General features: G+C 66.5%; 56 protein-coding genes (2 of these 56 running past the window's edge). 23 read left to right on the top strand and 33 right to left on the bottom strand.

The genetic code is table 11. The features are described 5' to 3' along the window. Together purH and QNN98_RS12210 are read right to left on the bottom strand one after the other, a co-directional pair. Positions 1 to 1,319: the 5' portion of a bifunctional phosphoribosylaminoimidazolecarboxamide formyltransferase/IMP cyclohydrolase gene (gene purH / locus QNN98_RS12215; RefSeq protein WP_283997427.1), read on the bottom strand. It extends 295 nt beyond the left edge of the window; 1,319 of the gene's 1,614 nt are visible here — the first part of the coding sequence; its start codon is at positions 1,317 to 1,319; its stop codon lies beyond the left edge, outside the window. A gap of 282 nt (positions 1,320 to 1,601) precedes the next feature. Then, positions 1,602 to 2,564, bottom strand: coding sequence for an endonuclease domain-containing protein (locus tag QNN98_RS12210; RefSeq protein ID WP_283997425.1), 963 nt, complete (start codon positions 2,562 to 2,564; stop codon positions 1,602 to 1,604). 145 nt (positions 2,565 to 2,709) lie between these two features. Here QNN98_RS12210 and QNN98_RS12205 point away from each other — a divergent pair, with 145 nt between their 5' ends. After that, the gene (locus tag QNN98_RS12205) at positions 2,710 to 4,062 is read left to right on the top strand and encodes an MFS transporter (RefSeq protein WP_227926906.1); all 1,353 of its coding nucleotides are present in this window, start codon (positions 2,710 to 2,712) and stop codon (positions 4,060 to 4,062) included. Here the strand turns inward: QNN98_RS12205 and purN are convergent. After that, the gene (gene purN, locus QNN98_RS12200; RefSeq protein ID WP_227926905.1) at positions 4,059 to 4,640 is read right to left on the bottom strand and encodes a phosphoribosylglycinamide formyltransferase; all 582 of its coding nucleotides are present in this window, start codon (positions 4,638 to 4,640) and stop codon (positions 4,059 to 4,061) included. The two genes, QNN98_RS12205 and purN, sit on opposite strands and share 4 nt — an antisense overlap. A 40-nt stretch (positions 4,641 to 4,680) precedes the next feature. Here purN and QNN98_RS12195 point away from each other — a divergent pair, with 40 nt between their 5' ends. Then, positions 4,681 to 5,112: a hypothetical protein gene (locus QNN98_RS12195; RefSeq protein WP_227914257.1), complete on the top strand. Its 432-nt coding sequence runs from the start codon at positions 4,681 to 4,683 to the stop codon at positions 5,110 to 5,112. Here the strand turns inward: QNN98_RS12195 and QNN98_RS12190 are convergent. Both QNN98_RS12190 and QNN98_RS12185 read right to left on the bottom strand, forming a co-directional pair. Beyond that, positions 5,109 to 6,416 (bottom strand): cell division protein PerM, encoded by a 1,308-nt coding sequence (locus QNN98_RS12190; protein WP_442860329.1) that lies wholly within the window; start codon positions 6,414 to 6,416, stop codon positions 5,109 to 5,111. The two genes, QNN98_RS12195 and QNN98_RS12190, sit on opposite strands and share 4 nt — an antisense overlap. A gap of 103 nt (positions 6,417 to 6,519) precedes the next feature. Next, complete coding sequence (locus QNN98_RS12185; protein WP_283997420.1) at positions 6,520 to 7,266, bottom strand: TSUP family transporter; 747 nt, start codon at positions 7,264 to 7,266, stop codon at positions 6,520 to 6,522. 22 nt (positions 7,267 to 7,288) lie between these two features. On the opposite strand from QNN98_RS12185, the gene QNN98_RS12180 reads away from it, so the two are divergent. The 3 genes from QNN98_RS12180 (at position 7,289) to QNN98_RS12170 (ending at position 9,389) form a co-directional block, all read left to right on the top strand. Further along, complete coding sequence (locus QNN98_RS12180; RefSeq protein WP_227914262.1) at positions 7,289 to 7,924, top strand: DUF1684 domain-containing protein; 636 nt, start codon at positions 7,289 to 7,291, stop codon at positions 7,922 to 7,924. 67 nt (positions 7,925 to 7,991) lie between these two features. Beyond that, the gene (locus QNN98_RS12175) at positions 7,992 to 8,582 is read left to right on the top strand and encodes a GNAT family N-acetyltransferase (protein ID WP_227914263.1); all 591 of its coding nucleotides are present in this window, start codon (positions 7,992 to 7,994) and stop codon (positions 8,580 to 8,582) included. 12 nt (positions 8,583 to 8,594) lie between these two features. After that, complete coding sequence (locus tag QNN98_RS12170; protein WP_283997417.1) at positions 8,595 to 9,389, top strand: MSMEG_6728 family protein; 795 nt, start codon at positions 8,595 to 8,597, stop codon at positions 9,387 to 9,389. Between the two features lie 7 nt (positions 9,390 to 9,396). Here the strand turns inward: QNN98_RS12170 and QNN98_RS12165 are convergent, their stop codons facing one another. Further along, positions 9,397 to 9,972 carry a hypothetical protein gene (locus QNN98_RS12165; protein ID WP_283997415.1) on the bottom strand — a complete coding sequence of 192 codons (576 nt, stop codon included), beginning with the start codon at positions 9,970 to 9,972 and terminating at the stop codon, positions 9,397 to 9,399. Between the two features lie 332 nt (positions 9,973 to 10,304). After that, the gene (locus QNN98_RS12160) at positions 10,305 to 10,952 is read right to left on the bottom strand and encodes a DUF6318 family protein (protein ID WP_283997413.1); all 648 of its coding nucleotides are present in this window, start codon (positions 10,950 to 10,952) and stop codon (positions 10,305 to 10,307) included. A gap of 596 nt (positions 10,953 to 11,548) precedes the next feature. Here QNN98_RS12160 and QNN98_RS12155 point away from each other — a divergent pair. Next, positions 11,549 to 13,018, top strand: a complete 1,470-nt coding sequence (locus QNN98_RS12155; protein WP_227914388.1) for a stealth family protein — start codon at positions 11,549 to 11,551, stop codon at positions 13,016 to 13,018. 209 nt (positions 13,019 to 13,227) lie between these two features. Here the strand turns inward: QNN98_RS12155 and QNN98_RS12150 are convergent, their stop codons facing one another. Continuing rightward, the gene (locus tag QNN98_RS12150) at positions 13,228 to 14,901 is read right to left on the bottom strand and encodes a catalase (RefSeq protein WP_227926893.1); all 1,674 of its coding nucleotides are present in this window, start codon (positions 14,899 to 14,901) and stop codon (positions 13,228 to 13,230) included. Positions 14,902 to 15,040: 139 nt separating this feature from the next. Here QNN98_RS12150 and QNN98_RS12145 point away from each other — a divergent pair, with 139 nt between their 5' ends. Next, positions 15,041 to 15,466 carry a pyridoxamine 5'-phosphate oxidase family protein gene (locus QNN98_RS12145; RefSeq protein ID WP_227914273.1) on the top strand — a complete coding sequence of 142 codons (426 nt, stop codon included), beginning with the start codon at positions 15,041 to 15,043 and terminating at the stop codon, positions 15,464 to 15,466. A gap of 4 nt (positions 15,467 to 15,470) precedes the next feature. On the opposite strand, the gene QNN98_RS12140 is transcribed toward QNN98_RS12145, so the two are convergent. Beyond that, positions 15,471 to 16,367 (bottom strand): phosphodiesterase, encoded by an 897-nt coding sequence (locus tag QNN98_RS12140; RefSeq protein WP_227914274.1) that lies wholly within the window; start codon positions 16,365 to 16,367, stop codon positions 15,471 to 15,473. Positions 16,368 to 16,604: 237 nt separating this feature from the next. Here QNN98_RS12140 and QNN98_RS16480 point away from each other — a divergent pair, with 237 nt between their 5' ends. Continuing rightward, positions 16,605 to 17,216, top strand: coding sequence for a hypothetical protein (locus QNN98_RS16480; RefSeq protein WP_331461527.1), 612 nt, complete (start codon positions 16,605 to 16,607; stop codon positions 17,214 to 17,216). 105 nt (positions 17,217 to 17,321) lie between these two features. Then, on the top strand, positions 17,322 to 17,861 hold the full coding sequence (locus QNN98_RS12130; RefSeq protein WP_283997409.1) for a DUF3592 domain-containing protein: 540 nt from the start codon (positions 17,322 to 17,324) through the stop codon (positions 17,859 to 17,861). On the opposite strand, the gene QNN98_RS12125 is transcribed toward QNN98_RS12130, so the two are convergent. Further along, positions 17,851 to 18,243, bottom strand: a complete 393-nt coding sequence (locus QNN98_RS12125; protein ID WP_283997407.1) for a hypothetical protein — start codon at positions 18,241 to 18,243, stop codon at positions 17,851 to 17,853. The genes QNN98_RS12130 and QNN98_RS12125 overlap by 11 nt on opposite strands. A gap of 482 nt (positions 18,244 to 18,725) precedes the next feature. On the opposite strand from QNN98_RS12125, the gene QNN98_RS12120 reads away from it, so the two are divergent. After that, positions 18,726 to 19,448 (top strand): AAA family ATPase, encoded by a 723-nt coding sequence (locus tag QNN98_RS12120; protein ID WP_283997405.1) that lies wholly within the window; start codon positions 18,726 to 18,728, stop codon positions 19,446 to 19,448. A 96-nt stretch (positions 19,449 to 19,544) separates the two neighbouring features. After that, positions 19,545 to 20,195: an NADPH-dependent F420 reductase gene (locus QNN98_RS12115; RefSeq protein WP_227914390.1), complete on the top strand. Its 651-nt coding sequence runs from the start codon at positions 19,545 to 19,547 to the stop codon at positions 20,193 to 20,195. A gap of 103 nt (positions 20,196 to 20,298) precedes the next feature. On the opposite strand, the gene QNN98_RS12110 is transcribed toward QNN98_RS12115, so the two are convergent. The 6 genes from QNN98_RS12110 to QNN98_RS12085 form a co-directional block, all read right to left on the bottom strand. Continuing rightward, entirely contained in the window at positions 20,299 to 21,327 is a 1,029-nt protein-coding gene (locus QNN98_RS12110; protein ID WP_227926889.1) for a zinc-binding dehydrogenase, read from the bottom strand. 152 nt (positions 21,328 to 21,479) lie between these two features. After that, positions 21,480 to 22,535 carry a zinc-dependent alcohol dehydrogenase family protein gene (locus QNN98_RS12105; RefSeq protein ID WP_283997403.1) on the bottom strand — a complete coding sequence of 352 codons (1,056 nt, stop codon included), beginning with the start codon at positions 22,533 to 22,535 and terminating at the stop codon, positions 21,480 to 21,482. A 154-nt stretch (positions 22,536 to 22,689) separates the two neighbouring features. Next, a complete protein-coding gene (locus QNN98_RS12100; protein ID WP_227914285.1) occupies positions 22,690 to 23,088 on the bottom strand; it encodes a YchJ family protein in 399 nt (132 codons plus the stop codon). A gap of 119 nt (positions 23,089 to 23,207) precedes the next feature. Further along, positions 23,208 to 24,644 (bottom strand): serine/threonine-protein kinase, encoded by a 1,437-nt coding sequence (locus tag QNN98_RS12095; protein WP_283997401.1) that lies wholly within the window; start codon positions 24,642 to 24,644, stop codon positions 23,208 to 23,210. A gap of 166 nt (positions 24,645 to 24,810) precedes the next feature. After that, the gene (locus QNN98_RS12090; RefSeq protein ID WP_283997399.1) at positions 24,811 to 25,755 is read right to left on the bottom strand and encodes an acetamidase/formamidase family protein; all 945 of its coding nucleotides are present in this window, start codon (positions 25,753 to 25,755) and stop codon (positions 24,811 to 24,813) included. Between the two features lie 4 nt (positions 25,756 to 25,759). Next, positions 25,760 to 27,190 carry an APC family permease gene (locus tag QNN98_RS12085; protein WP_227914288.1) on the bottom strand — a complete coding sequence of 477 codons (1,431 nt, stop codon included), beginning with the start codon at positions 27,188 to 27,190 and terminating at the stop codon, positions 25,760 to 25,762. A 189-nt stretch (positions 27,191 to 27,379) separates the two neighbouring features. On the opposite strand from QNN98_RS12085, the gene QNN98_RS12080 reads away from it, so the two are divergent. Next, positions 27,380 to 28,123: a FadR/GntR family transcriptional regulator gene (locus QNN98_RS12080; RefSeq protein WP_283997396.1), complete on the top strand. Its 744-nt coding sequence runs from the start codon at positions 27,380 to 27,382 to the stop codon at positions 28,121 to 28,123. A 212-nt stretch (positions 28,124 to 28,335) separates the two neighbouring features. Here the strand turns inward: QNN98_RS12080 and QNN98_RS12075 are convergent, their stop codons facing one another. Continuing rightward, the gene (locus QNN98_RS12075; RefSeq protein WP_191809052.1) at positions 28,336 to 28,539 is read right to left on the bottom strand and encodes a cold-shock protein; all 204 of its coding nucleotides are present in this window, start codon (positions 28,537 to 28,539) and stop codon (positions 28,336 to 28,338) included. Between the two features lie 208 nt (positions 28,540 to 28,747). On the opposite strand from QNN98_RS12075, the gene glsA reads away from it, so the two are divergent. Beyond that, positions 28,748 to 30,562 carry a glutaminase A gene (gene glsA, locus QNN98_RS12070; protein WP_227914291.1) on the top strand — a complete coding sequence of 605 codons (1,815 nt, stop codon included), beginning with the start codon at positions 28,748 to 28,750 and terminating at the stop codon, positions 30,560 to 30,562. 539 nt (positions 30,563 to 31,101) lie between these two features. Here glsA and QNN98_RS12065 read toward each other — a convergent pair. The 4 genes from QNN98_RS12065 to QNN98_RS12050 form a co-directional block, all read right to left on the bottom strand. Continuing rightward, the gene (locus QNN98_RS12065; protein WP_146362594.1) at positions 31,102 to 31,305 is read right to left on the bottom strand and encodes a cold-shock protein; all 204 of its coding nucleotides are present in this window, start codon (positions 31,303 to 31,305) and stop codon (positions 31,102 to 31,104) included. Positions 31,306 to 31,492: 187 nt separating this feature from the next. Next, positions 31,493 to 32,038: a DUF421 domain-containing protein gene (locus tag QNN98_RS12060; RefSeq protein WP_229959744.1), complete on the bottom strand. Its 546-nt coding sequence runs from the start codon at positions 32,036 to 32,038 to the stop codon at positions 31,493 to 31,495. A gap of 136 nt (positions 32,039 to 32,174) precedes the next feature. Beyond that, the gene (locus QNN98_RS12055) at positions 32,175 to 32,657 is read right to left on the bottom strand and encodes an acyl-CoA thioesterase (protein ID WP_227914295.1); all 483 of its coding nucleotides are present in this window, start codon (positions 32,655 to 32,657) and stop codon (positions 32,175 to 32,177) included. A gap of 114 nt (positions 32,658 to 32,771) precedes the next feature. Continuing rightward, positions 32,772 to 33,764, bottom strand: a complete 993-nt coding sequence (locus QNN98_RS12050) for an LLM class flavin-dependent oxidoreductase (RefSeq protein ID WP_227914296.1) — start codon at positions 33,762 to 33,764, stop codon at positions 32,772 to 32,774. 137 nt (positions 33,765 to 33,901) lie between these two features. Between QNN98_RS12050 and QNN98_RS12045 the strand changes: the two genes are divergently transcribed. After that, positions 33,902 to 34,576: a hypothetical protein gene (locus tag QNN98_RS12045; protein ID WP_227926883.1), complete on the top strand. Its 675-nt coding sequence runs from the start codon at positions 33,902 to 33,904 to the stop codon at positions 34,574 to 34,576. 3 nt (positions 34,577 to 34,579) lie between these two features. On the opposite strand, the gene QNN98_RS12040 is transcribed toward QNN98_RS12045, so the two are convergent. Next, the gene (locus QNN98_RS12040; protein WP_227926882.1) at positions 34,580 to 35,083 is read right to left on the bottom strand and encodes an SRPBCC family protein; all 504 of its coding nucleotides are present in this window, start codon (positions 35,081 to 35,083) and stop codon (positions 34,580 to 34,582) included. Positions 35,084 to 35,204: 121 nt separating this feature from the next. Between QNN98_RS12040 and QNN98_RS12035 the strand changes: the two genes are divergently transcribed. Further along, entirely contained in the window at positions 35,205 to 35,933 is a 729-nt protein-coding gene (locus QNN98_RS12035) for a DUF72 domain-containing protein (RefSeq protein WP_227926881.1), read from the top strand. A 27-nt stretch (positions 35,934 to 35,960) separates the two neighbouring features. Here QNN98_RS12035 and QNN98_RS12030 read toward each other — a convergent pair whose 3' ends face one another. Continuing rightward, on the bottom strand, positions 35,961 to 36,923 hold the full coding sequence (locus tag QNN98_RS12030; protein WP_227914312.1) for an L-lactate dehydrogenase: 963 nt from the start codon (positions 36,921 to 36,923) through the stop codon (positions 35,961 to 35,963). Positions 36,924 to 37,005: 82 nt separating this feature from the next. After that, the gene (locus QNN98_RS12025; protein WP_502864728.1) at positions 37,006 to 38,751 is read right to left on the bottom strand and encodes a gamma-glutamyltransferase family protein; all 1,746 of its coding nucleotides are present in this window, start codon (positions 38,749 to 38,751) and stop codon (positions 37,006 to 37,008) included. Between the two features lie 184 nt (positions 38,752 to 38,935). Between QNN98_RS12025 and QNN98_RS12020 the strand changes: the two genes are divergently transcribed. The 3 genes from QNN98_RS12020 to QNN98_RS12010 all read left to right on the top strand — a co-directional run bounded on the left by QNN98_RS12020 (position 38,936) and on the right by QNN98_RS12010 (position 42,768). Beyond that, positions 38,936 to 39,649, top strand: a complete 714-nt coding sequence (locus QNN98_RS12020) for a YoaK family protein (protein WP_227926879.1) — start codon at positions 38,936 to 38,938, stop codon at positions 39,647 to 39,649. A 135-nt stretch (positions 39,650 to 39,784) separates the two neighbouring features. Next, positions 39,785 to 41,524, top strand: coding sequence for an L-lactate permease (locus QNN98_RS12015; protein ID WP_283997386.1), 1,740 nt, complete (start codon positions 39,785 to 39,787; stop codon positions 41,522 to 41,524). Positions 41,525 to 41,691: 167 nt separating this feature from the next. Then, positions 41,692 to 42,768: an alpha/beta hydrolase gene (locus QNN98_RS12010; RefSeq protein WP_283997384.1), complete on the top strand. Its 1,077-nt coding sequence runs from the start codon at positions 41,692 to 41,694 to the stop codon at positions 42,766 to 42,768. 16 nt (positions 42,769 to 42,784) lie between these two features. On the opposite strand, the gene QNN98_RS12005 is transcribed toward QNN98_RS12010, so the two are convergent. The 5 genes from QNN98_RS12005 to QNN98_RS11985 all read right to left on the bottom strand — a co-directional run bounded on the left by QNN98_RS12005 (position 42,785) and on the right by QNN98_RS11985 (position 47,189). Then, positions 42,785 to 43,402 carry a LutC/YkgG family protein gene (locus QNN98_RS12005; protein ID WP_283997382.1) on the bottom strand — a complete coding sequence of 206 codons (618 nt, stop codon included), beginning with the start codon at positions 43,400 to 43,402 and terminating at the stop codon, positions 42,785 to 42,787. Beyond that, a complete protein-coding gene (locus QNN98_RS12000) occupies positions 43,399 to 44,910 on the bottom strand; it encodes a LutB/LldF family L-lactate oxidation iron-sulfur protein (protein WP_229959759.1) in 1,512 nt (503 codons plus the stop codon). Before QNN98_RS12000 ends, QNN98_RS12005 begins: the two co-directional genes overlap by 4 nt. Then, a complete protein-coding gene (locus tag QNN98_RS11995; protein ID WP_283997379.1) occupies positions 44,907 to 45,734 on the bottom strand; it encodes a (Fe-S)-binding protein in 828 nt (275 codons plus the stop codon). Before QNN98_RS11995 ends, QNN98_RS12000 begins: the two co-directional genes overlap by 4 nt. Positions 45,735 to 45,871: 137 nt before the next feature. Further along, the gene (locus tag QNN98_RS11990) at positions 45,872 to 46,843 is read right to left on the bottom strand and encodes a DUF1648 domain-containing protein (protein ID WP_283997377.1); all 972 of its coding nucleotides are present in this window, start codon (positions 46,841 to 46,843) and stop codon (positions 45,872 to 45,874) included. After that, complete coding sequence (locus QNN98_RS11985) at positions 46,833 to 47,189, bottom strand: GntR family transcriptional regulator (protein ID WP_227926872.1); 357 nt, start codon at positions 47,187 to 47,189, stop codon at positions 46,833 to 46,835. Before QNN98_RS11985 ends, QNN98_RS11990 begins: the two co-directional genes overlap by 11 nt. A gap of 99 nt (positions 47,190 to 47,288) precedes the next feature. On the opposite strand from QNN98_RS11985, the gene QNN98_RS11980 reads away from it, so the two are divergent. Continuing rightward, complete coding sequence (locus tag QNN98_RS11980) at positions 47,289 to 47,612, top strand: hypothetical protein (protein WP_283997374.1); 324 nt, start codon at positions 47,289 to 47,291, stop codon at positions 47,610 to 47,612. 74 nt (positions 47,613 to 47,686) lie between these two features. On the opposite strand, the gene QNN98_RS11975 is transcribed toward QNN98_RS11980, so the two are convergent. Then, entirely contained in the window at positions 47,687 to 49,183 is a 1,497-nt protein-coding gene (locus tag QNN98_RS11975; RefSeq protein WP_283997372.1) for an MFS transporter, read from the bottom strand. A gap of 21 nt (positions 49,184 to 49,204) precedes the next feature. Continuing rightward, the gene (locus tag QNN98_RS11970) at positions 49,205 to 49,594 is read right to left on the bottom strand and encodes a VOC family protein (protein WP_227926869.1); all 390 of its coding nucleotides are present in this window, start codon (positions 49,592 to 49,594) and stop codon (positions 49,205 to 49,207) included. A 118-nt stretch (positions 49,595 to 49,712) separates the two neighbouring features. On the opposite strand from QNN98_RS11970, the gene QNN98_RS11965 reads away from it, so the two are divergent. Genes QNN98_RS11965 through QNN98_RS11950 form a run of 4 tightly spaced genes read left to right on the top strand, consistent with a single transcriptional unit; the run spans position 49,713 to position 53,548 of the window. Beyond that, positions 49,713 to 50,603 carry an aldo/keto reductase gene (locus tag QNN98_RS11965; RefSeq protein WP_283997370.1) on the top strand — a complete coding sequence of 297 codons (891 nt, stop codon included), beginning with the start codon at positions 49,713 to 49,715 and terminating at the stop codon, positions 50,601 to 50,603. Between the two features lie 34 nt (positions 50,604 to 50,637). After that, positions 50,638 to 51,336 carry a type 1 glutamine amidotransferase domain-containing protein gene (locus QNN98_RS11960; protein ID WP_227926867.1) on the top strand — a complete coding sequence of 233 codons (699 nt, stop codon included), beginning with the start codon at positions 50,638 to 50,640 and terminating at the stop codon, positions 51,334 to 51,336. A 4-nt stretch (positions 51,337 to 51,340) separates the two neighbouring features. Beyond that, positions 51,341 to 52,186 carry an NAD-dependent epimerase/dehydratase family protein gene (locus QNN98_RS11955; RefSeq protein ID WP_283997367.1) on the top strand — a complete coding sequence of 282 codons (846 nt, stop codon included), beginning with the start codon at positions 51,341 to 51,343 and terminating at the stop codon, positions 52,184 to 52,186. 33 nt (positions 52,187 to 52,219) lie between these two features. Further along, complete coding sequence (locus QNN98_RS11950; protein ID WP_283997365.1) at positions 52,220 to 53,548, top strand: multidrug effflux MFS transporter; 1,329 nt, start codon at positions 52,220 to 52,222, stop codon at positions 53,546 to 53,548. A gap of 48 nt (positions 53,549 to 53,596) precedes the next feature. Here QNN98_RS11950 and QNN98_RS11945 read toward each other — a convergent pair whose 3' ends face one another. Continuing rightward, positions 53,597 to 54,052: a DUF3817 domain-containing protein gene (locus QNN98_RS11945; RefSeq protein WP_283997363.1), complete on the bottom strand. Its 456-nt coding sequence runs from the start codon at positions 54,050 to 54,052 to the stop codon at positions 53,597 to 53,599. Positions 54,053 to 54,540: 488 nt separating this feature from the next. Continuing rightward, positions 54,541 to 54,976, bottom strand: the 3' end of a protein-coding gene (gene rbsK, locus QNN98_RS11940) for a ribokinase (protein WP_283997361.1). It continues 497 nt past the right edge of the window; the window shows 436 of its 933 coding nt (coding positions 498–933); its start codon lies beyond the right edge, outside the window — the gene reads right to left on this strand; it ends in the stop codon at positions 54,541 to 54,543.

The raw sequence follows: 54,976 nt of genomic DNA, 5'->3' as shown, positions 1-54,976 counted from the left end.
TTGGCGAGCAGGATGGCGTTGGACTTCGCCGCGCGGACCGCTGCCCAGGCGAAGGCCAGGTCGGCCATGGTGGCCACGTCTGCCGGCTCCCCCGCGGCCAGGGTCCAGTTCGCCGGGTCATCGCCCTCGGCCTGCAGCCGGTCCGATTTCTGGACCAGCACGCCGCCGGAAACCTGCCGGAATTCAGCGGCACTGCGGCCGTAGCCGTCCGGCAGGGCAAGCAGCCGGATGTTCTTTTTGGCGCTGAGGATGTCCACGGCCTCCGGCTCGAAATCGGGGGCGATTACCACCTCGGTGAAGATGTCCTTCACGGTCTCGGCCATACCTGCCGTGACGGTTCGGTTGGCGGCGATGACTCCGCCGAACGCCGAGACCGGATCGCAGGCATGCGCCTTGGCGTGCGCATCCGCAATGGGATCGGCTGCACCGGGCGAGGCCACCGCGATGCCGCACGGGTTGGCGTGCTTGACGACGGCGACGGCGGGTCCATCGAAATCGAAGGCGGCGCGCAGGGCGGCGTCGGCGTCGACGTAGTTGTTGTAGGACATGGCCTTGCCGTGCAGCTGGTCGGCCTGGGCGACGCCGGGCTGTCCGTCCTGCTCTACGTACAGGGCTGCGTCCTGGTGCGGGTTTTCGCCGTAGCGGAGCACTTCGGCGCGTTCCAGGGCCAGGCCGGTGAAGGCCGGCCACTTGGAGCCGTCTTCGGTCCCGTCGCCGAACTGCTCTGCGGTCCAGGTCGCAACTGCGTTGTCATAGGCGGCGGTGTGGGCAAAGGCTTCGGCGGCGAGCCGGCGCCGCTGGGCCAGGTCGAAGCCGCCCTCGGCTGCTGCGGTGACGACGTCGGAGTATTTGTTCGGGTCCACCACCACTGCAACGGACGGGTGGTTCTTTGCGGCGGCGCGGACCATGGAGGGACCGCCGATGTCGATCTGCTCCACCACATCATCCTGCGCTGCGCCGGAGCGGACGGTTTCCACGAAGGGGTAGAGGTTCACCACCACGAGGTCGAAGGGTTCAATCTCCATCTCCTGCAACTGGGCCACGTGGTCCTCGCGGCGGCGGTCTGCCAGGATCCCGGCGTGGACGCGCGGATGCAGGGTCTTGACCCGCCCGTCGAGGCATTCGGCGAAGCCGGTGACCTCGGAAACCTCGGTGACCTCGATGCCGGCGGCGGCAATCTGCTTGGCCGTGGATCCGGTGGACACAATCCGGACACCGGCTGCCGAAAGGCCCTGCGCCAGCTCCGTCAGCCCCGTCTTGTTATAAACCGAGATCAGGGCCCGGCGGATAGGAACACGGTCAAGGACAGGGTTGCTCACAGCTGACACTCCAAAGGGGTTGATGAAGGACGTGCAAAAAGCCGTACGGCCATGCGGAAAGTTTATGCCTATGTGCTCCGGACCACGCCTGCGGGGCTGTAACAACGTGTCTTGGCCGCGCTGGGGCCGGGCAAAGACCGGTCCCTGCGCGCGATCGAAAAGGCAAAAATTACCGTCGAAGGGAACGAAAAGGCACAATTTACCGATTTTCGGCACAATATCGGTAAATTTTGCCTTCTCGTGGAGCACGGTGCGTCAGGCGGGGTGCGTCAGGCCCGCCCGTCAGGCCGGCTGTCCGGGTCGCCAGCCGCGCGTCAGGAGGGCAGCGCGAACCTTCTCCGCTGCTGCGGCTTGGTTGCCGGGCCGCAGGTGCTTCTTGCTGAAGCGCAGCACCACCCATCCCAGCCGTCGAAGGCCGTCGTCGCGCGCAATGTCCCGGTGCCACTGGTCCGGATCCAGCAGGTGATGCTCGCCTTCATATTCAAGCGCAATCCGCAGCCGCACATATTGCAGGTCCGGCCGGGACACGCGCTGCCCCGCCGGACCGATAATCCATTGGTTTACTGCCGGCTCCGGCAGCCCGGAACGCCGAATGAGCAACCGCAGCCTGGTTTCCTGAGCCGAGTCCGCGCCTGGGCGCATCAGCTCGAGAGCGGTCCGCGCGGTGGATGCACCGCGGTTTCCCGCCCTGCGCTGCAGGACCTCCTGCAACTCCTGCATACCGCACAGCGGATCCGGTTGGGACAGGTAGCCACCGCGGTCCGGCGCATCCCTCCGCCGCAGCAGGGAGTCCCCCGCAGCCACCAACTCATCGGGAGACAAGAGAGCGGCCAGGTCGCGCCAAGTCCAAGCCGGTGATGTCACCAGCAGCCCTCCGGCCCGGACCACGTCCAGTTGCAGAAGGGGTGCATGGTGCCCGACGACGCCCTTCCTCCGCGGCTGACTGAACCGCAGCGGCCGGGTGAGGTGCAGCGGTTCGGGCCCGAAGCGGTACGGCAACCAGATGCCCCACAGGGCGGCGGCGGTGGTGTGGCTGGCCACCGTAGTGCCGGACGCCGGGGCAAGCGGCCGCACCGCATCCGGCAGGGCGGATGCTGCCCCGCCGACCGTACGCAAACCGTGCCCGGCGCCGTCGTACGCCCTGCGCCGCAACTCCGACGCCGGCACGCCGCGTGCCCGCGCCTCTGCCACGGAGAACACCGGTCCGGGCAGCCCGATCCTTCCCGCCCGCTCCGGTTTGCCCATCACCACATGGTGCCCGGTCCCGCGAGTCTCCGGCGCCTTATCCACAGGCGGGGGCCCCGCACGGTATTGTTTCCCCGACGCCATTGACCCCCGGCACACAGCCACCCCTCCTGCACCCCGCATCCCCGGAAGGCCCCGAACCAACATGTCCATCACCAATATGCTGCCCACCGGTGACCAGGTGGTCCAGAACCTGCCGTGGCGGTGGAAGGTCCAAGGCCGGATCTTCCTCATCGGCGGACTCGGGTTTATGTTTGATGCCTGGGACGTAACGCTGAACGGCGTGCTGATTCCGCTGCTGTCCAAGGAATGGGGGCTGACGGCGCCGCAGGCCGCCTGGATCGCCACCGCGAATCTGCTGGGCATGGCCATTGGTGCCTTCGTATGGGGTTCCATTGCCGATGCGATCGGCCGCAAGCGGGCGTTTTCCGCTACCTTGCTGGTGTTTTCCCTCTTTACCGTGCTGGGTGCGTTCTCCCCGGACATTGTGTGGTTCTGCATTTTCCGCTTTATGGCCGGGTTCGGACTGGGCGGCTGCGTGCCGGTGGACTACGCGCTCGTTGGCGAGTTCACCCCCAAGAAACAGCGCGGCCGAGTGCTGACCGGGATGGACGGCTGGTGGCCGGTGGGTGCCGCCCTGTGCGGGGTCACTTCCGCTGCGATCATGGCCACCTTCGCGGATTGGCGGTACACCATGCTGGTGATGGTGGTCCCCGCCCTGCTGGTGTTCTGGGTGCGCCGTTCGGTCCCCGAGTCCCCCCTCTATCTGGTCCGCAAGGGCCGCACCGATGAGGCGGCCGCCGTCATCAACAGCCTGATCCGGCGCACCGGGGGAACCCAAACCCAGTGGCGGCTGCCCGAACCGGAGGAACCGGAAAAGCTGTCCCTGCGCACTATGGGCACCCAATTGGGCGACCTATGGAGGTTCAGCAGCAAAACCACCATCACCGCATGGTCCCTGTTCCTGACCATCCTGCTGGTCTACTACCTGGCGCTGCAGTGGATGCCCAAGATCCTCGTGGACGCCGGGTTTGCCGAGTATCGCGCGTTCCTGACCACCTCGGGCATGGCAGCCGTTGGTCTGCTCGGAGTTATCGCGGCGGCCCTGCTGGTGGAGAAGGTTGGCCGGAAGTGGATCCTGGCGGTCACCGGTCCGCTGTCCGCCGCCATCCTGGTGGTGGTGGCGCTGGTGGTGGACCTGCCCACTGCGGCAACGGTGTGGCTGCTGGCCTACGGATTCGTGGTGCAGGTGGCCATCCCCGTGCTGTATGCCTACGTCTCGGAGCTCTACCCCACCGAGCTGCGCGGCAGCGGTTTCGGCTGGGCCTCCACCGTCTCCCGGGTGGGAGCAGGCTTGGGTCCGCTGCTGTTCGTCTCGGTGCTGTGGCCCCATCTCGGGCTGGCGCTGTCGTTCGCCCTGGCAGGAGTACTGGTGCTAATGGCGGTGCTGTGGATGGCCCGGTTCGCACCCGAAACCAAGGGTGCGGCGCTGGACTAAGCCGGCGCCGGCAGCCCTTCCCGGCTCAACCGGCCCAGGGTGTCGATCAGCAGCCGCCGCTCCTGGACCTTGATGCGCTCGTGCAGGGACTCCTCGGTATCGCCGTCGAGCACCTCCACCGCGGCCTGGGCCAGGATCGGGCCGGTGTCCACACCGGCGTCGGCCCAGTGCACCGTGCAGCCGGTGATCTTCACGCCGTAGGCCAGGGCATCCCGGACGCCGTGTGCCCCAGGGAAGGAAGGCAGCAGCGCGGGATGCGTGTTCAGGTACCGGCCGTTGAACGCGTTGATGAACTCCTCATCCACAATGCGCATGAATCCCGAGGAGAGCACCAGGTCCGGCGCGTAGGAAGCCACCGTTTTGGTGAGCGCCCGGTTCCAGTCCGGCCGGGCCGGGAAATCGCGGAAGGGCACCACGAAGGTGGGGACGCCGGCGTCGGCCGCCCGCTGCACCCCGTAGGTGCCGGGCCGGTCCGCGCCCACTGCCGCGATCTCTATATCCAGCCGGCCGTCGCTGACGGCGTCGAGCACGGCCTGAAGGTTGGAGCCGGTACCGGACACGAGGACTACGATGCGCATGCGTCAACCATAGGGTGCGGCGTCCCCTAGGCTTAAACCCATGAATGACGACGGCGCGCAGTACAAGACCCAAACCCTCGCGGAGCAGAGCCGCCGCCCCGGGGCGACCGACGAGCAGAAGAAGAACGCGGTCCGCTATGTCCGCGTGTTCTGGCTGCTGGTGCTGGTCATGCTGCTGAGCAGCGGCCTGGTCCTGCCGTGGAAGCTGGTGCCGCTGGCAATCGGGCTTGTTGCCTTCGTGGTGGGAATCATCGCCCTGGTCAAGCTGGCCCGCCGGCGGATGGGTGCCCTGCTGCCCGTCCTGGTGTCGCTGGGCCTGGTCATCACTTTCCTGACCACCCTGGGGCTGGGCTTCATGGTGGCCATCTGGGACCAGACCGTCACCTATGAAACATGCATGCGTTCGGCGCTGACCTTGGACGGCGCGGAGGCCTGCCAGGCCGAGTACCTGCCCTTCCAGCAGATGCGCTAGACCGCGGCCCGCTGTTTCTCGGGTTTGGGCTCACGTTCCAGCCAGGGACCTACGGCGTAACCGATGACGACGCCGGCCCCTACTTCGGCTGCGACCCATAGTCCCAGCCACAGCGGATCCGGGCCGAGCTGCACAAAGCGCCCGATCCCCAGCGACCCGACGGACAGCCAGGCGGCCCCTGCCGCCAGCAGTCCCGAGACCAGTCCGACGATCGCGCCGAGGACCAGCGTGGACACCGGTGCCGTGAACCAGCGGGCGCGGATCTTGATGGAAAGCCATTCGTCGAAGTGGTTTTCGCCCTCGCGCAGGAACCACCAGCCGGCCAGGATCCCGGCCACCACCGGTATCAGCAGCGCCGCGTATCCGTATTCCATGCTCCCCGTAGGCAGGGCGGCGAGGACGGGCAGCGCGGGCAGCGGACCCACCGTGGTTTCCAGCGGACTGATGATGCTTCCGGTGCCCAGCGAGAATCCGGCGCCCGAGGCCCAGCCCAGGGTCCACACCACAAAGTTGGGCATCAGGCCCAGCTCGACGACGGTCAGTACCGTTCCGCCCAGCACACCGGCACCGAGCCGTTCATACACGGAGACCATTTCGGCCCAACTCATCGCCAGCGTCACCACGAGCAGCAATGAGGACAGGCCCAGTGCGGCCACGATCCCCACCACCCCGGCACGCAGGGCGGCCCACATGTAGGAGCCGGCCCAGCGGGAATGCTGGCTGGTCCGGGCAATCCAGGCGGTCAGGTCCATGCCGATCAGCCGCACCCAGGATCCGGCTTCGATCCGGGCCCCCACAATCAGGCCGGCGCCTGCCGCGATGAGGGGCAGCAGCGCACCGGCGGCCACCGAAATCCGCACCCCGTCGGTGCTGCTGAAGTAGGCGGCTGCCGCGCCCAGCAGCGCATAGGCGCCCAGGGCGCCAAGCAGTGCCTGCCAGAGCTGGTCCGTGTAGGAGGCCCGGGCCAGACGGCGGCCGGCACGCCAGGACAGGAAGAACGGGATCAGCGTCAGCCCGAGCGGGAAGAAGGAGAGCAAACCGGAGGCCGGACCCGTTCCGAGTTCTCCGGCAGGGAAGCTCAGCTGCAGCGGCACGCCGTGGATGAGCAGCCAGGCCTGGCCGCCGAGGCGCGCCAGGGATGTGAAGTCGATATCGGTGAAGCCGTTGGCCAGCCACACGCCCACCAGCGGCAGCAGCACCAGCAGCGCGGAAAGCACGGCAGCCTGGCCCAGTTCAAACGTTCCCTGCAGCCAGAGTGGCATGGGCGGCACACCCGGCTTCTTCGGCCGCAATAAAATCTTCATCGCTTCTATCGTGCCATCCGGGCCGGTGCTGCCCGATGAGGTGCCTGCGTGAGTCGGGTAACTGCGGCGGGCACGGCCGTGGTGTCAGCGGTGCCGATGCCGGTCAGAGGTCGTACAGGCCCTTCACCAGTGCCGTGGCTGCACCAATGAACGCGATGACCACTACTGCCAGCCGGGCCTGGTCGTCGCGGATGAACCGCTGCAGCTTCTCCCCCGCGTAGATGCCGCCCACAATCATGACCCCCACCAGCACCCAGGCCCAGGGCTGGAACGGAGGCATCTGGCCGGGGTCCAGGATCAGCTTGGAGGCCAGGGTGACGGCGGCGGTGGTCACGAAGAACGGCTGCAGGGTAGCGGCGAACGGGCGCTGCGGCCAGCGGGCCAGCAAGGCGTACACACTGACGGCGGGGCCGCCGACGCCGGCCATGGCATTGGTGATGCCCGAGGTGAAACCGGCCACGGCCTTGGGGGTATTGCCGGTCAGCTGGATAGAGGTGCGCTGCAGGAACAGGGAGATACTCAGGGCCACCAGTACGACGGCGCCCACGGTGACTGCCAGTGGGGCCGCGGGCAGGAACACGGCGGCCGCCGAGGCCGGTACGCTGGCGCAGACCGCCGGGATGGCCAGCCACCGGTACATGGACCAGTCGATGTCCCGCCAAACCCGGCTCATGATCAGCAGCGAGGACACGAGGCCGCAGATGTTCACCATCAGCACCCCGCCGTGGGAGCCGAGGATGATCACGAGGAACGGAGAAATGAGCAGCGCAAAGCCTAAACCGGCGATCCGCTGGGCTATCGCGCCGATAAAGATGGCGACGAGCACCACAATAAGAAGTCCGGTAGTCACCCGAACACACTACGCTGGACAAATGCTCTCTCCCGTCACAGCCCTTGCCACCGCCGATTGGCGCCGTAACACTTTCGCCCTTTATGAGCAGGCGCGCCGCGCTGCCGAGGGGATCTCGGCGTCGCACGCCCATGCCCTCTGGGCCACCGGCCGGGATCGGCTCTTCGGCACGCACCCGGCCTCGCCCCTCCCGGAAGATGTCCGCCGCCGGTTCCGCGGTTTGAGCACCGCCCGCTACGATCCGGCGTTCCGGTTCGAGGCCGTTATTGACGGCGCCGGTGCCGGCGAGTCGATGGAGGTGGCCACCGGAACGGACGGGACGGTGCCGTTCACCCGGCTCGGGACGGTGAACGTGGACGGGGTCGGCAGCCTGGCGGTGTGGAACCTGGACACGTACGGCGGCGGAATTTTTGTGCCGGTCCGCGATGCCAGTTCCGGCGCCGACGGCGGCAGCTACGGCGGCGGGCGCTACCTGCTGGACACGATCAAGGGTGCCAGCCTGGGACCGGGCAGTGAACCCGGCAGCTTGGTGCTGGATTTCAATTACCTCTACAACCCATCCTGCGCCTATGACGAGGCGTGGGCCTGCCCGCTGCCCGGCCCGGCGAACACCGTGGACACCGCGCTGCCGGTGGGCGAACTGTACGTGAAGTACTAAGACGGCCGATGCCCGTCCGGCCGCGGCGCCGGGCGGGCAACCCGGAGTCAGTGCCTATGCTGGAAGGGTGCAAGCTTCCATTTCACATGCAACGGCTGAAGACATTCCCGGGCTCGTCGAATTAGCTTCCCTCACTTTTCCTTTGGCCTGCCCGCCCGAAGTCACACCGGAAGACAGCGCGGCCTTCGTTGCCGCGAATCTCTCCGCCGGGAATTTCACGCAGTTCCTCGCGGATGAGAAGCGTTTGGTGCTCGCGGCCCGGCAGGACGGCCGGCTGGTGGGGTACTGCCTGCTGGTCCTCGAAGCGCCAACCGACCCCGAAGTGCTTGATGCCCTGGACCAGGGCCGGGCGCTGCGGCCCTCGGCGGAGCTGAGCAAGTTCTACGTCCACCCGGATGCCCACGGCAGGGGCATTGCCGGGCAGCTCATTGATGCTGCTGCCGGGGCGGCGGCGTCCGTAGGTGCACGGTCCATGTGGCTGGGGGTGAACAACGGCAACGTCCGGGCGCAGTCCTTCTACCGCAAGTCCGGGTTCCAGACGTCCGGCCGCCGGTCCTTCCAGGTTGGTGCGCATACTTTCCGGGACCTGATCATGGTCCGGCTGCTCACCGGCACCGGGGCGGAGGCCGGTGACGGGGCCGGCCGCGGGGAACAGTGACAGACTGGGCCCGTGCAGACCTTCCTCCCGTATGAGAGCTTTGCCCGCAGTGCCCGGGTCCTGGATCAGGCGCGGCTGGGCAAGCAGCGGGTGGAGACCCTGCAGCTGCTGCGCGGTCTGGTGGTGCCGGATTACGGCTGGCAGCGCCATCCTGCCCTGCTGATGTGGAAGGGCTTCGTGCCGGCGCTAACGGCGTACGGGCTGGCGATGACGGACGAGTGGATCGCGCGCGGGCACGCCGACACCGTGCGCGAGCAGATCCTGGAGTTCGCTCCGGAAGCGGCGGGCTCCGACGTCGAGCTTCCGCCGTGGCTGGGCGACGAGCAGCTGCACCGCAGCCACCGCTCGAACCTGATTGAGAAGTCCCCTGAGGTGTACGGGCCGTTGTTTCCGGACACCGACGCGGGCCTGCCCTATGTGTGGCCCTCCCCCGCGGATGTTCCGGATCCTGCGGATCCGCCGCAGGGCGAGGGGCTGTGGGTCGCCCGGGCGGTACCCGACGGCGATGCTGCCGCCATTGTGCTGCCGATGCTTTCCGTGAAGGGCACGCCGATTACCGGCAAGCGGGGCCGGCAGCTGGTGCGGTTGTTGGAGGACATGGACGACGGCGATCCGGTGGCGGTGATCTCGCCGGCGGACCGTTCGCAGCTGCTCTTGGGACATGCCGGTCCGGTGGAACTGACCAATGACACCGCTGTGCGGCCGGTGTCGCTGTCCGGCAGCATTCCGCGTTCGGCGTTCGCGTATCCGGCGGTGCTGCAGGATCCCCGGACACTGTTTGCGGTGCCGAAGCCGAAAGGGCTTTAGCAGCCGATTAGCAGCCGATGCCGTTCGGGTTGATGAGGCAGTTGTCCGCGACGCTGCGGGTTTCGGCCCGCCACACCCGGATTGTTTGCGCCTGCGAAGCGACGGCGGCCCTCCCGTCAATGGGAATCATCGGCCCGCCGTTCACCGAATAGGTTCCGGAGAAATGCACGGTTGCACTCATTTGGTAGTCCCCTGCGGCGGCGTACCTGTGGCTCGTGCGGGTCTGCTCTCCCCACCGACCCTGCGGCAGCGGTGCACCGGCAGCCGATGTGGGACCGTAGACCGTTCCGTCGCCGTAGTTGATTTCGTATTCGGTGGGCGTCGCAACTATGCGGACCGTCTGGTCCAGCAGGACCATCTCGAAGACCTGCTCGGCGGCTTCAACGTAAACGTTGGTCTCCATCCCGATCAGTGTGTGCGGACTGGGTTGCACCACCAGCTTGCCGGCTGCGATCGGCCGCTCCTGGAACGCAGTGAGGATCTGCGCCTGGATCTGCTGGCCGATGTCGACCGGCTCCTCGGAGTAGATGCACGACGGGGTGTCGCTGACTCGGGGCCAAGCCGCGGGGTCGGTCCCCTTCAATCCGGAATACCAGTAAACGAGTCTGCCGTTCTCACCGGCAGGACAAGCCGCCTGGTTATCGGCGAGGCAATCCACATCACCAACCGAATCGTCAAAACACACCGGTTGGAACCGGTAGCCATTCGGATCGTCCGGTATACCGACCGGCATGGAGGTCCACATTCCGGTGGCAGGGTCCTGAACAAATGCGGAGCCGGTGACTTGTCCACCACTCTTCATATCTCCTTCGGCGGAACCCTCTGCCGATGCTTGTTCGGGGACTACGACGTTTGTGAGCACCGCCATCACGACCATGAGGATCAGGACAACAAACGTCCGGGCAGGCATCTGGCTCAACCCTTGATTGTGGCGATGTTTACGACCTGCCAGTGCTCATTAAGCCGAATGGCCTCGACGAGCTGGACTACGGCAGCATCTGGTTCCCCTACGGTCTGGAGTCCTTCGGGACCGTAGTACTCCATCTTGTCTTGGCGAAAATGAACCAATGCTTGATAACGGCCTTCCGGCGTTAAGAGAAAATCAGAATGTACGCCGAGAACTTCGATGGCAGCATTTGCCATCCAATCGCTGTCCTTGAACCCGTTCTCGACAACCTCGTAGTACTTCTGACAGGTCACACAATCCGGGCTGCTGATGGCCTGTACCAGGCCTACATCACCGGTTTCATAACCGTAATTCGCGGCCTCGTACCAATACCGGGCGAAAGCCTCCAGCCCCTCCTTGGACTCGACCTTCGCCTCCTCCGGCATCACCGGCAACGGAACATTTTCCGCCGGCCCCTCGGCAGAGGCAGGCTTGTAAACAGCTGACGGTGTGGGCGTGGGAGTTGGCGTCGTTGAGGCGGACGACTGTGACGGAGACGGGGACGCAGCACCGGTCCCTGAATCCCCGGACGCGCCCGAGCACCCGGCCAGGACAACCGCGGCGAAAACCGCTGGGAAGCTCCAAACACGAGAACGGCGCAGAATGGTTCTGGTCATCCGAAACCCCCAAGTTGGGCAAGCCGCGACACTGTCAGTCCGGCCATAATAGCCACCGCCCCCACACCACAACCGGTTATCCACAAGTCACGGGCACCACAAACCCGGCGAAGCTCGCGGCCCCCGTGAAGCCGGCAGCCTATGCCGTCGCCTCGCAGCAGCGCGGCGCAGGATGAGATACTGGCCAAGAGAACTACGGCCCCGGCCGGAAAACGGACAGGGCTCGGAAGAAGGATGTTCCAGCGCGGTGTTACGGTTTCCTCAGTGGCTCCCGGCCGACCCGTGCTCCGTCCCCGCGTCCGCGCCCACCCCGTCCGCGGGCGGCCGCGGTTCGGCCCAATACGCACCGGCCAAGACCGGCACCGCGCAACAAGTGCAACACCCGGGTATCCCGGCAGCAGTTCCCCGTGCAGCGCTGCACCCAACCAGCGCCTGCATGTGCGGGCGCCGACCATCCCTAGGAGGTTCCCATTACCGATACAGCCGCCGAACACGATGTCTACTTCGGAGCCCCGGAGCCGGACTTCGAACCCGAAAACCTCCAGACAGCTGCCCCCGCCGTACTCCGCCGCGTGGAGGAACGCCCCGAGGTGGCCATGTTCAAGGGCCGCCTGGCCCTGATGGACACCGGCCTCACCCCGCACGAGGCCATGGTGGAAGACCTGCTGTTTGTCCGCAGGGTGCTCGACGACGCCGGCATCACCTACCTGCTGGTGCGCGGCAATGACCAGCGGCCGGTGATCGCCGTCAACCTGCGCGAACGTGACCTGCTGCGCAAGGCAATGGTGGAAGCCTGCCGCGAGGAGCCGTTCTACGCGCGCAGCGTGGACACCAAAAAGAGCCGCACCCTGCTCATTGCCGACGGCAGCCTGGCCCCCGGCGACAAGACCCGGATCATCCGGGTCTACCGGCCGCGCGCCTTCACCGGCACCAACCTGGTGTTCTCCGCTGCGGCCGGGGTGCAGATTGAACTGTGGGACCTGGACGGGGAAAACATCACCCTGCCGGTGGAGAACTCCCTGACCCGCCGCACCCTGCCGGCCTCGGAGGCAGTCCGCGGCACCGTGGACAAGCACGGCCTGACCTGGCCGACCATCGAGAACATGTTCGCTGACCACGCCACGGACATCCGCTTCGACATCGATCTGGTGTTCTCCTGGGTGGACGGCAGCTCCCCGGAATTCCAGGCCGCCCGCGCGGCCCGGATGCAGGGTGCCGTGGTGGGCGAGGGAGATGACCACGAGGCCCGCTTCCGGCAGATCAACGAACTGAAGTACGCCCTGCGCTCGGTGCACATGTTCGCACCCTGGATCCGGCGGATTTTCATCGCCTCGGACTCCCCGCGGCCCCACTGGCTGGCGGAGCACCCCTCGGTCACCTTTGTGCCGGCGGCGGAGCACTTCAAGGACCCGTCCGTGCTGCCCACGCACAACTCGCAGGCCGTGGAAGCGCAGCTGCAGCACATCCCCGGGCTGGCGGAACACTTCCTCTACTCCAACGACGACATGTTCTTCGGCCGCCCGGTGGCCCCCGATATGTTCTTCTCCCCCGGCGGAATCACCAAGTTCATCGAAGCCAGCACCCGGATAGGACTGGGCTCCAACGACGCCGAGCGCAGCGGTTTCGAGAACGCGGCCCGGGTAAACCGGCGGCTGCTGTGGGAACGCTTCGGCCGGATCACCACCCGCCACTTGGAACACGCGGCCGCTCCGCTGCGCCGCAGCGTGCTGCTGGAAATGGAAGCAGCGTTCCCCGCGGAGTTCGCCGCCACCGCCGCGAGTACCTTCCGCGCCAAGGACAACATCTCCGTCACCAACTCGCTCTACCACTACTACGCCCTGCTCACCGGGCGTGCGGTCACCCAGGAAACCGCCAAGACCAAGTACGTGGACACCACGTCCTACGCGGGCCTGTCAGCCCTGGAGCGCCTGCTCGCCAAACGGAACATGGACATGTTCTGCCTCAATGACGGCAGCTTCCCCGAGGTGCCGGCCGCCGAACGCGCGGAGCGGGTCACGGACTTCCTGGAGAAGTACTTCCCGGTCAAGGCCCCCTGGGAGCACTGACCCAGGGAACCTGGCCCGGGAACAGGCCAGGGACACAGAACGACGGCGGGGGGGGCCCCCCGGGGGGGGCCCGCCCGCGTGGGGGGGGGGGGGGTTTTGGGGCCGAGCCCGGCACCGGCCCCCGCCACCCGGCCCGCCCCACCCCCCGCCGGCGGCGGCCCCCCCCGGGCCCCCCCCGCCGTCGTTCGCTGCGGTAGGTTTGTGCTGCCCTACCGGGTGACGACCACGTGCTCGTTGGGTACGCAGTGCGTCATGGTGAGGCCTTCAACGTTGCGGGGGCCGTTGTGGCCCAGGTTCTTCATCCGCTCGGTTTCTTCCTCGTTGAGCGTCTGGGTGGCCAGCGGGCCGAGATCCTTGATCTCGTCCAGGCTGATGCCGAGACCCTCGCCCACGCGGGCGCCCAGCTCGTCATCGGTCATGTAGAAGTGCCAGAGCATCCGCTCCTGAACTTCCCGGACAGCCTGGGAGATGTTGTCGACGAAGTTCTTCACCAGGTCGTCCTTCTCCCACTGCTCCATCAGCTGGTAGCGCTGACCGGCCTGCATGTAGTCGTTGGTGCGGGGCAGGCGGGCGCGGGTGAGGCGGCCTTCCAGCTCCGGACCGAGTTCGGACTGCGCCGGCTTGGGTGCTTCCTGCAGGCCGCCGGTGATGTTCGGCTCGTAGTTCACGTGCGGGTTCTGGCCCGGCGCAAGGTCAGTGCCGAAGGACATCTGCCCGCCGCGCTGGTTGGTGGCCACCCGGGCGTTCTTCGCGGAGTTCACCGGAAGCTGCAGGTAGTTCGGTCCCACGCGGTAGCGCTGGGTATCCGAGTAGCTGAAGGTGCGGCCCACCAGCATCTTGTCATCGGAGAACTCCAGGCCGTCCACCAGCACACCGGTGCCGAAAGCGATCTGCTCGCTTTCGTTGTGGTGGTCCGTGACGTTCCGGTTCAGGGTCATGGTGCCCACGTACTTGGGCTCGAACTCCTGCTCCGGCCAGGTCTTGGTGTCATCCAGCGGGTCGAAGTCCAGTTCCGGATGATCGTTGTCATCCATCAGCTGCACGTACAGGTCCCACTTGGGGTAGTCGCCGCGCTCAATGGCCTCGTAGAGGTCCTTGGACGCGTGGCCGAGGTCGTTGGCCTGGATGTTCGCGGCGTCTTCCTCGGTCAGGGACTTCACGCCCTGCTGCGGCAGCCAGTGGTACTTGACCAGCTTGGACTCGCCCTGTGCGTTGACCCAGCGGTAGGTGTTCACGCCAAAGCCCTGCATGTGGCGGTAATCTGCGGGGATGCCGCGCGGGCTGAAGAGGTTCACCAGCATGTGCATGGCCTCGGGGGTCTGCGACATGAAGTCGAAGATGCGGGCGGATTCCTGGCGGAAGGTGATGGGGTCCGGCTTCAGGGAGTGGATCACGTCCGGGAACTTGATGGCGTCGCGGATGAAGAAGACGCCCAGGTTGTTGCCCACCAGGTCCCAGTTGCCGTCTTCGGTGTAGAACTTGATCGCGAAGCCGCGCGGGTCACGGGCGGCCTCGGAGGAGTCACGGCCGCCGATCACCGAGGAGAACCGGATGGCGACGTCGGTCTTCTTGCCCGGCTCGGAGAAAAGCTTGGCGCGGGTGTACTTGGCAATGGGCTCGTCGCCCCACTTGCCGGAAGCCTCGAATTCGCCGTAGGCCACGAAGCCGCGGGCGTGCACAACACGCTCCGGGATGCGTTCCCGGTCGAAGTGGCTGATCTTCTCCAGAAGCTGGTAATTTTCCAGCGTGGCCGGGCCGCGGGCACCCACGGTGCGGGTGTTCTGGTTGTCGTAGACCGGGTGTCCCTGCCGGGTGGTCAGCGTCTTGGGGGCTTCGGCGTTGTTCTGGCCGTTGCCGGAATTCTGCGTTTCTGCGTCTGTCATCACGTGCTCTCTGAGTGTGAGGTCCATAGCTGGCTGACAATATCTACCCTTCCAACTCTCATGAAAACCGGAGCCTGAGTCAAGTTGATAAGCAGCCTGATAGTAGCGGCGGGAGGGCCGGGATTGGCACACTGTGCTCATGACTAGTGAAGAGCGGCCCCCGGTTGTTGAACTCAGTCCCGAGCAGAGTTGGAAGTACCTTGAGCACACGCAGCACGGCCGGTTGGCCCTGAGCGTGCTCAACGAGCCCGACATTTTCCCGATCAACTACTTCGCGCACGACGGCGTGATCACCATCCGCACGGCTCCGGGCACCAAGCTCGCCGAACTTACGGTGAATTCCCGTGTGGCGCTGGAAGCGGACGGCATCACCAGCGACCAGGCCTGGTCCGTCGTCGTCAGGGGAACCATCCGGGAACTGGAAACTTCCGAAGAGATCACTGCCGCGGATCAGCTGCCGCTGCAGCCCTGGGTGCGCACGGAGAAATACCGTTATGTGGAAATCACTCCGATCTCCGTGACCGGCCGGTTCTTCAACCTGGGCCCGGAGCCGGACCGGGGCTGATCCCCTACGCCGAAGCCAGCGTGCGGGCGTCCGGGATCCGTACGCCGGCGGCCGCCAGCCGGTCCGCCGTCTCCTGCGGGCCCACCTGCTCCCCCACCGTGCCGGCCTGCTCCAGCGGCACCACGGAATGGACCACCGAGTCCTCGTACAGGTGCACCATGTTGAAGGACTGCCCGGCATCCTGGCCGCGCGTTCCCGGCGTCACCAGGTCCTGCGCGTAACAGGTGGCCGAAGCCACGGACACCGGGATCCCGGCGAAGGTGCTGAAGGTCGAGTAGTGCAGGTGTCCTGCGATCACGGCGCGTACGTCGCTGCCGGCGATTACCGCGGCCAGCTCCTGCTGGTTGCGCAGCTCCACCAGCACGGACAGGTCCTGCACGCTGGGCACCGGTGGGTGGTGCATGGCCAAAATGGTGCCGTCCGGCGCGGGGGTATGCAGTTCCCGGCGCAGCCAGGCCAGTTGCTCCGCCGTCAGCTCCCCGTGGTGGTAGCCGGGCACGGAAGTGTCCAGGGTGATGACCCGCAGTCCGTCCAGGTGGTGCACCTGATCCACCGGGGTCATCTCCGGGGCTCCGTTCAACAGAACCTGCCGGAAGGCCGCCCGGTCATCGTGGTTGCCCATGGCCCAAATGACCCGGGCACCCATGCGTTCGGCAGCCGGGACGACGACGTCGCGCAGCCGGGCATAGGCTCCCGCCTCGCCTCGGTCGGCCAGGTCTCCGGTGAAAACGATTGCTTCAGGCTGCTGGCCGCTTTCCTCAAGCCGTGCAAAGAGCCTTTTCAGATTGGTGAGGCTGTCCACGGCTCCGTAGAGCCGGCGCTCCCCGGCCAGCAGATGCGTGTCACTGAGATGGAGGATGAAATGGCGGGGGCGGGGATGCTCAGCCCGGAGGAAATCCATCAGAACCTTCTGTGTCGGCAGCTTGCTGCGGCGTATCTCCTCCATAAAAGCAGACATGGCGACCGGGGGGTAAGCACCTCGGGCGTGTTTCGCGTCCTTTTACTCCGGGCCGAGTTGGTTGTTCTTCGCCCGGCTGCTCTGGCGCCCGGACGGAGGCGGCCGTAGGCTCGATGCAGGTTTGCACCGTTCTGTGACCGTTCTGTGACCGTTCTGTGACCGTTCTGTGAAGGGACTCCCATGAAACTCAGCCATATTCCCCTGCGGCTCGTCACCGGCGCGTACATCCTTAATTCCGGCCTGAGCAAACGCGGGCTGGACGCCGAAAGCGCTGCAGGACTGCAGCACATGGCGGCCAACGCCTTTCCGCAAGTGGAGGACATGGAGCCGGTGAAGTTCGGCAAGCTGCTGAGCAACGCCGAGATCTGCGTGGGACTCACCCTCCTCCTCCCGTTTGTCCCCAGCCGACTGGCCGGCTTGGTTCTGGGCGCATTCTCCGGCGGCATGGTCCGGATGTACCTCAAGACCCCCGGAATGACGGGAGAAGACGGCATCCGTCCCACAGCCGACGGAACGGCCTTGGCCAAGGACATCTGGATGGCCGGCATTGCCGCAGCCCTGGTCCTGGACCGCAAGAAGCCCAAGGTCAAGACCGTCAAGGTTCCCACTCCGGTAAAGGGGGCCGCCGTGATTGCCGGAGCCCAGGGCGCCAGCAAGGCCGCGAAGGCTGCGAAAAAGGCTGCCAAGGCGGGCGTGACCGCCAAGGCCGTGGCCAAGGCAGGCAAGGCAGCCAAGGCAGGTAAGACAGGTAAGACAGGTAAGGCAGCCAAGGATCACGCCGGCAAGAAGTAGCCCGTTTTCGAAGTAGCCGTTTTCACAACACCGGCATGGCCTCTCATGGCCAGGATCACCGCCGGATTGGCGGTACGTTAGTGTCATCAATCCTGGGGGGAACAGATGACGCAAAAGTATGTCGGCAAACATTCACTGCCAAATACGGCGGACGACCGGCGAAAACGGCAATACAACCCTGCGGGGCTCCTCGTCGGAGGCTTCCTGTTTGTGCTGGTGGGGACGCCCCTGGGTATCAGCAGTCTCGTCGACGGTTATACCGACCAGCACCTGATCGACACCGGTACCAAGGTGCAGGGAACCGTCACCGATATCAGGGAGAGCCGCAGCAAAAACGGTCGGCATGAACACGTGACGGTGACCTATAAAGCCGAGGGCGGGGAATGGACCGTGGAAGGTTCCCACCGGATGAAAACAGCCGGCTTCGAACCTACGCTCGAGGATTCCGAGCAAACCGTCTATTACGATCCAGAAGATCCTGCGAAGGCAGTGATCCTCGGCTGGGATACCACAATGCTGGACGGCTCCGCGGTAGCCGGCGGCATCGTGGGGGCAGGCGCCATCATGATGGGCATCAGTCTTTGGCGAATAAAGAAGATGCCTCTTCCCCCTGCCGCGGACCACAACAGCGCGCTCACCCGGTAGCCGGCGGCGAATGGCGGACGGGCGGTCCGGGCAACCCCGCTGCGCGGTCCGCCACGGCGTCCAGCAGCACCACCAGCGCATGTCCCCCGCGCCCGGCCGTATTGCTGGCGAACCGGTCCAGGGGAAAGGACACCGCGTGCAGTTCGGTCCCCTGCCCGGTGGAAACCAGCTCCACCTGCAGGATCAGCGTGATTGTGTTCTTCTGCCCGGTCCCCAACCATAGGGTCCGGCCGGTTTCGGCCAGCAGCCGGTACACGCGGTGGTCGGCGAGCGCCAGCTCCAGAAGCTGGCGGGCTTCGGAGTACGGCCGGTCCAGCAGTACCCGGCTCCGGGCCACCCGGCCGCGGCCGGTCGCCGTGCTGTGGCGGCCTGTGCTTTCCACTTCCCGCCGTACGGCCAGCCAGCCCTGAGGAGGACACCCCAGAGCACCACTTCGGCCAGCAGCAAAATGCCCTCAAGCGCGTATCCGTCCCCCTGTTGGGGTTTCAGGAGGAGCACAGCTACAAACATCCCCGCGATCAGGAGGTTGCCGGCCAACAGCCATCCCGGCAGCAACCGGTTGTCCTCCGCAAGCCGGCGGTCCTGCACATACCCCTGCGGATCAGCTTTCAGTAACTGGACCTGGCGGATGTTTCTCCGGACGGCCGCCATGGCAACCAAGGCTGCGGCAGTCACTTGTCCAGCTACCGTCCACGGACTGCTGTCCGCGTCCCACTGGCGGATGAGCAGGCCCACAAGGTAACCAACCACCGCAGCGGCAACCAGCACTGCGGGCACCAGCCATCCCTGTTTCCGTCTCCAAGACATGAGGGGCAAAGTAAGGAACGCAGCGGGAGCGGGCAAGCGTAGTGGCAGAATTTGGATATGCTCAGCGACCGCTATCCCATCCGGCAGGTCCGGGAACAGCCGTTGGAGCCACTGGACCGGAAGACCTGGCCGGCCACGCTGCCGCCGGTGGCCCAGTTGCTGCAGTCGGGATTGGACCTGGCCGCGGCCACCGTGCTGGTCGGTGACAACGGCAGCGGGAAATCCACGCTGGTTGAAGCCATTGCCCTGGCCTACGGCCTGTCCCCGGAAGGCGGGTCTACCGGTGCCATGCACACCAGCAGGCCCACGGAGTCCGCCCTCAGCGGGCATCTGCAGCTGGTGCGCGACCCCGGCGGCACCAAACGCGGTTATTTCCTGCGGGCCGAAACCATGCACGGCCTTTTCACCTATCAGGAGCAGAATCCCTCCACATCGCAGGCAGATGTTGAGTTCCATTCCCTCTCCCACGGGGAATCATTCCTCTCACTGGCCGTGGACCGGTTCCGGGGTCCCGGCCTGTGGGTTCTCGACGAGCCCGAGTCTGCGCTCTCCTTCTCTGGATGCCTGGCCCTGCTGGGCATCCTCAAGGACCTGGTTGCCGATGGACGCTCCCAAGTGCTGCTCTCAACCCACTCGCCTGTGCTCGCGGCACTTCCGGGCGCCCGGATCCTGGAGCTGGGGCCGTGGGGATACCGGGAGAAGGACTGGGAGGACCTGGACCTGGTCAGTGGCTGGAAGAGTTTCCTGGACGCCCCGGAACGGTACCTGCGCCGGCTGTGATCCGGCCCGGGCAGGCCGCCCTCCCCCGCTGCCTTGGAATATTTCGCGGATCCGGCCGTTGAAGTGTTCATGAGCACATTGGAGAGCACCCCTCGGATTCGGACCATCGGCTTCATCGGCAGCGGGAACATCGGTTCGCAGTTGGCGCGCTTGGCGGTCAAGCAGGGTTACGACGTCGTCCTGAGCAACGCGAGCGGCCCCGAAAAGCTGCAACCGCTCCTTATGGAACTGGGTGACCATGCCCGCGCGGCCACGCCGGCCGAAGCCGCTGCCGCCGGCGAACTTGTGGTGGTCACCATCCCGCTGAAGAGCTACCCGGACGTGCCCGTGGAGGAGCTGCGCGGCAAGACGGTTATCGACACCATGAACTACTACCCGCAGCGGGACGGGAACATCGCCGAGCTGGACAACGAGTCCACCACCACCAGCGAACTGCTGCAGAACCACCTGCCCGATTCACACGTGGTCAAGGCCTTCAACAACATCACTGCGGACCACCTCACCAGCCAGGGGACGTTGCCCGGAACGCCCAACCGCCGCGCGCTGCCCATTGCCGGCAACGACGCCCAGTCCAAGAAGCTGGTCACCTCGCTGATCAACGAGTTCGGTTTCGACGTCGTCAACGCCGGCCCGCTGTCCGAAGGCTGGCGCTGGCAGCGGGACACCCCGGCCTACGTTGCGGCGCTGGACGTCCCGGGCTTGGAAAAGGCGCTGGCCGAGGCCGTCCGCTACGCGGATATGCCCTAACACAGACGGACGCGCCCCGGCACCCCCTGCCGGCCAGCCCGGCCCGGATAACAAGGAAGCCTCCCGCCGGTACCGGCGGGAGGCTTCCTTCTTTAAAGAACGGCTACGGGATCAGCACCAGGCGGATCGGGTTGCCTTCCTTGGCGTCGAGGGCCTGAACGGCCTTCTCGGCGTCGGCCAGCGGAATGCGGCCGCTGACGGACTTGGCAAAGTCCAGCCGGCCAAGGCGGGCCAGGGACACCAGCTGCGGGACGTGGTGCGCCTCGGAGCCGTAGTGGCCGCGGACCTGCTTGCGGGCATAGGAGAACCCGGTGCTGTCATTGATGGTCATCGGCTTGCCGGACAGGCCCACCAGCACCAGGCGTCCGTCCCGGCCCAGGCAGTTGATGGCCTGGGCGCGCACGGCATCCACGCCGGCGAAGTCCAGGGCTACATCCAGGCCCTTGCCGCCCGTGGCGGCCTTCATGGACTCGGCGAAGTCTTCCGCCATGGGGTCCAGGGCGATGTCCGCACCGAATTCCAGGGCGCGTTCCCGGGCCTCGGGAAGGGGATCAACGGCAATGATGGGCGCCGCGCCAACCAGGCGCAGCAACTGGACGCCGTGGGCGCCGAGCCCGCCGATGCCCCACACACCCACGGCTTCACCGGCGCGGACATCTGCCGTGGAGGCAATGGCGCCCCAGGGGGTGGAGACGGCATCGGGAATGATCGAGGCCTGGTCGAAGGGGATGTCATCGCCCAGCGGAACCAGCACGCCGGCGGGAACAACCAGGTACTCGGCCCAGCCGCCGTCGTAATCCACGCCCATGGTGAGCGTGACGCCGTTATATTCGTAGCCGGCCTGAACCACTACGCGGTCACCAGGCGCCACGGACGCGACGCCCGCACCGGGCAGGTCCACCGTGCCGGCCACCTCATGCCCGAGCGTCACTTCGCTGCCCTTGAGGAACTGCGGACGCAGCAGGCCCTGGATCAGGTGGACGTCGGAGAGGCAGACGCCGGCCGCCCCCACCTTGATGCGGACAAAACCGGGGCCGGGCTCCGGGATCGGAACTTCCTGCATGGCGAAAGTGCCCGTTTCAACATTGAGACGTCCGGCAATCATGGTGCCGGTAGAAGTGCCGTTGGACATGGAAAACCTCTTTTACGCGGAAACTGCGGCGGCAGATGCACGCCGCGGTTCCCATTATCTGCCCGCGTAACAAATGCGCAAAAAGGCGGACGGGCGGTAGTCTGTCCGGCCACCGCCCGCCCGTTTTCCGCTGCCTTCCGTGGAAGGCCCGGCTACGCCTGCAGGATCACTTTCAGAGCGCCCGTCTCCGCAGCCCGGGAGAAGGTGTCATACGCCTGCATGATGTCGTGCAGCGGATACCGGTGGCTGATGAATTCCTCAGCCGGCAGTTTCCCCTCGGCCACCAGTTTCAGCAGCATAGGCAAGGTGTTGGTGTTCACCAGGCCCATGCTGATGTCGATGTTCTCGATCCACAGCCGTTCCAGGTCCAGGCTGACCGGTTTCCCGTGCACACCCACGTTGGCCACGTTCCCGCCGGGCCGGACAATGTTGGTGCACATCTCGAACGTGGTGGGGATGCCCACGGCCTCCACGGCAACGTCCACGCCCCAGCCGTCCGTTTGGGCCATGACCTGCTCGCGCCAATCCGCGTCCCCCGAGTTGACCCCGTGCGTAGCGCCGAACTTACGGGCCTGCTCCACCCGGTTGGCGTCCAGGTCCACCGCAATGACCTTGGCCGCCCCGTAGAGCCGGGCAGTGGATATGACCGCCAGGCCCACCGGCCCGGCCCCCACCACAGCCACCACATCACCGGGTTTGGTCTGCCCGTATTGCACCCCCATTTCGAAGCCGGTGGGGAAAATGTCGCTGAGCAGCACCCCATGCTCCTGGGAGACATTCTCCGGCAGGTGGTAGAGCGAGGTGTCCGCATACGGGGCCCGCACGTATTCGGCCTGGGTGCCGTCGATTAGGTGACCAAAGATCCAACCGATCCCGACGGAGCCTTCCTCGCCCAGGCAGTGCGAATACAGGCCGTCGCGGCAGAAGGAACAGGAACCGTCAGCGGACACGCAGGAGAGGATGACTTTGTCCCCCACCTTGAAGTTGGTGACGCCGCTGCCAATTTCAGTAACCGTTCCCACCCCTTCATGGCCCAGAATCCGGCCGGGCGTCACGGCCGGTACATCGCCCTTGAGGATGTGCAGGTCGGTGCCGCAGATGGTGGTGGTATCAATCTTGACAATTGCGTCCCGCGTCTCCTGGATCTGCGGATCGGGAACGTCCTTCCAGGACTTCTGCCCGGGGCCTTCGTAAACGAGTGCTTTCATAATGTCCTCGCCTGCCGCTCATCCGACCCTGTGCAGTGCCTGGAATGCGCCTGCACTTCGGGAGCTTCCCGGAGCGTGCCTGCCGTGCGGCAGACCGCCGTCGGATGTCTTCCAGCGTAGGTCCTGCGTGGGCGGGGGTGGAAGAAGCGGGGAGCTATACGCCGTCAACATACAGCCATTGCCCGCCCTCGCGGACAAAGCGGCTGAGCTCCTGCTGCGTGCCGCGTTCTCCGGCCTGCCGGTAGTGCGCCGCAAACTCCACGGTGCCCTCGGAGTCCAGGGGCCCGCCGCCGGAAACCGCAAGGATGTCCAGGCGCCGCCATTCCAGCTCCGGGTCCAGTTCCAGATGGGCCGGACGGTGGTCCGGGTGCCAAGTCGCCAGCAGGTAGGGCACGTTGCCGACGGCGAAGGCACTGTAGCGCGAACGCATCAGGGCTTCGGCGGTGGGGGCGGTTGCGGAGCCGGAGTGGAAGCGGCCGCAGCAGTTTCCATAGGTTTCGCCGCTCAGGCAGGGGCAGCGGGATTCGGCGGTGACGGGTGTATGGATACTCACCCCTCCAGTATCGCGCGGACGGCGGGGATACGACGGCGGGGATACGACGGCGGGGATACGACGGCGGGGGCGCTGCGGGGATACGCCGGCGGGGGGTGCGGGCGCCCGGCGACTGCGCCCTAGCGGCCGAAGGCGTCCTGCAGCCGCTGCAGGTTCTGGCCGATCTCACCGGGAATGGTTCCGCCGTCCGGCAGGGCACCCACGCGCCCGAGCATCAGGACCACCGCTGCGGTCAAGACCGCCATCACGACAACGGCAAGCAGTGCCCGGGCTGCGGCTGACGGCCGTTGGTCCGCCATCACCTGTACCTGCGGCATCCGAACCGCGGACACTGCGGGGGCAGCTGGGATACCGACAGTTGGCGGCACGGCGGGCGGAGAGGTCACAGGCAGCGGCGCGGAGGGGTGCTGTTCCCCCGCGGCGGCTGCCGGTACCCGATCGGAGCCCGGAGCCTGGTCCAAGGCCGGTACCGGGTCGGACGATACGGCCTCCGATGCCGGAGTCGATCGCTGCCGGGCTGCGGGGGCGGGACCGGGCACGGGACCGGGACCGGACACTGGACCGCCGGATGCCGGCAGGGCCTCGGCGCTGCGCCCGGGTGGGAATGTGCGGGCCTCGACGGTAGCGGGACCGTTCCAAAGTTCTTCGGAAATGGGCGACGGGCCGGAGCGCTCGGACTGCGTCCGCGCCGTCCCTTCCGCCCAGCGGTGATCCAGCAGTGCCGCGGAGACTTCCGCCGCCGTTGGCCGCAGGTCCGGGTCCCGGGTGGTCATGGCAGCCAGCAGTCCCCGCCAGTGACTGTCCAGGGACGCGGGAACCTCCGGATCCCGGCTCAGGCGGGCGACGGCGGATTCAATGGCGCTGCCGCTGAATTCCACCCGGCCGGTGACGCATTCCAGCAGGACCAGGCCCAGCGAGTAAATATCGCTGGGAGCCTCGGCCGCTACGCCGGATGCCTGTTCCGGGCTCAGGTAGTTCGCAGTTCCCAGGGTGGCCCCGGCCGCGGTGATGCGGGCGCCGTCGATAATCCGGGCAATACCGAAATCGGTTAGCTTGGCCCGCAGCGCGGTCCCGGGGATGGCCGGCGGAAGCAGGACGTTAGCCGGTTTGACGTCGCGGTGCACCACGCCCCGGCTGTGGATGTAGGCCAGCGCACCGGCAAGTTCGGAGCCGATGTAGCCGACGTCTTGGTGGCGGATATCGGTTTCCCGCAACCGCTTGCGCAGGTCCGAACCCTCCACCAGTTCCATCACCAGATAAGTGCGCGGCTCGCCGGCTTCACCGTCATCACGCCCGGCGTCGTCCTTACCGGCGTCGAACAGGGTCACAAGCCCCGGGTGGGATAAGGAGGCGAGCAGCCGCATCTCGTTGTCCTGGCGGCCGACGTCATCTGCAGCGACGGCGCTGGCCCGGAAGAGCTTCACCGCAATGTCGCGGCCGAGCGCTTCGTCCAGGCCCCGGTAGACGGTGGCCATGCCGCCGTGGCCGATAGGTTCGATGAGTCGGTATCTGCCTGCAATGAGCCTGCCCAGGCCACCCGTTGCATTGGTTTCCATGCTGCAACCTTCTCTCGCCCTCCATATAGCGTAGCGGAGCAGATTCACGGCGTAGATGGCCCGTAGCGACTTTTTTTCTACTCAGTTTTACCCCTCGTGCAACCCCGGTTGCTGCGCTAAACTGGCCCGCCACCAATGAAGCGGCGGCGGGCCAGCGGAGTCCCGATCAGGTCGTCCCGGCGGCGGGACCGGCCAGGACGGACTTCGGGAGGCGGTGGATGGTGACAGCACCGACCGCGGAGAAGGGGTGCAGCGGATCCGGTTCAGCGGAACCGGTGGGGCCGCCCAGCTGGGAATGGCCCACGGCGCTCATGACGGCATACGCATCGCCGCGGTCCCATCCGTGGTCAGAGACCAGGAAGTGGAACATATCCTCATAGCCGCGCCTAATGCTCTCCTGCACCGGATCGCCGAGTCCCACGAAGATCCATTCATCGGCGGTCTCCACCCGGGGAGCACGCAGGTTCAGGTCCCGGACCACGTCCACACTCACGACGGCGATACCTTCCGCCTCAATCGCCACGAAGGAGGACTCCCCTTCGGCCATGATGGCGTGGATATCACCGATGGACAGGTAGGCACCCTCCACCATCACGGGGAGGTAGACCGTCGACCCCGGCCGGCACTGCACCAAATCCATGTTTCCGCCCTGCGGGGTGGAGGGCATGATGGTGGAATTGCTGCCCTCCGCCGGTGCCGTGCCAATGCAGCCGATCATGGGCAGCGGCGCGAAGGTGTGCCGGTCCGTGACGTGCACCCCGTCGTCATCGATCGGGACACGCCGGGTGAACATCTCCTCGCCCATCACGTACTGCAGGGCTCCTGAGCCCGGCAGGCTGACCGACCAGCCGCGGTCCTTCAAGCGGATGTCGTGGATGGTGACGGCCAGGGCATCGCCGGGCCGGGCGCCCTCCACATAGACGGGCCCGGTGACGGGGTTGATCCCCACCGTCAGTTTCTCCATGTCATGGAATTCATGGAGCTGGGCATACACCTCGTCGCTGGTCTCGAATCCGATAGTCTCGCCGGTGCCCGGAGTGATTTTCAGCGCCGGGCTGCCGGAGGCGGAAAACCCGAACCGGCCGTGTGTCTTATCCAGAAAGTGGTCCATGGGTTTATGCCTTTCCCGTGCCCGGAGCGGTTGCCGCGGGTACGGAGTCGTCGTCGCTGGAAATTTCGGTTTTCCGGCCCGTGGCGCGGTAATAGAGGAACACGCCGGCGCCGATGAGGAGCCACACAAGCCCGCCGACCTTGGCTTCGATGTTCGCGTTGACCAATACGTAGCCGATGATGAGGAAACCAACCACGGGTACGGCCAGGTGCAGCAGGAAGTTACGGGACTTCTTCCGGATGAGGTAAAACACGATCACCGCCAGATGCAGGAGCATAAAGCCGAACAATGCCCCGAAGTTCACCAGCGAAGAAATAAGGTCGATCTGGCCTACGAAGAACAGGACCAGGACTGCTGAGATACCCGAGACGAGCAGGATGGCGTTCTGCGGCACCTGCCGCGAGTTAATGCGGCTCAACATGGCCGGCAGCTGACGGTCGCGGCTCATCGAGTAGAGGAGCCGGGACGTGGCTGCCTGGGCAGCCATGGCGTTAGCGATGCCCACCCCCACCACGTTGACGGCGAGGAAGGCGGTAGCCCATCCGCTGTTTGCGGCGGCCTCGACAATGGTGAAGAAGGCGTTTCCGGCTTCGTCATCCCCGAAGGTCTCCCGGCCGCCGGCCAGTGCGCTGGCCAGCCAGGTCTGCAGGATGAAGCAGGACGCCACGATGATCAGCGCCGCGATCATGGCCTTGCCCGCGCTGTTGCGGCTGCCGGTGGACTCTTCCGCCATGGTGGAGATGCCGTCAAACCCGAGGAAACTGAGCACGGCAATCGACAGGGCTGAGGCAATCAGCGGGCCCGACACAGTTTCCGGATTCCACATTGGGGCCCACGTGAGTTCCGCTCCGGGGACCGTTCCGCCGTTCAGTGCCGTGACCGCAATGACCACGAAAATGACGATGAACAGGAGTTCAACAGCCAGGAAGACCCGGTTCATCAGCTTGATCGAGCTGACACCGGCAAGATTGATGGCGGTATTGATGAGGACGAACACCACTGCCCAGATCCAGCGGGGGGTGTCCGGGAAGATGCCGACCATTGATTCGGCCGCAAAAACGTAGAGCAGAGTGGGTACCAGCAGGTAATCAAGCAGGATGGCCCACCCCGCGAAGAACCCGGCGGTGGGGTGGATTCCGCGGCCCACGTAGGAGAAGACCGAGCCGGCCAGCGGGATCGACTTCGCCATCTGCGCGTAGGCCAGTGCCGTGAAGATCATCGCAATGAGTCCGATGAGGTAAACGAGCGGGACCATGCCGCCGGACGCATTGTAGACCGTGCCGAAAATGGCCCACGGCGCGATGGGGAGCATAAAAATCAGGCCGTAAATGAGAAGGTCGGCCGTGGAAATGGAACGGCGGAGCTCCTGCTTGTAACCCAGGGACTCTAGCTCCTGCTGGGCATCGCGCTCCGGAGAGGGTGCAGAACGGTTCATTGCATCGGACTTTCGGACTCGGTGGGGGCCGGCGGGGAGCCCGACCGAAATAGCGGCGGTCGGGTCCGGCGAAAATCATCATTGCCGAGGAAAGGTATCGAGACAAGACCAATCAGCCCATTAGGATGTTTGTTACGCGCCGACGCCGCTTCGTCCGAAGGCTGTTAGCGGCTGACCAGGAGGACTGCAATGACCGGTACCGTCAGCGGTCTGGACACGCCGCTTGAGAGCTCGTCCCGGGTGGACGAAATAGTGGACCGCCTGATCACCGCCATCGCCATCGGCGAGTACCTTGCCGGTTCCAAGCTGCCGGCTGAACGGGAACTGGCGTCCTCGCTGCAGGTTGGCCGGATGACGGTGCGCGCGGCCATCGCCCGGCTTGTGGAGCAGGGGCTGCTGCGGACCCAGCGCGGCCGGAACGGCGGATCCTTTGTCCGGGACGAAGGCCCGGATGCTTCCTCCGGCCCGGCCGTCCGCCGGATCCTTTCCGGCCGGTGGGAAGCACTGCGGGATACCTGCGAAGCGGTGTCCCTGCTGCAGGGAACCATCTGCCGGGCAGCAGCGGAAAACCGGACGGCTGAGGATATCGCTGTGCTGAACGAGAGCCTGAACGCGTTCCGTGCAGCTGCCTCGGGCCTGGAGTCCCAGCGGGCGGACGGGCTGCTGCACCTGGCGGTCAGTGCCGCAGCCCACAATGCCACCCTGCAGTCCGTGCTCCAGGAGGTGGAGGCACGCGTCAGCATTGCTGCTCCATCCCACGTGTGGGGGGATGCTGCGGGCATGCGGCACATGGAAGAACGGGCGCTCCGCGACCACGAGCTCCTCGTGTCCGCGATTACGGATCAGCGCTCCTCCGATGCCGAGCGGCTCGGACGCGAACACGCCCGGATTGACTTGGAGCTGCTCGAAAGCGCCCTGCACCGTTCGGCGTAGCCGTGGTCCCCGATTCCGGCCCGGGCGCCCAGCCCACGGAGTGAGATTGCTCTCGCTGGAACTGCTGGTCCCGGTGCGGCTGACCGGACCGGGATGGATAAGTACTGAGGAAAATCCGCACCCTTAACCGCAGGAACGTAAAAAGCAGGGCGGGATTTCTCCCGCCCTGCTTTCGATTCACGCCGGCCCGTGAAACGGACCCGTAAGTCTAGTTAGACAGGCTGGATGTTGACGGCCTGCGGACCCTTGGGGCCCTGCTCGGTGTCGAAGCTAACCTTCTGGTTCTCTTCGAGAGACCGGTAGCCACTGGCGTTAATAGCGGAGTAGTGGGCGAAAACATCGGCGCTGCCATCATCGGGTTCGATGAAGCCAAAGCCCTTTTCAGCGTTGAACCATTTCACGGTACCTGTTGCCATTTTTAATCATCCTTCTAAACGAAACCAGCCCCGACCGTCGGGGAGTTTCATGCTGCGGTGTCCGTGGTGGCAAATTACAGAAAAAGCGGCTGGCCCTGGATCTGGGTTTCGCCGCTTGAACTTACATATTGCGCAACACCGCAACTGCTAAAAGTATACAACGGGGCCCCTGCCGAGTCACCCCTCCGGAAGCCCCTAGGGTGGAAGTATGGACTCCCCCATTGAGCACTACCTCCGCAGGATCCACGCTGAACTGGCCGGGCTGAAGGACGGCGCCCCGTACAGCGGCATACCCGCCATGGCCAAGGTGAACCCGAACAGCTTCGGGATTGCACTGGCCACCGCGGACGGCTATGTCTACGAAGTGGGTGACACCCGCGAGGAATTCAGCATCCAGTCCATTTCCAAGCCCTTCACCTACGGTCTGGCCCTTTCGGACCTGGGCATGGACGCCGTGGACGAGAAAGTGGACGTGGAACCCTCCGGGGATTCATTCAACGAAATTTCCCTGGCAGAAGGAACCGGCAGGCCGGCCAACGCCATGATCAATGCCGGCGCCCTCACCGCCACTTCGCTGGTGAAAGGCTCCGGCGGCCGGACCCGCTTCAAGCGGATCCTGGACACATACTCCGCCTTCGCCGGCCGGGAGCTGTCCGTAAGCCAGCGCATCTACACGTCCGAACTGCGCACCGGTCACCGCAACACCGCCCTGGGCTACCTGCTGCGCTCCTTCGGCATCATCGAATCCGACCCGGCACCGATCATCAAGGACTACTTCCGTCAGTGCTCGGTCATGGTGAACGCCCGCGATCTGGCCCTGATGGCTGCCACCCTGGCCAACAGCGGCCGGCACCCGCTCTCCGGGGAAGAGGTCCTGGACCTCGTCTCGGTGGAACGCGTCCTGTCGGTGATGACCACGTGCGGCATGTACGACGACGCCGGCTCCTGGATCAGCAGCGTGGGGATGCCGGCCAAGTCCGGCGTGGCCGGCGGCATCCTGGCGGTCCTGCCGGGGCAGGTGGGCCTGGCCGTCTACTCCCCGCCCCTGGACGCCCACGGCAACAGCGTCCGCGGCGTGGCTGTCAGCCAGCGGCTGTCCCATGACCTGGGCCTGCACTTTGTCCGTGCTGCACGCACCGGCCGTTCGGCCATCCGCGCCGTGTATGACATCACGGCCACCCCCTCCGGCATCCGCCGCACGGACGAGGCCGCGGAGATCCTGGCCGGACACGGCCACCGCGTGCAGGTGATTGAACTCAACGGGGACCTGCTCTTTGCCGGTGCCGAGTCCATGGTGCGGGCACTGAGCGAACTGAACGACGACGTCGAACTGGTGGTCGCCGATCTGCGCAGCGTAGACGAGGTGTCCGACGTCGCCATCCGGCTGATTGCCGAGGCCGAAGACATGCTGCGCCGGGACGGACGCGAACTGGCCCTGGTGGACATCGAAGGCTCGGTAACCGCTGCGCTCGAGGAGCTGGGCCGGGAAACAGCTTCCTTCACCACCCGCTCGGCCGCCATTGAATGGAGCGAGAACAAACTGCTGGAAGGGTACGGCACCGAACTGGTGCTGCCGGACAGCATAGAACCGGCGGACTCCCCCGCGCTCAGCCCCTTGGACGAGAATGACGCCCGGATGCTGCAGGACATGATGGAGGACCGCGAGTTCGACGACGGCGACGTGGTCCGGCGGGTAGGCCAGCGTTTTGGCGGAGTGTTCTTCATTGTCTCCGGGCACATCACCACGTCCATGCCGGGCCCCGACGGCAGCCGCGTGAAGCTGGCAACGCTGGGCCCCGGAATGACCTTCGGCGAAATGGCGATGGGTGAGGACAAGCGGCAGGAAACTACGGTCAAAGCTGCGGGGCCACTGAAACTGAAGGTGCTGACTGCCGAGGCCATTGAAGAACTGGCCGCGAAGGACCCAGTGCTGAGCATGAACCTGTGGAAGGCGCTGACCCAGGACGCGTACACGCGGGTGGAGCAGTACCTGCGCGAGGCTGCCGTGCGGATCCGGGACTGAGTCGTACCGGTCTCCGGGGGAAGGGGCGCGGTTCCGGCGTCCGGGACGACGGCAACGAACCCGGGCGGAGTCCCGGCCTGGAATATCGCCCGGTTAGTAAATCTGCTGACCCTTTGAAGTTCTGCTGCCCGTTTAAACCGGCAGCAGAAACCAAAACCGTCAGGAAAAACCCAACCCGGCAGCAGAACCTCCGGGCTCGGGAAAGGTGGGTGTCCTGGCCGGTGACGGCGCGTGGACACCGAGGGCGGCCATCAGCGGTTTCCACTCCACCGTCTGCACAATCCCGCTGCGGCCCACGGGAACCAGGGTGCCGCCGTCGGGCACCGGGGAAAGGGTCCGCGGTTCCGGTGCACCGCTCCCGCCGGCAGCCCGATGGCGGCACACCCCAGTCGCGGACAGCCCGCCCGTAGCACTGCAGCACCAGTCAGCGCGGCGTCGCCCCGCACTGCGGGACCGTAGTTAACGCAAAAGCAGGACGGGCGAACCCGTCCTGCTTTAGGCTGTTACGGCAGTGAAGCCGTTACAAAGTCTCTAAGAAATTAGAGGGCCTGGATGTTCGAGGCCTGCGGGCCCTTGGGGCCCTGCTCGGTGTCGAAGCTAACCTTCTGGTTCTCGTCCAGCGACTTGTAGCCGTTGGAGTTGATAGCGGAGTAGTGAGCGAAGACGTCGGCGCTGCCGTCGTCGGGCTCAATGAAGCCGAAGCCCTTTTCGGAGTTGAACCATTTCACGGTACCTGTAGCCATTTTAATATTCCTTCTGCATTGAAACGCATCCCGACTTTCGGGAGGTTTCAGTCGCGGTGTTCCTTTACCGCTTTTACAGAAAAGCAGCTAGACCGTTTGGTTTCGCCGCTTGAAATACAAAATGCGCAACACAACAACTGCGTTTCAGCCTACACGACCTTTGGGATAAGTCCAAACCGGGCCCTGATCACTGGCCCGGCAGCATCAGGTCCGCGGGTATCAAGTGACGGTTCGGCACCCTCCGCAGCAGCAGAGGATCGATACGTTGGCCCCGCCTAAGCACGGTTATGTCGCCCGTGGTTTCCAAGATGGCGACGGCCACTTCATTGAGGTTCCGAACGCCCGCGGCCCGCAGTTTGAAGTACAGCTCGTCCTCCACGACGCGGGCTTTCTTCAGCCCGTCCTGGAGCACTTCGCTGCCGGCCATCAGCAGGATCGGGTTGCTGGACAGGAACCCGCTGTCCTTTTCCCGCACCCAACGTTCCAGCCGCAGCATGGCGAACAGGGTGGCCAGGCCAACAACGCCGGCCGCAAGGGTGGTGGTGTACCCCAGGACCACACGGCCAAGCAACGAGCCGAGGGCGATCACCACGGCCTTGTCCAGCGTTGACCAGGTTGCCAGCGCACGCAGGCCGAAGGCCCTGACCATAAGGTAGAAGGCCGCGTAGATACCTACGGCCCCCAGAACAACCCAAAGCGCTTCTACGGGGGTAATGCCGAGGCTATGCCACACGGCGCATCTCCTTATTCGCGGTATCCGCAGCGGTTCCTGAGATGCTAGCGCCGCGGCGGTGCCGCATATAAGGCGGCACCTGCCCTTACACCGCCGGAGCCCCCTATTGGCGAGGCACTCCGTGACTACCCGCCGGTCAGGGAAAGACCGGTTCCCCCATATGCGCGGCAGCCAGCTCGCGCTGAGCAGGCGTCAGCCGCTGCAGGGCGCCGGTGGCACCGTCGACAAACGCCAGTGTTGTCTCTGCCCGCACACAGGGCTTTGACGTCACCGGATCGGAGATCACGTAGCCCAGAGTGATGCTCGCGCCCTTGAGCGCGCTGATCCAGACGTCGACGTCGGCCGGGATGTTCCGGTAGGTCAGCTCGGCTACGTACCGGATGCGGTGTTCAACCACCAGCGACTGCGTGCCGGCCGGGACATCCGTGAACAGCGGCACGGCCGGTGCGTTACCCGGCCCGCCTGTGCCGCCGGGAGGACCGAAAGCGTGGACACGCGCCTCTTCGAGCATGCGCACTATTTGCACGTTGTTGATGTGGCCGTAGGCATCCATATCTCCCCATCGCATGGGAACGGAGCAGTGGATGGCGGCAGGTGCGGTGTGGGAGTTGGAACTCATCCCCCCATCTCTAGCACAGCATGGCGGGCGCCCGGCCGAGCCGGGCACGGGGATGCGCGCAGCCGGGCATGCGAAAGGCGGGCAGGAAGAACCTGCCCGCCTTTCTTACGCTGCCTACGCGCTAACGGGCAGTGCTGCGGCTTCGGCCAACAGCTGGAAGGACCGCAGACGGCTTTCCAGGGTGGCGGTCTGCGTGGCGACGATCAGCTCGTCTGCCTGGGCGTGCCCGGTGAACCAGTCCAGGTAATCCCGTACTTCTTCGGGGTTGCCCACGGCGGAGTAACGGCCCATCTGCTTGACCTGCTGTCCGCCCGGGGACTGCAGGATGGCGTCCGCTTCCTCATCGGTGAAGGTGCGGTCGCGGCCGAAGAGCTGGGTTACCCGGCGGCGCTGGGAATCGGCAAACATCTGCTGCGCTTCTTCGCTGGTTTCCGCGGCCACCACGTTCACGCCGGCAATCACGTACGGCTCGGCCAGCTGGGCCGAGGGCTTGAAGTCGCGCCGGTAAATGGTGACGGCGTCCTGCAGCGCCTGCGGAGCGAAGTGCGAGGCGAAGGAGTACGGCAGGCCCAGGGCGGCGGCCAGCTTGGCGCCGAAGAGGGAGGACCCGAGGATGTACAGCGGCACGTTGGTGCCGGTGCCCGGCGTGGCGTGGATGCCCGGGATGAGGGTGTTGCCGGTCAGGTAACCCTGCAGTTCCTGGACGTCCTGCGGGAAGCTGTCCGATGACATGGGGTCCCGGCGCAGGGCGCGCATGGTCTTCTGGTCACTGCCCGGGGCGCGGCCCAGACCCAGGTCGATGCGGCCCGGGAACAGGGTTTCCAGGGTGCCGAACTGCTCGGCGATGGTCAGCGGCGCATGGTTGGGCAGCATCACGCCGCCGGCGCCGAGCCGGATGCTTTCGGTGTGCGCAGCGATGTAGCCGATCAGCACACTGGTGGCCGACGAGGCGATAGTGGGCATGTTGTGGTGCTCGGCGTACCAGATGCGGGTGTAACCCAGCTTTTCCGCTTCCCGGGCCAGTGCCAGCGAGGAAGCGAAGGAATCACGCGCGCTCTCGCCCTCATCGATGATGGCGAGATCGAGAATGGAGAGCGGGACAGTCATGGGGGCTTGCCTTTCAGTTGCGTGCGTGTCCGGCTGTTTGTCCGGGCACGGTAGATGCAACCGCGCGGGCCTCCGGCTTATTTCATCCGGGACGGACCACGGTTCTCCGCCGCCGTGAACCGTGGCACACTCCCGCCATGTCCCAGTCTCAGAAGCACCCCCTGTCCCCTGCCGGGCCGGCCAAACCGGTGCGGGACCTGCCGTTGCTGTCCCGCCTGGTGTTGTTCTTCACACCGTTCAGGCGGAAGGCCCTCGGCTTTCTCGGTGCGGCGGCCACCTGGCTGCTGCTGGGCCTTCTTCCGGAAGATGACCCATGGCATCCGGTCAGGGTGCTGCAGTCCGTGATCTGGTGGGGCACGTGGACCTTCGCGACCGTAGTGCTCGCCAATCGGCTGCGCCGGCCGCTGGCTCTGCCGCAACAGCATATGCTTGCCCTCGCCCGGGAACGCTACGGGCAGGAGGAAAGCTGGCCGTCGCCCAAACATCCGGAACAGGTGCTGGACGCCGTGGTCCGGGCCTTCCCCTCCCCCGGCGCTGCGGCTTCCCGAATAGGTGAGAGCGTGCTGGTGGAACTGGGCCGTGCGTACCGCCCGGCCACCGGGCATGCATGGCGGCATCAGGACGCCGTCGTGCACCTGAAGTTCCGGCCAGTTGTTCTGGTGTTCGCCGTTCCCGGACCGGACGGCACCGGAACCCAGGTCCATGCCTTGAGCCGGGATGAACAACGGACCGGCATGTTCGACGTACTCTCGCTGGCCGATGAGATGACAGCGGGCGCCGTGGAGGCTGTCCGTGCTGCCACCACCGGCTGATGCCTATTCCGCTGGTTCCTGTTGCCGGGCCAGGTAACCGGCCAGCCGGTGGAAGGCTTCACTCCATGCGCTCTCGTGTCCGACCAATTCCGAGCCTGGCTCGAAGGGACCTTCGCGGAACGTCATGCGGGTAAGCGCATGGTCCTCACCTGCTGCCAGGGGTTGCAGCTGAACGTTGATCACCCGCAGGGGACCGGCCGGCACCCCGTCCGGCTGCCGCCACTGCTGGGTGACCTCCAAACTGTGCGGCGGATCCAGGATCCGGTACTGGCCGCTCCACCAGAGTTCGTCCCCGGTGACGGCATTGACCATGCAGGCCTGGTAATCGCCGCCCACCCGCTGCTGGGCCGAGATACGGTTCGGTGGAACCACAAAACCCTCGGCTCCCCACCAGGACGTAATCCGGGAAAGGTCCAGCCAGGCTGAGTAGATGGCAGCGGGGGCGGAAGGCAGATCCCGCACCATGTGCAGGAAGTCCACCCCGTCGTCGGGAAGCTCGTCATCCATGGGGCGCTCCTAGCGGCACCGGGACGGTAAGCGGCGCGAATGGGTCTTCCTCCAGTGTGGAACCCCGGCCCGGCGGGCACAATCCCGCCGGGGTCCGGAGCCAGCCGTTAGGTTGGATGATGTGAGCATCCATATCGGAACTTCGGGCTGGGCCTACAACCACTGGCGGAACGTGCTGTATCCGAAGGGCGTACCGGCACGCGTCTGGCTGGAAAAGTACGCGGAGGAATTCGACACCGTGGAACTGAACGGCAGCTTCTACCGCTGGCCCCGCGAAGAAGCCTTCGCTGCCTACCGGGACCGGCTGCCGGAGGGCTACGTTTTTTCCGTGAAGGCCCCGCGGGGACTCACCCACGCCCGCAAGCTGCGGGATCCGGATGAATGGCTGGGACGCATTGACCGCTGCTTCCAGGCGCTGGGGAACCGTGCCGGTGTGCTGCTGTTCCAGCTGTCCCCCGACATGGAGCGCGACGACGAGCGGCTGGACTACGTCCTGGCCCACCTGCCGCAGGACATCCGGGTGGCGGTGGAGTTCCGGCACGAGAGCTGGAACACCGAGGACGTCTTCGGGCTACTCGAGCGGCATGGAGCGGCCTACACGGTGATGAGCGGAGCCCACCTGCCCTGCACCCTGCGCGCCACCGCAGATTTCGTTTACGTGCGCCTGCACGGACCCGACCCGGAACACCTGTACGCCGGTTCCTACTCCGAGGCAGACCTGCGGTGGTGGGCCGAGCGGATCCGGGAATGGGATGCCATGGGCAAGGATGTTTATGCCTACTTCAACAACGACGGCGAGGGGCACGCCGTGCGCAACGCCTGGCGGCTGCGCGAACTCATCCAAATGTGATTTCCGACATCCTTGGACGCCGGAGGGCTAGATGCCCAGCGAGGCCAGCGTGTTGCGCAGGGTTTCTGCCGAGTCCATCAGTTTCTTGGTTTCGGCTCCGTCAAGCGGCATTTCCAGCATTTTGTAAACGCCGTTGTGGCCCACGACGGACGGCAGGGACAGCGCTACGCCGCTAATTCCATACTCCCCGTCCAGCATGGCCGCCACCGGCAGCACGGCGTTCTCGGCGTTCAGCACAGCTTCCACAATCCGCACGCCGGCCAGGCCGATGGCGTAGTTGGTGGCGCCCTTGCCTTCGATCACTTTGTAGGCGGCGTTGACGACCTCGTTGGTCGCGGCTGCCAGGAATTCCTCTGTGAAGACCTGCCGTCCGCTGACCTTCCATTCCCGGATGGGGACCGGGCCGATGGTCGCGTTGGACCAGACCGGGAATTCCGAGTCGCCGTGCTCGCCGATGATGGTGGCGTGCACGCTGGTCATCAGCACGTGCGCCTCACGTGCCAGCAGCAGGCGCAGCCGCGAGGTGTCCAGCACGGTGCCGGAAGAGAAGATCCGGTTGCGCGGCAGCCCGCCGATCTTCTGTGCTGCGACGGCCAGCACGTCGGCCGGGTTGGTCACCTGGATGTAGACGGCGTCCGGGGCCTGGGCCATCAGCTGCGGGATCAGTTTCTCCAGGATCCGGACGTTGGTGCCGGCCAGGTCCAGCCTGCTCTGGCCCGGTTGCTGGCGTGCTCCGGCAGTAATAACGATGACGTCGGCCCCGGCCAGGGCCTCGATGTTGCCGCCGCCGGTGACGGTACTGGCTCCGGTGAACTGCGTACCGTGGGCGAGGTCCAGGGCTTCGGCTTCGGCCTTGGCAGCGTCAATGTCATAAATGGCGATCTCCCGAGCGGTGTCCCGGATGATCGCCGCGTAGGCCAGGGAGGTGCCCACGCTTCCGGCACCCACAATGCCGAGTTTTGTGACGGGTCGGGTGGTGATGTTTGCCATTCTCACGCCTCGCTCACAATAGGAAGGAATGCCCCCACATTAGGCGGGCGCACCGCCGAACGGAACGGCGTGCACGGCAAGGTCAGCGCCCGGCTGCATATCCCTGCATTCCGCGCGGATTGGCCGCAGCCTGCAGCAGGCCGGTTCCGGGGGCGCGGGTCACCGCGGACAGCCGTCCCAGCGCCCAGTCCCCCGCCCGGGTGACCACATGGCCGCGGGCTTCGAGCCCGGCAATGACGTCCTCGCCCAGGCGGTCCTCCACCACCGCTCCGCCGGGAGTCCAGGTCCTCGGCCAGAACGAACCGGGAATGGACGTGGTGTGCAGGGCCGGTGCGTCAATGGCCTGCTGCGGCGTGTAACCGCCCACTATGGTCCGCAGCAGGTACAGCAGCTGCCACTGGTCCTGCTGGTCCCCGCCCGGGGAACCCAGGGCGGCCACCGGCTGCCCGTCCCGCAGCACCAGGGTAGGGGTCAGGGTGGTGCGCGGCCGTTTGCCCGGTGTCAGGGTGGACGGCGCCCCTTCTTCCAGCCACGTCATCTGCAGCCGCGAGCCCAGGCAGAACCCCAGCTCCGGGATGGTGGGTGAGGACTGCAGCCAGCCGCCGGACGGGGTCACGGACACCATGTTCCCCCACTGGTCGGCGACGTCGATGTGGCAGGTATCCCCGCGCGTCTCGCCGGTGGGCGCCACCGTTGGTTCGCCGACGCCGGCGAACTCCCGGCCGCCGTCGGCCGGCGGACGGTACTCAGTACGCAGCGGGGGGACAAAGGGGCTGTGCCCGGGCACCGTGCCCGGCCGGAACTCGCCGGAAGCCGTGTCAGTGATAAGGGTCCGGCGCGCGGCTGCGTAGTCCTCGCTTAGGAGGAAATCCAAAGGAACGTCTGCATCCCCGTAGTACGCTTCCCGGTCCGCAATGGCCAGCTTCTGCGCTTCCAAGATGGTGTGGGCGCCCAGCTCGGTTGAGGGGTCCAGCCGTTCATCCTCAAAGCCGGCCAGGATGGCCAGGGTTTGCAGCAATGCCGGGCCCTGGCCCCAGGCGCCGGTCTTGGCGATGGTGCAGCCGCGGAATTCGAAGGTGACGGCAGGTTCGTAGCCGGCGCTGAACGCGGCGAAGTCCCCGGGTGTAATGACCGCGGCGTGGTCGGTTCCGGAGGAATGCCGGTGCGGTATTGAGAGGAAGTCCGCGGCGGCGCGGGCCACGAAGCCTTCGCGCCATTCCCTCCGGGCAGCGTCAATCCTGCCCGCACGGGTGGCGTTACCGGACCCGGCCGCCACGAGCCGGTCCAGCACCGCTGCGTAGGTTTCGTTGCGGATGGTTTCCCCCTCCCGGGGTGGCCGGCCTTCCGGCATCCACTGTGCGGCGGAGGTAGGCCAATGGTCGGTGAACAGCTCCGCCACCGCCTCAATGGTGGCCCCAACCCGGCCCAGGACAGGATGCCCGTTGCGGGCGTAATCCACCGCGAATGCCAGGACGTCGGCCAGCTCCCAGGTGCCGTGGTCACGCAGCAGCAGCAGCCAGGCGTCGACGGCGGCCGGAACCGCAGCGGCCAGCCCGCCTGCCCCCGGGACCAGTTCCAGGCCTTCGGCAAGGTAGTGCTCCCTGGTGGCTGCCGCAGGGGCCGGCCCCTGCCCCATCAGCACCACCGGCTCGCCCGGATTCCCGGCAGTCGCGAAAATACCGGTCAGGTCACCGCCGGGGCCATTGAGGTGGGGCTCCACAACATGCAGCACAAACCCCGCCGCCACCGCGGCGTCAAAGGCGTTGCCGCCGCGCTCCAGGACGGCCTGCGCCGAACCGGTGGCCAGCCAGTGCGTGGAGGCGCTCATGCCAAAACGGCCCTGCAGCGTTGGACGGGTGGTAAAGGATGCAGGCGCCGTATAGCTCACGGATGTCACTTTCAGCCGGGGATGGGTAGTGGCATCCTTGCACCGCCGGCTTTTGAATACAATCGGAGTTTCAGCCCCCGGTTCTGTCTATGTGCCGGTCCCTGCCTAAGGAGACAGCCCGCCAGTGAAGCGCCTGAACGACGTGCCCACCGAACGCGTGCACCTATGGCTGATGCTGGCCCTGACGTTCTCCACCGGGGTGGTGGACGCCGTCGGCTACCTGGGGCTGGACCGGGTCTTCACCGGCAACATGACCGGCAACGTGGTGCTGCTGGGCATGGCCTTCGCCGGGGGCGCGGACCTGCCCATCCTGCGCCCGGCCCTGGCGCTGGTGTTCTTTATGCTCGGGGCCGCCCTGGCCGGGCGCATGCTGCGCGGGGGCCCGGAGGGCTGGTCCCGCCGTACGTCCGTCTCGCTCGTAGTGGTGGCCGGCTTCATTACCGTCCTCGCCGTCTTCACCCTGGTATTCGACGTCCAGGGCGACCGGGTCCTGGGCAGCATTACGACGTCGGCCCTCGCCGCCGCCATGGGCGTCCAGGCCGCCACGGCCAAGCGCCTGAAGGTCGCCGAGATCACCACGGTGGTGGTCACGTCCACCATCACGGGCCTCGCCTCCGATTCCCGGCTGGCCGGGGGCAACAGCCAGTACTGGGTCCGTCGCATGCTGGCCATCGCGCTGATCATGCTGGGCGCCGTGGCGGGAGCGGCGGCCCTGAACGTGGGCGTCTGGCTGGGGCTGGTCATCTCGGCGCTGATTTCCATCAGCGTGGCAGCCGCCGGCTACGTTCGGCACCACCGCGAGCGCAGCGGCGCGGGCGAGGAACTGCCTGCGGGCTGACACCGGACGCGTGGGCGCATTCCGGCCTGGGAGCACTACTGCACCCTTCCCGGGGGTTGCCTGCCGGAGGCACCGCCGTACGCTTAATGGACGCTTGCATGCTTTCTCCACCCAGCGGACTGACGCGAGGTGTCCATGGAGAGCTTCACTCCCAGCACGGATCCGGTAGCCAACAGCGTAGCCCTCTCAGCCCTTGTGGCCTTGCTGCCCCTGCTGACGTTTTTCCTGCTCCTGGCCTTTGCCAAAACCCGGGCCTACGTGGCCGGGGCCTGGGCGCTGCTGGTGGCCCTCGCCGTCGGAGTGTTCGGGTTCGGCATGCCGCTGGGACTGGCGCTGCTCTCGGCCACGCAGGGCGCCGCCTTCGGCCTGTTCCCGGTGGTCTGGATCATCGTGATGGCCGTGTGGCTGTACCAGGTGACCGTGCTCAGCGGCCGCTTCGAGGACCTGCGGCGGGTATTCGATGCGATAGGCGGCGGGGACCTGCGGGTCCAGGCCATCCTGGTGGCGTTCTGCTTCGGCGGTTTGCTGGAGGCCCTGGCCGGTTTCGGCGCTCCGGTGGCCATCACGGTGACCATGCTGCTGGCGCTGGGGATTGCCCCCATCCGGGCGGCGTCGGCGGTGCTGGTGGCCAACACCGCGCCGGTGGCTTTCGGCGCCCTGGCCATTCCCATCACCACGGCGGCGAACCTGACCGGCTACACCGGCGAAGATTTGGGCTCCATTGTGGGACGGCAGACACCTGTCCTTGCCCTGTTTGTGCCGCTGATCCTGCTCTTTATCCTGGACGGGCGGCGGGGCCTGCGGGACTGCTGGCCGGTGGCACTGTTTACCGGCGTCGTGTTCTCGATTTTCCAGTTCCTGTGCTCCAACTACTTCTCCTACGAGCTCACCGACATTGTGTCTTCTCTGGTGGCGATGCTCGCAGCGGTGGGGTTCCTGCGCTTTTGGCATCCCCGCAACGGTGCCGAGGCGGGCCGGCGGATGAACGCGGAACTTCAGGAGGCGCGGGCCAGCGGCTGGACTGCGGCCGGGTCCGGCGCGGCAGCCGCTGTGCAGACCTCGGCCCATGACACCGCAACGGACCGGCTGACCCCGTCCCGCGCCTGGATGGCGTTGTTTCCATACGTTGCCGTGATTGTGGTGTTCGGCTTCGTGAACCTGTGGACCTGGGGCGTCAACGTGCCCGAGGCCCTGGCGAAGACCGTCATCAAGATCCCCTGGCCGGTGCTGCATGACGCGCTGCTGGACAGCAGCGGGCAGCGCCAGTCCTCCACCATCTACTCTTTCGAGTGGCTGATCAGCCCCGGCACGCTCCTGCTGATCACCGGGCTGATTGTCACCCTGGTTTATTCGCGGTTCAACGAGGATGGGCGGTATCCGCTGTCCATCGGGGCGGCCCTGCGGGAGATCGGCACTACAGCGGTGCGGATGCGTTCGGCCGCGCTGACCATCCTGGCGGTCCTGGCCCTGGCCTACGTGATGAACTTTTCCGGCCAAACCGTCTCGATCGGCACCTGGCTGGCGGCCGCAGGTCCCTTCTTTGCCTTCCTGTCCCCCGTGCTGGGCTGGATCGGCACGGCGGTGACCGGGTCCGACACGTCCGCCAACGCCCTGTTCGCCAAGCTGCAGCAGACGGCAGGCATCGAAGCGGGCCTGAATCCCCAGCTGCTGGTCGCCGCCAATACTGGCGGCGGCGTGATGGGCAAACTGATCAGTCCGCAGAACCTTGCCATCGGTGCCGCCGCGGTGAACATGAGCGGCCAGGAATCCGTGCTGCTGCGCAAGGTGGTGGGGTGGAGCGCACTGTTACTCCTGGCCATGTGCATCCTGGTCTATCTCCAGTCCACGCCGGTCCTGGAGTGGATGCTGCCCTAGGCTCTTCACTGCTGCGAGCTCTTCACTGCTGAGCCCTGCCCGCCTTCCCCCTTCCCGTGGCCGGGGCGACACCTTCGTATGAGTTCCGGCACGTTGCCCGGCTGGAAGCCATCGCTGGCGGCGAACTTCGAAAAAACGGTGCTTCGGCAGGTCCTAACTTAAAAAGCGTGAAGTTCCTGTCGCTGAAGGCAGCGGTGGTGTTGGCCGGGGCGGCCGCCGCTGCTGGAACAGCTGCCGCCGCTGCCCTGCACTGGGATCCCCGAACCTCTGCCATGCTGATCCGCGGAGTCTTCTCCGGCGCCGGCAAAATGCAGCCCTCGCGGCCGGTCCTGCACCTTCCGCGGGGCAGCGTCACCAGCCACATGGGACTGCGGTACCTCGGCTCCGCCGTGAACCCCTCCCTGGACCTTTTCCTGCCCGCGTCGGCGAGCGCGCCGCTGCCCGTAGTGGTCTGGGTCCACGGAGGTGCCTGGATCTCCGGTTCCAAGAAAGACGTGGAGCCCTACCTGCGGGTTCTGGCAGGCTACGGGTACGCCGTCGTCGGGCTTGGCTACACCATTTCCCCCAAGGCCTGCTATCCTACGGCCGTGCGGGAACTGAACTCCGCCCTGGGCTATCTGCGCGAACATGCGCAGAAGTACGGCCTGGACCCGGACCGGATTGTCCTGGCAGGCGACTCCGCCGGAGCCCAGCTCGCAGCCCAGCTGGCCCTGGGCATCACCAATCCGGACTACGCGCGACTCACTGGCATAGTCCCCGCCGCCGCCCCGGAACACCTGCGTGGGATCGTGCTGAACTGCGGCCTGTACGACTTCAAATCCGTGGCCCGGCTCACCGGCACTTTCGGGTGGGGCCTGAAGAAGGCCCTCTGGTCCTATACCGGGTCAAAGGACTGGGCTGCCACCGAGGCAGCAGGGCACATGTCCATCTTCGAGCACGCCAACGGGAAGTTCCCGCCCGCCTACATAGCCGCCGGCAACAGTGATCCGCTGACCGAGAACCAGTCCCTGCCGCTGGCCGACCGGCTGGAAGAACTTGGGGTCCCAGTGACCCGCCGCTTCTGGCCCAGGGACTACCGCCCGGCGCTGGGCCACGAATACCAGTTCCGGCTGGACCGGCCGGAGGCCCGCCAGACGCTGCAGGAAACGGTCCGGTTCCTGGACACCGTCACCCGGCCGACGGCGCAGGCGCAGTCCCCCAGCCGGCTATACCGGCAGCCGGTGAGGGAGAAAATCAGCGCCTAGGCTCCTGCCGCGGCGCTCAGCGGATAATCACCACGTCCAGGGTCCGCGGCCCGTGTACGCCTTCCACCCGTTCCAGCTCAATGTCGCTCGTGGCGCTGGGCCCGCTGATCCAGGTCAGGGGGTGGGTGGCGTCCAGCCGGCGCAATGCCTCGGGCAGCACTCCGGTGATGTCCCGGGCCCGGACCAGGCAGATGTGGTGGTCCGGGATCAGGGAAATAGCACGCCGGCCCTGGTCCGGACTGCCGTCCAGGATGATGGTGCCGGTCTCGGCCACGGCGGCAGCGCTGCCGGTCACCACGGCACCGGCAGCATCCAGTTGCGCCACGGAAAGCGGGTCCTCCGCGGAGTCCACCATTCGCCCGGGCGCCTGCGCCGTCCAGCGTTCATCCAGCCCTTCCGGAACCACGTAGGAGGGAGCTCCCGCCAGCAGCTCCGCCACACGGACGGGCACCCCGGCCTCGTCCACCACGCTGACTCCCGCCTTGTAGTCAACCAGCCGGTCGCTGAGCAGTTCAATGAGTTCGTCCTCAGCCTTACCGGACTCGTGCCGGTAGTTCCGCGGGATGTCCGGAGCTGCCGGCGCATCATGAAGGGCCGACCGCAGCCGGTCCAGAATCTCCGTACGGGCGCTCATGCCTTCTCTTTCGACGATGTGTTCCCGCGTTCCTTCGCCCACCAGTCCCGGAAGGACCGGGCAGGCGGCGCCGGGAGGTCCCTGCTCTGTGTCCACCCGGCGGCAATGCCGGGAAGTTTCTTGATCTTCTTGTCCGGCCCCGCCGCCAGTTGTCCCAGCGGCAGCGCCTTTTCCACCAGTGCCATCCGGCGCCCGGACCCCATGGCCCAGGAGGCGGCCTTCATGGCCACGTCCATCTGCCCGGGCAATTTCTTCTTCCCGGCCGCTTTCCCGCGGCGGCTCTCCACGTCCACGGACCGCAGGTGGACCAGGATCTCCGGAATGTTGATCTTCACCGGGCACGCGTCGTAGCAGGCACCGCACAGGGACGACGCGTACGGAAGCGAAGCGTTTTCCTCCGAGGTGATGCCGGTCAGCAGCGGAGACAGGATGGCGCCGATGGGCCCCGGGTAGGTGGACCCGTAGGCGTGTCCGCCGGTCCGTTCGTAAACCGGGCAGACGTTCATGCAGGCGCTGCAGCGGATGCAGTGCAGGGCGGACCGCCCCATCTCATCGGCGAGCGCGGCGCTGCGGCCGTTGTCCAGCAGCACCAGGTGCACGTCCTGCGGTCCGTCCCCCTTGGTGACTCCGGTCCAGAACGAGGTGTACGGGTTCATCCGCTCCCCCGTGGAGGATCGCGGCAGCAGCTGCATAAACACTTCCAGGTCCTGGAAGGACGGCAGCAGCTTTTCCACCCCCATAACGGTGATCAGGGTTTCGGGCAGCGTCAGGCACATCCGTCCGTTGCCTTCGGATTCGACGACGCCGAGCGTCCCCGAATCGGCTATGGCGAAGTTCGCGCCGGAGATGGCCACTTTGGCGGAGAGGAACTTGCGGCGCAGGTGCATACGGGAGGCTTCTGCCAGCCGGGCCGGGTTGTCGGTGAGGTCCGGGTCCACGCCGGGCATCTCGCGCAGGAAAATATCACGCACCTGGCTGCGGTTCTTGTGGATGGCCGGCACCAGGATGTGGCTGGGCTTGTCGTGGTCCAGCTGGACAATCAGTTCAGCCAGATCGGTTTCGAAGGCTGCAATGCCCTGCTCTTCGAGGTATTCGTTCAGGCCGATTTCCTGGGTAGCCATGGACTTGACCTTGACCACTTCGTCGGCGCCGGCGTCGCGGATCAGGTCCCGCACAATCCGGTTGGCTTCGGCAGCGTCCCGGGCCCAGTGGATGGTCCCGCCGCGCGCGGTGAAGTTCGCTTCGAACTGCTCCAGCAGTTCGGGCAGGCGCGCCATGACCGAGGCCTTGGTGGCGGCGCCGGCATTGCGCAGTTCTTCCCAGTCCGGCAGTTCGGCCACCACGCGCAGCCGCTTGTCCCGGATGGTGTGCGTGGCGTGGCCCAGGTTGGCGCGCAGCTGGGTGTTGCCCAGTTCCCGTTGGGCCGCGGCCGGGAACGCCTCCGTGGCGTGCAGGTTGCCCTGCCCGTAGGCCGGCAGGGCAGGCATGCCCAGATAGGTGGAACTCATCTCCGGGCCCTTTCCGCGATGCTGCCGGCGGTGCTCCCGGCCGGCTTCCGGAGCGCGTCCGGTGCCGGTGCCGGGTCCTCGCGGGTGCTGGCAAGGATCTCGGCGAAGTGCAGGGTGGCGATGCTGCTGCCCTCCCGGGATAGCCCGCCGCCGATGTGCATCAGGCAGGATGCGTCGCCGCCGGTGCACAGCTGCGCGCCGGTGGCGGAGATATTCGCGTCTTTGTCCGCCAGCATGGCCGAGGACACATCGGCGTTCTTGAGGGAAAAGGTTCCGCCGAAGCCGCAGCACTGATCCGCCTGCGGCAGGGGTTCCAGTTCCAGGCCTTCGACGGTGCGCAGCAGGTTCGCCTGCCGGTCACCGAGCCGCAGCAGCCGCATTCCATGGCAGCTCGGGTGGTAGGTGATCCGGTGCGGATACCAGGACCCCAATTGCGCGGCCGCATCCGTCACGCCCAGGACATCGGTGAGCAGGGCGGACAGTTCATAGGTGCGCGCGCCGACGGCGGTGGCGCGGGCTTCCAGGTCCTTGTCGCCGATGGCGCGGGCGAGCATGGCGTGCTGGTGTTTCACGGAGGCGACGCAGGAACCGGAAGGTGCCACTGCGACGTCGTAGTCCTCCGCCTCAAACGCCTCCACGTGGTTCCGGACGACCGGCACCGCCTCGGGGAAGTACCCCGAGTTCAGATGCATCTGCCCGCAGCAGCCCTGGCCTGCAGGGAACACCACCTGGTGTCCGAGCCGCTCGAGGATGGACACCGTGGCGCGGGCAGTGGACGGATACATGGCGTTCACAATGCAGGTGGCAAAGAGTGCAATCTTCATTGGTTGCCTTTCGGCCGAGCCGGTCCTTCGGGTTCTGCCCATCTTCAAACATACTCCCCCGCATTGGTATGCCTGACGCCGGTTTCGCGCCTGTTTGTCGTGCGCGAAACCGGGTAGTCCCTGCCCTGCTTGCTGCGTTAAGTGCGGGCGGTGAGGGCCTGCAGCAGCGCGGCGGCGGTGCCGGCGTCATCAACCGTGACCACAAACTGGCGGCCGGTGACGCGGTTCACCTGCAGGGCCGGACCGCTGCGCAGCACCACGCCAAACCGTCCGGGCACCCACCGCAGGCCCCAGCCGCCGAACTCGGCAACGGGGGAAACGGTAACTGCCTCGGCATCCCGAATCTCCGCCAGCGGAACATGGAAGCGGGGAAAACCGGCCACGGAGACCGCTGTGAGGCCGCTGCCGTCCACCCGCACCCGGAATGCTGTGGCGGTGGCCGCGGCGAGGAGCACTATGGTCAGGCCGGTCATTGTCCAGGCCAGCTCCGGCTCCGCCCACAGCCACCCGATGACCGCCCCGGCGCCGGCCGCAGTGACCGCCCCCAGGATCAGCAGCAGGGCGGGCTTTGACAGGCTGGTCTCGCGGAACCACACGGCGCGTTCACCGGCAGCCAGCGGCAGTGGCTCGGACGGGCTGGCGGCGGGCCGCTGCTGTGCTTTGGGCTGCACGAGCCAGCAGACCGCTCCCACTGCCAGTCCGGCAAGCAGGGAGTACAGCAGCGGCAGTCCCACCCCAGGGGCCTGCCGGGCATCGGAGAGCCCGGCCTGCATCAGCTGGGTCCAGGTAAGCAGGGTGCAGAGCATGGTGGTGATGGCAGGGACCGCGGCGCCGAGGAACCGGTAGCTCGGTCCGTTGTCCGCGTAGCCCGGCATGCTGGTGCCTGCCATCAGGGCCGGAATACCCGCTCCCAGCAGCACGGTGAACAGCACAGTGGACCACGGTGAGCCAAAACCGTCCGGCCCCTGCACGCCCCAGTGGATAGCCACGGGGTCCGGCAGGGACGGCAGGGTTGCAAGCTGCAGGGCCAGGGCAATGACCACCACGACGGCGGGAACTCCCAGGGCCACCAGCAGGAAACGGCGTCGGGCAGAGGCACTAGCGTTCATGGGCAATTTCCTTTACGTAGGCGGACAGGGTTTCCGGCGACAGGCCCAGATCCCGGGCTTTGGCCACCAGGGCCAGGACATCGGTGTGCAGGGCGGCGAGCGGCGCGGCAGCTTCAGTCACCACTGCGCCGCGCCCGCGGCGCAGCTCGATCAGGCCCTCCGCCCGCAGCTCCTGATAGGCGTGCAGGACGGTGTGCACGTTGACGCCGAGCGACTCCGCGACGTCCCGCGCGGTGGGCAGCCGTTCGCCCGGCTGCAGGCGTCCGGCTGCGGCGTCCGCACGGATCGAGGCGGCCAGCTGCTCAAAGAGCGGCTGGTCGCTGGAGGCGTCCACTTTCATCAGCATGAAGTTATTCTACTACAACTAGAACAACTCACTTTTTATGTTTGCGCTATTCTCTGTCGCATGACGAATATGGGGAATTCAAAAACGATCAGTCTCAACGTGACATCCAAACGGGCACGGGCACGCGGTGAAATGGTGGTTGCCGCACCGGCTGCCGCACTGCCTCCCGCCGTCGAACGGGCCGCCTTCCAGTTGCCGCGGATGACCGTCACCGGAATCTGGGCCGACCGCGCGGAAATGTCCGCCGCAACCAACTGGAAAACCTTCGGGGCCAACATTGTGCTCACCTTCGAACCATTGGACGCCGGCAACACACGGGTCCTGGCCACCAGCACGCCGCAGGTCCCCACCACACTGCTCGACTACGGCCAGGGCAAGTCCGACGTCACCGACGTGCTGCAGGCGGTAGCCGCCCAGCTATAGGACGAACTGCCTCTTGAGCAACGCGGCGTCGCGGCAGCTGGCCCTCAGGCAGCTGGCCCTCAGGCAGCTGGCCATCAGGCGGCCGGGCGCCGCGGTCCGAGCCTTCCGGATAGGACCAGCGCACCGGCCGCCAGCGCCGCGGCACTGGCGAACGCGCCAACGAAGGCAGCCAGCGGGGCCACCGGGAACAGCGCCGCAAAGGCCACGCTTCCCAAGGCCAGCCACAGTGCCTGCACAAGATTGTCATTGACCTGCAGCGAGGAACTGTTGCCGCCCTCCCGGCCCTCATCCGAGTAGTCAAGCACCAGCACGGACAGGGTGGGAAAGGCCATGCCCATGCCGGCGCCGGCCGCGGCCCAGCCCAGGACCGGCAGCACAATGCTGACCTGGGGATTGATGCACAGGGCCGTCACCGCAATACCCGCCACCATCAGCAGCGCGCCGAGCCGGACCCGGGCAATCTTGTTCCCCAGCAGCGCCAGGTTGGCTGCGGCCAGGGACCCGCCGAACCAGGCGACTGCCGAAACGGTCAGCAGCAGTCCTGCCTGCGTGGGGCTGAATCCCCGGTGCTCATACAGGGCCAACGGCAGATACGCCTCCGCCCCGGCAAACGCCGCACCCACCAAGCCGCGCAGTGAAATGACTGCCGGCAGTCCCCGTCCCAGCGTCCAGGTCCGCGGCGGCAGCAGCCGCGGTCCGGCCACCAGCACCGCCGCCGCGCACAGCCCGGCGGGCAGCAGCGCCAGGCCGGTGGCTGCGCCGTCGCTCCCCGCGCCCGACAGGCCGATGCCGAGGACGCCCGCCGCCGCAAGCAGCGCCCAGGCCGTCCGCCGGTAATCGGGCTGCCAGCGCAGCGTGCCCGGCATTTTCCGCAGCACCGGCGCCAGGCCGGCGTACGCCGTCACCGCCAGGAGCGGAGCCACGGCGAACACCGCCCGCCAGCCCAGAAGCCCGTTCAGGAAACCGGCAATCGCGGGCCCTACCAGTGCGGGAAACACCCAGCCGCTGCTGATCACGGTAAAGGCTTGGGCCCGCATCGAGTGCGGATACGCGCGCGCAACCACCACGTACATGGCCACGCCCGCCAGCCCGGCGCCCAGCCCCTGCAGGGACCGGCCCAGGACCAGCATCAGCATGGACTGCGACAGGGCCGCGGCAATGAGTCCCGCCGAGAACAGCACTACGCCCACCCGCAGCGCCGGGGCGGGGCCGCGGGCGTCCGTCCACCCTCCGGCCAGGGCGATGGTGACGACGGCGGTGGCCATGGGCGCGCCGAAGGCCAGCCCGTAAAGGGACAGGCCGTCCAGCTCAGCGGCAACCACGGGCATGACCGTGCCCACGGCCAATGCTTCGAAGGCAAACAGGAAGGCCAGGGTAAACAGGCCCACCGTGGTCGGGAGGTAGCGGCGCGACCAGAAGCCCGGCCCGGTTCCGGCAGCGTCGGTGCCGGGCAGCGAATCTTGGGGCGCAGGGTTTTGGGACGGGGAGTTTTCGGGGCGTTCGGCCTGCAAGCGGTGCTCCTTGGGTGCTGAAATCGATGGCTGCTGCTCGAAGTCAACAGGCTCAAGCACGCTTGAGGTCAAGCGGTTGGTTTACGTCTCCGACGGCAGGGTGGGCGGAATGGCCGGCAGTTCCTGCAGCGACCACTGATTGCCGTCCGGATCGCTGAAGTACACAAACGTGCCCCAGTCCAGCGGTGTGATGTCACTGGTTGCCACGCCGTGGTCCACCAGGTGCTGGCGGGCGTCGGCGGCGCTGGGCACAACCACCTGGATCCGCTGGGTACCGGGGACCATGTCCGTGGTACCAGGCCCAATCACCACCGAGCAGGCCGAACCGGGAGGGGTCAGCTGCACAAAGCGCAGGCTTTCGTCGACCCGTTCGTCAAAGTCGGGAGTGAAACCCACCTGGTCCACATAGAAGGCCTTGGAGGCGTCGACGTCGGACACGGGCACCGGCACAAGCTCAATTTTCCAGTCCATCGGGCAAAGCTAAACCGGCCGGTGCCGCACCGGAACCCTCCTTGCGGACAGGACGTGTCCGCGTGCCTTGTAAGGCTGCTGAGGAATAAACCCGGTGGCGCGCCGTGTTGGGCCTTACATGACTGATACGACGGAAAATTCACCCGCCCTGCCCCCCACCATCGACCTCAAGGACCTCGGCACCGTACACCGCCTGGGCTTCGGAGCCATGCGGATTGTGGGACCCGGTGTATGGGGTGAACCCGAGAGCCGCGGCACCGCCGTCGACGTGGTGCGCCGCGCCGTCGAACTGGGCGTCGACTTCATCGACACGGCCGACTCCTACGGTCCGAACATCAGCGAAGAGATCATTGCCGAAGCGCTCTACCCCTACCCGGACGGCGTCCGCATTGCCACCAAGGTGGGCTTTGTCCGCACCGGACCGGACGTCTGGGTTCCGGTGGGCCGCCCGGAGTACCTGCGCCAGCAGACCGAACTGTCGCTGCGCAAGCTGAAGGTCGAGTCCCTGGACCTGCTGCAGCTGCACCGCATTGACCCCAAGGTGGACCGCGACGAGCAGTTCGCCGTGCTGCGGGACCTTCAGCAGGAGGGCAAGGTGAAGGCCCTCGGCCTGTCCCAGGTCTCCGTCGAGGATCTGGAAGCAGCCGCCAAGTTCTTCACCGTGTCCACGGTGCAGAACCGCTACAACCTCACCGACCGTTCCTCCGAGGACGTGCTGAAGTACTCCGAGGACAACGGCATCGGCTTCATCCCGTGGGCACCCATTTCCGCCGGCGAGCTGGCGAAGCAGGGCGGTCCCGTGGATGAGGCAGCCAAGCGCCTGAACGCCAGCACCTCGCAGGTGGCCCTGGCCTGGCTGCTGCGCCGCTCCCCCGTCATGATGCCGATCCCGGGCACCGGCTCCATCGCACACCTTGAAGACAACCTGGGTGCTGCCAACATCTCGCTCGACGACGCGACGTTCGCCGAACTCGACGCCGCCGGCGCTGCCGCAGCGCCGGCCAAGTAACTTACATTTCCGCCAAGCAAAGGAGAAACAACGCATGGCTAACATCCTGATGGTCGTATCCGCCGCCGATTCCCTCACCATGAAGGACGGCAGCGAACACCCCACCGGCTACTGGGCCGAAGAGCTCGCCGAGTCCCACCGGGTGCTGCGCGAGGCCGGACACACCGTCCGCATCGCCACCCCGGGTGGCGTGAAGCCCACCGTGGACCAGGTGTCCCTGGCCCCCGAGTCCGCGGGCAGCGCCGAAAAGGCCGCCGCGTTCACGCAGTACATCGCCTTCATCGACGCTGAGCTGTCCTCCCCGCTGGTGCTCGCCGACGCCGATGTGTCGGAATACGACGCCGTGGTGATGCCCGGCGGTCACGGCCCCATGGCAGACCTCGCGTTCGATAAGGACATGGGCCGGATCCTTCGTGAAGCTGACGCCGCCGGCAAGATCATTGCCCCGTTCTGCCACGGCCCGGCAGGCCTGCTGGCCGCCGAAACCGAGGACGGCTTCATTTTCTCCGGCCGCAAGCTCACCGTCTTCACCGACGAGGAAGAGCTGAACGGCGGAACCGGCGAGAACACCCCCTGGTTCGTGGAGGAAGTCCTGCGCAACAAGGGCGCCGTAGTGGAGACCGGCCCGGCCTGGACCAGCTACGTGGTCCGCGACCGCAACCTCATCTCCGGTCAGAACCCCCAGTCCAGCGAAGATGTGGCCAAGGCCGTCATCTCCGCCCTGGCCGAGTAACCATATGAGAGTCCTGATCGCCGGCTGCGGCGATCTGGGCACGGAAGCCGGCCTGCGGTTCGCTGCGGCCGGCTTCTCCGTGCTTGGCTGGCGCCGCTCCCCCGGCAATCTGCCGGCGGCCATCACCGGCCAGGCTGCTGACCTCACCGGCGAACTGCCGCGTATCCCCGCCGGCACCGACGTCGTCGTGATTGCCGTTGCAGCCGGGGAACGCACCGAAGCCGCCTACCGCGCCGCCTATGTGGAGGGGACTGCAAATGTAATGGACGCACTGGAGCGCGACGGCGTCCGCCCGGCCCGCATCCTGTTTGTATCCTCCACCGCGGTGTACGGCGACGCCGACGGCGGCCAAGTGGACGAGGACACCCCGCCCGCACCCGCCTCGGCCACCGGAGCCGTGATCCTCGAAGCCGAGCAGCTGCTGCATGACCGGCGTCCGGATGCCGTGGTGCTGCGCCTCGCCGGGATCTACGGGCCGGGACGCACGCGGCTGATTGACGCCGTCACCGCCGGCACCGCCGTCGTACCCGCCGGCAGCCAGCTGACCAACCGCATCCACCGGGACGATGCGGCAGCGGCCATAGTGCATCTCACCACCCGGGTTTCACATCCGGCGCCCATTTATGTTGGAGTGGATAAGGAGCCCGTCGAAATGTCCGACGTGCTGCACTTCCTCGCCGACGAGCTGGGCCACGCGCTGCCCGCCGCGGCACCGGCTTCCAGCAGCCGCGGAGGAAACCGCAGGCTGAGCAGCGAGCTGCTGAGCAGCACCGGATTCGACTTCGCCTACCCGTCCTTCCGGGACGGCTACCGCGCGGTCCTGGCAGGCGAAGGCACCCGGCACCCGTAGTTTCGTTCCACCGCAACCGCACCAGGAGTGTCTATGAGCGATACCCCGCCCAAAACCGGAAGCCCGGCACCCGCTGTTTCCGGAAACAGTTCCCGCGTCAGTACCCGCACCAGCATCAAATACATCCTGATGCTCGGTGCCTTGGCCGCCCTGCCCGCAGTGACCACGGACATGTACCTGCCGGCGCTGCCGCAGGTTGCCGAAGACCTGCACACCAGCGCAGCGGCGGCCCAGTTCACCCTCTCCGGCACACTGCTGGGCGCAGCGGTGGGCCAGCTTGTCATCGGCCCCTTCTCGGACCGTTTCGGACGGCGGCTGCCGCTGATCATCGGCATCAGCATGCACGTGGTGGTTTCACTGCTGTGCTTTGTGGCCCCGAACATCGGCGCCCTGATTGTGCTCCGCCTCCTGCAGGGCTTCTTTAACGCCGCCGCTGGCGTGGTGTCCCTTGCCGTGGTGCGTGACCGGTTCACCGGTTCCACCGCGGCGGCCATGCTGTCCCGGCTGATGCTGATCATCGGCCTGGCCCCGCTGCTGGCGCCCTCCATCGGAGGTGCTGTTTCCGGGCTGTTCAACTGGCGGGCAGTGTTCCTCGCCCTGGCCCTGATCGGCGTCGTGCTCGGTGTCATTGTGCTGCGCTGGATGCCCGAGACGCTGCCGCCGGCACGCCGCCGGACCAAGGGCGGCGCCAGTACGTTCAGCGGTTTCCGGGTCCTGCTGCGCGACCGGCAGTTCCTGGCCCTGGCCGCAATCCCCGGCCTGGGCATGGCCGTCATCATGAGCTACGTGGTGGGCTCACCGTTTGTCTTCCAGGAGGGCTACGGACTGAGCCCGGGCCAGTACGCCCTGGTGTTCGCCATCAACGGCGTGGGCATGGTCATTTCCGCGCAGCTTAATGCCTGGCTGGTCACCCGCTACTCCCCCATGGGCATCCTGCGGGCGGCCGTAATCCTGCTGCTGGGACTGGCCGCACTGCTGCCGGTGATCGTGCTGACCGGATTCGGCGGGGCTGCGGGCCTTACCGCGGGGTTGTGGCTGGTGCTCGCCATGAACGGCTTCATCGCTTCGAACTCTTCGATCCTGGCCCTCAGCGACTACGGGCACATGGCCGGCAGCGCCGCAGCCATGATCGGCGCCCTGCAGGTGGGCCTGGCCGGCATTGTCAGCCCGCTGGTCGGCATCCTGGGCGGCAGCGCCCTGGCCATGGTGTCGGTGATCATTGGCTGCGCCGTGCTGATTGTGCTCATCTTGGCCACGGCGACGACGGCCTACCGCGGGGGCAGCTCGAACCGGCCCAACCGGCGCCGGCTGCGTCCCGGAGCTGCCGCGCGTGCGGGCGCTTCCATCCCGCCCGCGTCCTAGCGGCCCGGATGAACGCCTAGGTCCCGGCACGGCAGCGGTGCGACTGGATCAGCCCATGGGAACGGGCGGGCCCAGGTAGAGCAGCACGGTGAAGACCGCGGCTACTGCCACCAGGGCAACGACGCCGGCCATTACCGGGCGGCGCAGCACCAGGGCTGCGACCTTGTCCACGGCGTTGGTGGGTTCTTCGCCGCCCGGGGCCATCCGCCAGCCGCCGTCCAGCAGGCCGCGCCGGTCCACCGACTTCTCGAACGGGATGGTGGCCCACGGAATCACGGTGGTCACCAGGCCGAGGATGCCGGTGCGGACCGGCCACTTCTGGTTAGCCCATACAAACAGGGTGACCACACCGTAGGACAGGAACACGAAGCCGTGCAGGCCGCCGAAGATGGGCGTGAGGGCTTCAAAGTCCAAGACGTATTTGGCGAACATGCCGATCAGGAGCAGTGTCCAGGTCACGGCTTCGGCCAGGGCCACGGTCCGGAAAAGTTTGCGGGGGGTCATGCGGGATCCACCTTCTGCTGAGATTTACCAACAGTATGTCAGCATGGCCCTGCGCGCGGCGAATCCCCTGCCGGCTTTGGGACAGCAATCACGACGGCGGTGCGGCCGCCCGGCCCCGCAGCGGGCGGGGCGGGTGCCCGCAGCGCCCCGCCCCCTGCTGCTTGGGGCGGTAAGCGGAGCGGCCCCAGCCGCGCCCGAACGAGAATGCACAATTTACGGTTTTTAGGCGGGAAAACAGTAAATTCTGCCTTTTCGAGCCCGACGGCGGTAATTTTTGCCTTCTCAAACCGTCCGGGTGGGGTGCAGGCTGTTCCCGCGGCTGTTCCCGCAGGCTGCCGGCCCGCCAACCTGCCAGCCCGTCAACCTGCCGGCATCGCAACGCAAAAGGCTGCCGCGGCCGGCACCGAAGGGGATCGGTTCCGGCCCGCAGCAGCCTCTTCCGGACCGCGGCGGTGGGGGGACCGCTGCGGCCAAGCTGTTGGGTCGGCTCAGGCCGCGGTGTCCGCCCGGCCCTGCTTCAGGCCCTGCTCGAACTGCTCGCGCGTGGCGTAGGAAGTCTGCGTCCCGCGGCGGGTGACCGAATCCGCGGCGTAGGCATTCGCTGTGGCCAGGGAACGCGGAACGTCTCCCGTTTCCACCAGGCAGTGGCTGAAGCAGCCGATGAACGCATCCCCTGCCCCCGTGGTGTCCAACGCGGCCACGGTGCGGCCTTCCACCAAGGTGGAACCGGCGGCGGACAGCCACAGCACTCCGCGCGAGCCCATGGTGACAATGACGTTCTTCACCCCGCGGTCCAGGATGGTCTGCGCTGCAGCCTGCACTTCTTCCAGCGTCTGCACCGGCATGCCGGTGAGCAGTGCCAGTTCGGTTTCATTCGGGACGAAGTAGTCGCACCGGGCTACCTGGGCGAAGTCCAGGTCCGGG

Source organism: Arthrobacter sp. zg-Y1143 (assembly GCF_030125565.1).
Classification (GTDB): domain Bacteria; phylum Actinomycetota; class Actinomycetes; order Actinomycetales; family Micrococcaceae; genus Arthrobacter_B.
The sequence above is the reverse complement of the archived record's forward strand: the minus strand, read 5'-3'. Positions and strand labels throughout refer to the sequence as shown.

What these genes read in the sequence shown, in the direction of transcription:
- QNN98_RS11985 (WP_227926872.1), bottom strand. Translation starts at nt 47,189, where the DNA reads ATGCTGATGAAAGTGGACGCCTCCAGCGACCAGCCGCTCTTTGAGCAG.
- QNN98_RS12150 (WP_227926893.1), bottom strand. Translation starts at nt 14,901, where the DNA reads ATGACAGACGCAGAAACGCAGAATTCCGGCAACGGCCAGAACAACGCC.
- QNN98_RS12140 (WP_227914274.1), bottom strand. Translation starts at nt 16,367, where the DNA reads ATGGATTTCCTCCGGGCTGAGCATCCCCGCCCCCGCCATTTCATCCTC.
- QNN98_RS12105 (WP_283997403.1), bottom strand. Translation starts at nt 22,535, where the DNA reads ATGAAAGCACTCGTTTACGAAGGCCCCGGGCAGAAGTCCTGGAAGGAC.
- QNN98_RS12040 (WP_227926882.1), bottom strand. Translation starts at nt 35,083, where the DNA reads ATGGATGACGAGCTTCCCGACGACGGGGTGGACTTCCTGCACATGGTG.
- purN (WP_227926905.1), bottom strand. Translation starts at nt 4,640, where the DNA reads ATGCGCATCGTAGTCCTCGTGTCCGGTACCGGCTCCAACCTTCAGGCC.
- QNN98_RS12205 (WP_227926906.1), top strand. Translation starts at nt 2,710, where the DNA reads ATGTCCATCACCAATATGCTGCCCACCGGTGACCAGGTGGTCCAGAAC.
- QNN98_RS11995 (WP_283997379.1), bottom strand. Translation starts at nt 45,734, where the DNA reads ATGAAGATTGCACTCTTTGCCACCTGCATTGTGAACGCCATGTATCCG.
- QNN98_RS12030 (WP_227914312.1), bottom strand. Translation starts at nt 36,923, where the DNA reads ATGGCAAACATCACCACCCGACCCGTCACAAAACTCGGCATTGTGGGT.
- QNN98_RS12000 (WP_229959759.1), bottom strand. Translation starts at nt 44,910, where the DNA reads ATGAGTTCCACCTATCTGGGCATGCCTGCCCTGCCGGCCTACGGGCAG.
- QNN98_RS11955 (WP_283997367.1), top strand. Translation starts at nt 51,341, where the DNA reads ATGAGAGTCCTGATCGCCGGCTGCGGCGATCTGGGCACGGAAGCCGGC.
- QNN98_RS12155 (WP_227914388.1), top strand. Translation starts at nt 11,549, where the DNA reads ATGTTCAAGGGCCGCCTGGCCCTGATGGACACCGGCCTCACCCCGCAC.
- QNN98_RS12195 (WP_227914257.1), top strand. Translation starts at nt 4,681, where the DNA reads ATGAATGACGACGGCGCGCAGTACAAGACCCAAACCCTCGCGGAGCAG.
- QNN98_RS12045 (WP_227926883.1), top strand. Translation starts at nt 33,902, where the DNA reads ATGTCCCAGTCTCAGAAGCACCCCCTGTCCCCTGCCGGGCCGGCCAAA.
- QNN98_RS12065 (WP_146362594.1), bottom strand. Translation starts at nt 31,305, where the DNA reads ATGGCTACAGGTACCGTGAAATGGTTCAACTCCGAAAAGGGCTTCGGC.
- QNN98_RS12145 (WP_227914273.1), top strand. Translation starts at nt 15,041, where the DNA reads ATGACTAGTGAAGAGCGGCCCCCGGTTGTTGAACTCAGTCCCGAGCAG.
- QNN98_RS11950 (WP_283997365.1), top strand. Translation starts at nt 52,220, where the DNA reads ATGAGCGATACCCCGCCCAAAACCGGAAGCCCGGCACCCGCTGTTTCC.
- QNN98_RS12050 (WP_227914296.1), bottom strand. Translation starts at nt 33,764, where the DNA reads ATGACTGTCCCGCTCTCCATTCTCGATCTCGCCATCATCGATGAGGGC.
- QNN98_RS12120 (WP_283997405.1), top strand. Translation starts at nt 18,726, where the DNA reads ATGCTCAGCGACCGCTATCCCATCCGGCAGGTCCGGGAACAGCCGTTG.
- QNN98_RS12090 (WP_283997399.1), bottom strand. Translation starts at nt 25,755, where the DNA reads ATGGACCACTTTCTGGATAAGACACACGGCCGGTTCGGGTTTTCCGCC.
- QNN98_RS11945 (WP_283997363.1), bottom strand. Translation starts at nt 54,052, where the DNA reads ATGACCCCCCGCAAACTTTTCCGGACCGTGGCCCTGGCCGAAGCCGTG.
- QNN98_RS11970 (WP_227926869.1), bottom strand. Translation starts at nt 49,594, where the DNA reads ATGGACTGGAAAATTGAGCTTGTGCCGGTGCCCGTGTCCGACGTCGAC.
- QNN98_RS12085 (WP_227914288.1), bottom strand. Translation starts at nt 27,190, where the DNA reads ATGAACCGTTCTGCACCCTCTCCGGAGCGCGATGCCCAGCAGGAGCTA.
- QNN98_RS11990 (WP_283997377.1), bottom strand. Translation starts at nt 46,843, where the DNA reads ATGAACGCTAGTGCCTCTGCCCGACGCCGTTTCCTGCTGGTGGCCCTG.
- QNN98_RS12130 (WP_283997409.1), top strand. Translation starts at nt 17,322, where the DNA reads ATGACGCAAAAGTATGTCGGCAAACATTCACTGCCAAATACGGCGGAC.
- QNN98_RS12005 (WP_283997382.1), bottom strand. Translation starts at nt 43,402, where the DNA reads ATGAGCGCCCGTACGGAGATTCTGGACCGGCTGCGGTCGGCCCTTCAT.
- QNN98_RS12180 (WP_227914262.1), top strand. Translation starts at nt 7,289, where the DNA reads ATGCTCTCTCCCGTCACAGCCCTTGCCACCGCCGATTGGCGCCGTAAC.
- QNN98_RS11965 (WP_283997370.1), top strand. Translation starts at nt 49,713, where the DNA reads ATGACTGATACGACGGAAAATTCACCCGCCCTGCCCCCCACCATCGAC.
- QNN98_RS12210 (WP_283997425.1), bottom strand. Translation starts at nt 2,564, where the DNA reads ATGGGCAAACCGGAGCGGGCGGGAAGGATCGGGCTGCCCGGACCGGTG.
- glsA (WP_227914291.1), top strand. Translation starts at nt 28,748, where the DNA reads ATGGACTCCCCCATTGAGCACTACCTCCGCAGGATCCACGCTGAACTG.
- QNN98_RS12190 (WP_442860329.1), bottom strand. Translation starts at nt 6,416, where the DNA reads ATGAAGATTTTATTGCGGCCGAAGAAGCCGGGTGTGCCGCCCATGCCA.
- QNN98_RS16480 (WP_331461527.1), top strand. Translation starts at nt 16,605, where the DNA reads ATGAAACTCAGCCATATTCCCCTGCGGCTCGTCACCGGCGCGTACATC.
- QNN98_RS12110 (WP_227926889.1), bottom strand. Translation starts at nt 21,327, where the DNA reads ATGTCCAACGGCACTTCTACCGGCACCATGATTGCCGGACGTCTCAAT.
- QNN98_RS12095 (WP_283997401.1), bottom strand. Translation starts at nt 24,644, where the DNA reads ATGGAAACCAATGCAACGGGTGGCCTGGGCAGGCTCATTGCAGGCAGA.
- QNN98_RS12015 (WP_283997386.1), top strand. Translation starts at nt 39,785, where the DNA reads ATGGAGAGCTTCACTCCCAGCACGGATCCGGTAGCCAACAGCGTAGCC.
- QNN98_RS12080 (WP_283997396.1), top strand. Translation starts at nt 27,380, where the DNA reads ATGACCGGTACCGTCAGCGGTCTGGACACGCCGCTTGAGAGCTCGTCC.
- QNN98_RS11960 (WP_227926867.1), top strand. Translation starts at nt 50,638, where the DNA reads ATGGCTAACATCCTGATGGTCGTATCCGCCGCCGATTCCCTCACCATG.
- QNN98_RS12075 (WP_191809052.1), bottom strand. Translation starts at nt 28,539, where the DNA reads ATGGCAACAGGTACCGTGAAATGGTTCAACGCTGAAAAGGGCTTTGGC.
- QNN98_RS12025 (WP_502864728.1), bottom strand. Translation starts at nt 38,751, where the DNA reads ATGAGCGCCTCCACGCACTGGCTGGCCACCGGTTCGGCGCAGGCCGTC.
- QNN98_RS12160 (WP_283997413.1), bottom strand. Translation starts at nt 10,952, where the DNA reads ATGACCAGAACCATTCTGCGCCGTTCTCGTGTTTGGAGCTTCCCAGCG.
- QNN98_RS12055 (WP_227914295.1), bottom strand. Translation starts at nt 32,657, where the DNA reads ATGAGTTCCAACTCCCACACCGCACCTGCCGCCATCCACTGCTCCGTT.